49 protein-coding genes and 1 pseudogene (1 of these 50 cut by a window edge) are annotated in these 56,943 nt (G+C 67.3%); 28 read left to right on the top strand and 22 right to left on the bottom strand.

The features are described 5' to 3' along the window. Positions 1-48: 48 nt before the first annotated feature. Positions 49-1,824, top strand: a complete 1,776-nt coding sequence (gene cydD / locus NS365_RS17035; RefSeq protein WP_082684672.1) for a thiol reductant ABC exporter subunit CydD — start codon at positions 49-51, stop codon at positions 1,822-1,824. Continuing rightward, on the top strand, positions 1,821-3,479 hold the full coding sequence (cydC, locus tag NS365_RS17040) for a thiol reductant ABC exporter subunit CydC (protein WP_058601500.1): 1,659 nt from the start codon (positions 1,821-1,823) through the stop codon (positions 3,477-3,479). Before cydD ends, cydC begins: the two co-directional genes overlap by 4 nt. 15 nt (positions 3,480-3,494) lie before the next feature. On the opposite strand, the gene xseA is transcribed toward cydC, so the two are convergent. Continuing rightward, entirely contained in the window at positions 3,495-5,090 is a 1,596-nt protein-coding gene (xseA, locus tag NS365_RS17045) for an exodeoxyribonuclease VII large subunit (RefSeq protein WP_058601501.1), read from the bottom strand. 4 nt (positions 5,091-5,094) lie between these two features. Next, complete coding sequence (locus NS365_RS17050; RefSeq protein WP_058601502.1) at positions 5,095-6,048, bottom strand: LysR family transcriptional regulator; 954 nt, start codon at positions 6,046-6,048, stop codon at positions 5,095-5,097. A 256-nt stretch (positions 6,049-6,304) separates the two neighbouring features. Here NS365_RS17050 and NS365_RS17055 point away from each other — a divergent pair, with 256 nt between their 5' ends. Then, positions 6,305-6,568, top strand: coding sequence for a DUF1127 domain-containing protein (locus NS365_RS17055; RefSeq protein ID WP_058601555.1), 264 nt, complete (start codon positions 6,305-6,307; stop codon positions 6,566-6,568). A gap of 89 nt (positions 6,569-6,657) precedes the next feature. Here NS365_RS17055 and NS365_RS17060 read toward each other — a convergent pair whose 3' ends face one another. From NS365_RS17060 to NS365_RS17075, 4 genes are all read right to left on the bottom strand, one after another. Next, the gene (locus NS365_RS17060) at positions 6,658-7,968 is read right to left on the bottom strand and encodes a hemolysin family protein (RefSeq protein WP_058601503.1); all 1,311 of its coding nucleotides are present in this window, start codon (positions 7,966-7,968) and stop codon (positions 6,658-6,660) included. A 143-nt stretch (positions 7,969-8,111) separates the two neighbouring features. Further along, entirely contained in the window at positions 8,112-8,957 is an 846-nt protein-coding gene (locus NS365_RS17065) for a hypothetical protein (protein ID WP_058601504.1), read from the bottom strand. A 130-nt stretch (positions 8,958-9,087) separates the two neighbouring features. After that, positions 9,088-10,461, bottom strand: coding sequence for a glutamate--cysteine ligase (locus tag NS365_RS17070; RefSeq protein ID WP_058601556.1), 1,374 nt, complete (start codon positions 10,459-10,461; stop codon positions 9,088-9,090). Between the two features lie 126 nt (positions 10,462-10,587). Beyond that, complete coding sequence (locus NS365_RS17075) at positions 10,588-11,343, bottom strand: 16S rRNA (uracil(1498)-N(3))-methyltransferase (protein WP_058601505.1); 756 nt, start codon at positions 11,341-11,343, stop codon at positions 10,588-10,590. Between the two features lie 180 nt (positions 11,344-11,523). On the opposite strand from NS365_RS17075, the gene NS365_RS17080 reads away from it, so the two are divergent. Beyond that, positions 11,524-12,321 carry an SDR family NAD(P)-dependent oxidoreductase gene (locus NS365_RS17080; protein ID WP_058601506.1) on the top strand — a complete coding sequence of 266 codons (798 nt, stop codon included), beginning with the start codon at positions 11,524-11,526 and terminating at the stop codon, positions 12,319-12,321. A gap of 56 nt (positions 12,322-12,377) precedes the next feature. On the opposite strand, the gene NS365_RS17085 is transcribed toward NS365_RS17080, so the two are convergent. Continuing rightward, entirely contained in the window at positions 12,378-12,590 is a 213-nt protein-coding gene (locus NS365_RS17085; protein WP_058601507.1) for a hypothetical protein, read from the bottom strand. Positions 12,591-12,762: 172 nt separating this feature from the next. Here NS365_RS17085 and NS365_RS17090 point away from each other — a divergent pair, with 172 nt between their 5' ends. Genes NS365_RS17090 through glcF form a run of 3 tightly spaced genes read left to right on the top strand, consistent with a single transcriptional unit; the run spans position 12,763 to position 16,846 of the window. Further along, a complete protein-coding gene (locus NS365_RS17090) occupies positions 12,763-14,256 on the top strand; it encodes an FAD-linked oxidase C-terminal domain-containing protein (protein ID WP_058601508.1) in 1,494 nt (497 codons plus the stop codon). A 6-nt stretch (positions 14,257-14,262) separates the two neighbouring features. Continuing rightward, positions 14,263-15,498 carry a glycolate oxidase subunit GlcE gene (gene glcE / locus NS365_RS17095; protein ID WP_082684673.1) on the top strand — a complete coding sequence of 412 codons (1,236 nt, stop codon included), beginning with the start codon at positions 14,263-14,265 and terminating at the stop codon, positions 15,496-15,498. 4 nt (positions 15,499-15,502) lie between these two features. After that, positions 15,503-16,846 (top strand): glycolate oxidase subunit GlcF, encoded by a 1,344-nt coding sequence (gene glcF / locus NS365_RS17100; protein ID WP_058601509.1) that lies wholly within the window; start codon positions 15,503-15,505, stop codon positions 16,844-16,846. 71 nt (positions 16,847-16,917) lie between these two features. On the opposite strand, the gene NS365_RS17105 is transcribed toward glcF, so the two are convergent. The 3 genes from NS365_RS17105 to NS365_RS17115 form a co-directional block, all read right to left on the bottom strand. Then, positions 16,918-17,691: a L,D-transpeptidase gene (locus NS365_RS17105; RefSeq protein WP_058601510.1), complete on the bottom strand. Its 774-nt coding sequence runs from the start codon at positions 17,689-17,691 to the stop codon at positions 16,918-16,920. 144 nt (positions 17,692-17,835) lie between these two features. After that, entirely contained in the window at positions 17,836-18,732 is an 897-nt protein-coding gene (locus NS365_RS23700; RefSeq protein WP_082684674.1) for a L,D-transpeptidase, read from the bottom strand. A 154-nt stretch (positions 18,733-18,886) separates the two neighbouring features. Then, complete coding sequence (locus NS365_RS17115) at positions 18,887-19,633, bottom strand: DUF2927 domain-containing protein (RefSeq protein ID WP_082684675.1); 747 nt, start codon at positions 19,631-19,633, stop codon at positions 18,887-18,889. 134 nt (positions 19,634-19,767) lie between these two features. Here NS365_RS17115 and NS365_RS17120 point away from each other — a divergent pair, with 134 nt between their 5' ends. From NS365_RS17120 to hisG, 4 genes are all read left to right on the top strand, one after another. Continuing rightward, positions 19,768-20,436 (top strand): DNA-3-methyladenine glycosylase I, encoded by a 669-nt coding sequence (locus NS365_RS17120; RefSeq protein ID WP_058601512.1) that lies wholly within the window; start codon positions 19,768-19,770, stop codon positions 20,434-20,436. An 84-nt stretch (positions 20,437-20,520) separates the two neighbouring features. Continuing rightward, positions 20,521-22,041 (top strand): histidine--tRNA ligase, encoded by a 1,521-nt coding sequence (gene hisS / locus NS365_RS17125; protein ID WP_058601513.1) that lies wholly within the window; start codon positions 20,521-20,523, stop codon positions 22,039-22,041. A gap of 10 nt (positions 22,042-22,051) precedes the next feature. Next, a complete protein-coding gene (locus NS365_RS17130) occupies positions 22,052-23,206 on the top strand; it encodes an ATP phosphoribosyltransferase regulatory subunit (RefSeq protein WP_058601514.1) in 1,155 nt (384 codons plus the stop codon). Further along, positions 23,203-23,895 (top strand): ATP phosphoribosyltransferase, encoded by a 693-nt coding sequence (hisG, locus tag NS365_RS17135; RefSeq protein ID WP_058601515.1) that lies wholly within the window; start codon positions 23,203-23,205, stop codon positions 23,893-23,895. Before NS365_RS17130 ends, hisG begins: the two co-directional genes overlap by 4 nt. 54 nt (positions 23,896-23,949) lie before the next feature. On the opposite strand, the gene NS365_RS17140 is transcribed toward hisG, so the two are convergent. The 6 genes from NS365_RS17140 to groES form a co-directional block, all read right to left on the bottom strand. Continuing rightward, the gene (locus NS365_RS17140) at positions 23,950-24,321 is read right to left on the bottom strand and encodes a DoxX family protein (RefSeq protein ID WP_244498481.1); all 372 of its coding nucleotides are present in this window, start codon (positions 24,319-24,321) and stop codon (positions 23,950-23,952) included. Between the two features lie 153 nt (positions 24,322-24,474). Then, the gene (gene fumC / locus NS365_RS17145) at positions 24,475-25,866 is read right to left on the bottom strand and encodes a class II fumarate hydratase (RefSeq protein WP_058601517.1); all 1,392 of its coding nucleotides are present in this window, start codon (positions 25,864-25,866) and stop codon (positions 24,475-24,477) included. A 155-nt stretch (positions 25,867-26,021) separates the two neighbouring features. Further along, positions 26,022-26,213, bottom strand: coding sequence for a CsbD family protein (locus NS365_RS17150; RefSeq protein WP_058601518.1), 192 nt, complete (start codon positions 26,211-26,213; stop codon positions 26,022-26,024). An 88-nt stretch (positions 26,214-26,301) separates the two neighbouring features. Beyond that, positions 26,302-27,078: a sulfite exporter TauE/SafE family protein gene (locus tag NS365_RS17155; RefSeq protein ID WP_058601519.1), complete on the bottom strand. Its 777-nt coding sequence runs from the start codon at positions 27,076-27,078 to the stop codon at positions 26,302-26,304. 300 nt (positions 27,079-27,378) lie between these two features. Beyond that, positions 27,379-29,022, bottom strand: a complete 1,644-nt coding sequence (gene groL, locus NS365_RS17160; protein ID WP_058601520.1) for a chaperonin GroEL — start codon at positions 29,020-29,022, stop codon at positions 27,379-27,381. A gap of 92 nt (positions 29,023-29,114) precedes the next feature. Beyond that, positions 29,115-29,411, bottom strand: a complete 297-nt coding sequence (gene groES, locus NS365_RS17165) for a co-chaperone GroES (RefSeq protein ID WP_019996686.1) — start codon at positions 29,409-29,411, stop codon at positions 29,115-29,117. 325 nt (positions 29,412-29,736) lie between these two features. Here groES and NS365_RS25355 point away from each other — a divergent pair. The 6 genes and pseudogenes from NS365_RS25355 to NS365_RS17190 form a co-directional block, all read left to right on the top strand. Further along, positions 29,737-29,934, top strand: a pseudogene (locus NS365_RS25355) (pilus assembly protein TadG-related protein); the annotation flags it as partial. A 78-nt stretch (positions 29,935-30,012) separates the two neighbouring features. After that, complete coding sequence (locus NS365_RS17170) at positions 30,013-31,611, top strand: hypothetical protein (RefSeq protein WP_244498482.1); 1,599 nt, start codon at positions 30,013-30,015, stop codon at positions 31,609-31,611. A gap of 14 nt (positions 31,612-31,625) precedes the next feature. Next, on the top strand, positions 31,626-32,528 hold the full coding sequence (locus NS365_RS17175; protein WP_244498483.1) for a TIGR01459 family HAD-type hydrolase: 903 nt from the start codon (positions 31,626-31,628) through the stop codon (positions 32,526-32,528). 2 nt (positions 32,529-32,530) lie between these two features. After that, complete coding sequence (locus tag NS365_RS17180; RefSeq protein ID WP_058601523.1) at positions 32,531-33,520, top strand: bifunctional riboflavin kinase/FAD synthetase; 990 nt, start codon at positions 32,531-32,533, stop codon at positions 33,518-33,520. 255 nt (positions 33,521-33,775) lie between these two features. Continuing rightward, positions 33,776-36,811, top strand: coding sequence for an isoleucine--tRNA ligase (gene ileS, locus NS365_RS17185; protein ID WP_058601524.1), 3,036 nt, complete (start codon positions 33,776-33,778; stop codon positions 36,809-36,811). Positions 36,812-36,974: 163 nt separating this feature from the next. Next, positions 36,975-37,622: a hypothetical protein gene (locus NS365_RS17190; RefSeq protein WP_058601525.1), complete on the top strand. Its 648-nt coding sequence runs from the start codon at positions 36,975-36,977 to the stop codon at positions 37,620-37,622. A 30-nt stretch (positions 37,623-37,652) separates the two neighbouring features. On the opposite strand, the gene NS365_RS17195 is transcribed toward NS365_RS17190, so the two are convergent. Next, on the bottom strand, positions 37,653-38,093 hold the full coding sequence (locus tag NS365_RS17195; protein WP_244493479.1) for a nucleoside deaminase: 441 nt from the start codon (positions 38,091-38,093) through the stop codon (positions 37,653-37,655). Between the two features lie 723 nt (positions 38,094-38,816). On the opposite strand from NS365_RS17195, the gene NS365_RS17200 reads away from it, so the two are divergent. The 5 genes from NS365_RS17200 (at position 38,817) to NS365_RS17220 (ending at position 45,081) form a co-directional block, all read left to right on the top strand. Further along, entirely contained in the window at positions 38,817-40,373 is a 1,557-nt protein-coding gene (locus NS365_RS17200) for a pseudouridine synthase (RefSeq protein WP_058601558.1), read from the top strand. 12 nt (positions 40,374-40,385) lie between these two features. Beyond that, positions 40,386-40,946, top strand: coding sequence for a 16S rRNA (guanine(966)-N(2))-methyltransferase RsmD (gene rsmD / locus NS365_RS17205; RefSeq protein WP_058601559.1), 561 nt, complete (start codon positions 40,386-40,388; stop codon positions 40,944-40,946). A gap of 171 nt (positions 40,947-41,117) precedes the next feature. Next, positions 41,118-42,614, top strand: coding sequence for a M16 family metallopeptidase (locus NS365_RS17210; protein ID WP_058601527.1), 1,497 nt, complete (start codon positions 41,118-41,120; stop codon positions 42,612-42,614). 22 nt (positions 42,615-42,636) lie between these two features. Then, positions 42,637-43,968: a M16 family metallopeptidase gene (locus NS365_RS17215; protein ID WP_058601528.1), complete on the top strand. Its 1,332-nt coding sequence runs from the start codon at positions 42,637-42,639 to the stop codon at positions 43,966-43,968. A gap of 234 nt (positions 43,969-44,202) precedes the next feature. Beyond that, positions 44,203-45,081 carry a patatin-like phospholipase family protein gene (locus NS365_RS17220; protein ID WP_058601529.1) on the top strand — a complete coding sequence of 293 codons (879 nt, stop codon included), beginning with the start codon at positions 44,203-44,205 and terminating at the stop codon, positions 45,079-45,081. Here the strand turns inward: NS365_RS17220 and NS365_RS17225 are convergent. Beyond that, positions 45,078-46,148, bottom strand: coding sequence for a DNA topoisomerase IB (locus NS365_RS17225; protein ID WP_058601530.1), 1,071 nt, complete (start codon positions 46,146-46,148; stop codon positions 45,078-45,080). The two genes, NS365_RS17220 and NS365_RS17225, sit on opposite strands and share 4 nt — an antisense overlap. Before the next feature lie 72 nt (positions 46,149-46,220). Further along, positions 46,221-48,074, bottom strand: a complete 1,854-nt coding sequence (locus NS365_RS17230) for a monovalent cation:proton antiporter-2 (CPA2) family protein (RefSeq protein WP_058601531.1) — start codon at positions 48,072-48,074, stop codon at positions 46,221-46,223. A 92-nt stretch (positions 48,075-48,166) separates the two neighbouring features. On the opposite strand from NS365_RS17230, the gene NS365_RS17235 reads away from it, so the two are divergent. The 6 genes from NS365_RS17235 to lpxK are packed head-to-tail and all read left to right on the top strand — an operon-like array spanning position 48,167 to position 53,711. After that, positions 48,167-49,504 carry a TldD/PmbA family protein gene (locus NS365_RS17235; protein WP_058601532.1) on the top strand — a complete coding sequence of 446 codons (1,338 nt, stop codon included), beginning with the start codon at positions 48,167-48,169 and terminating at the stop codon, positions 49,502-49,504. A 2-nt stretch (positions 49,505-49,506) separates the two neighbouring features. Further along, on the top strand, positions 49,507-50,289 hold the full coding sequence (locus NS365_RS17240) for a 3'(2'),5'-bisphosphate nucleotidase CysQ (protein ID WP_058601533.1): 783 nt from the start codon (positions 49,507-49,509) through the stop codon (positions 50,287-50,289). Positions 50,290-50,334: 45 nt separating this feature from the next. Next, complete coding sequence (locus tag NS365_RS17245) at positions 50,335-50,571, top strand: DUF4170 domain-containing protein (RefSeq protein ID WP_058601534.1); 237 nt, start codon at positions 50,335-50,337, stop codon at positions 50,569-50,571. Continuing rightward, a complete protein-coding gene (locus tag NS365_RS17250; RefSeq protein ID WP_058601535.1) occupies positions 50,568-51,374 on the top strand; it encodes a lysophospholipid acyltransferase family protein in 807 nt (268 codons plus the stop codon). Before NS365_RS17245 ends, NS365_RS17250 begins: the two co-directional genes overlap by 4 nt. Then, a complete protein-coding gene (waaA, locus tag NS365_RS17255) occupies positions 51,371-52,684 on the top strand; it encodes a lipid IV(A) 3-deoxy-D-manno-octulosonic acid transferase (protein ID WP_058601536.1) in 1,314 nt (437 codons plus the stop codon). Before NS365_RS17250 ends, waaA begins: the two co-directional genes overlap by 4 nt. Before the next feature lie 7 nt (positions 52,685-52,691). Then, positions 52,692-53,711 (top strand): tetraacyldisaccharide 4'-kinase, encoded by a 1,020-nt coding sequence (gene lpxK, locus NS365_RS17260; protein ID WP_430515431.1) that lies wholly within the window; start codon positions 52,692-52,694, stop codon positions 53,709-53,711. A gap of 40 nt (positions 53,712-53,751) precedes the next feature. Here lpxK and NS365_RS17265 read toward each other — a convergent pair whose 3' ends face one another. The 3 genes from NS365_RS17265 to glgX form a co-directional block, all read right to left on the bottom strand. Then, positions 53,752-53,973: a DUF2093 domain-containing protein gene (locus NS365_RS17265; protein WP_058601538.1), complete on the bottom strand. Its 222-nt coding sequence runs from the start codon at positions 53,971-53,973 to the stop codon at positions 53,752-53,754. Positions 53,974-54,048: 75 nt separating this feature from the next. After that, positions 54,049-56,001: a DNA mismatch repair endonuclease MutL gene (gene mutL / locus NS365_RS17270; protein ID WP_058601539.1), complete on the bottom strand. Its 1,953-nt coding sequence runs from the start codon at positions 55,999-56,001 to the stop codon at positions 54,049-54,051. 126 nt (positions 56,002-56,127) lie between these two features. After that, a protein-coding gene (gene glgX / locus NS365_RS17275; RefSeq protein ID WP_058601540.1) for a glycogen debranching protein GlgX crosses the window boundary here: on the bottom strand, positions 56,128-56,943 show its 3' portion. It continues 1,206 nt past the right edge of the window; the window shows 816 of its 2,022 coding nt (coding positions 1,207-2,022); the start codon falls outside the window, past its right edge — the gene reads right to left on this strand; the stop codon is at positions 56,128-56,130.

Here is a 56,943-nt window from a genome sequence, read left to right on the forward strand (position 1 = left end):
GCCGCGCCTCGCCTAGTCCTTTCCACGAACAGGCGAGAGGACAGGGCGATGGGCGCGGATCGGGTGGGCGGGGGGCGCGGGCGCGATGGCGAGCGGCGTTGGCTGGGAGGCCTTCGCACTAGTGGCGGTTGGCCGCTGGCACTCGCCGTCGCGCTGCCGCTTGTCTCGGGCGTGCTCGTCGTCGCTCAGGCCTGGGTTCTGGCTCATCTCCTGGGCGGAGCCGCGTCCGGCACGCTTGCACCCGAAGCGGAGACGAAGGGCGCGCTGGCGCTGGCCGGCCTGTTTCTGGCGCGGGCGGGGCTTGCCTATGGCATGGAGCGCGCGGGATCGGCCGGGGCCGAGCGCATCAAGGCGCGCCTGCGTCTCGCCCTGTTCGATGATTGGATGGCGCGCCGGCCGGATTGGGCCACGGGTCGCGCCTCGGGCGCGCTGGCCTCGGCGCTTCTCGAACAGGTGGAGGCGCTGGACGGGTTCTTCGCGCGTTTCCTGCCGGCCATGGTGGCCGCCACCGTTCTGCCGATCGGCTTCGCCGCCTGTGTCTTCCCGGTGGATTGGGTCGTCGGACTCCTGCTTCTCGTCACCGCGCCGCTGATCCCGCTTTTCATGGCGCTGGTCGGTTGGGGCGCGGAGGCGGCCGGCGAGGCGCAGGCCTCTGCCTTGTCGCGCCTGTCCGGCTTTTTCGGGGATCGGCTGCGCGGCCTCTCGACCCTCGTCCTGTTCGGGCAGGCCGAGCGGGAGAAGGCGGCCATGGCGCAGGCCGGCGAGGAATGGCGGCTGCGCACCCTGAAAGTCCTGCGCATCGCCTTTCTGTCGTCGGCGGTTCTCGAATTCTTCGCCGCGCTCGGCGTCGCCGGCGTGGCGCTCTATGTCGGCCTGTCGTTTCTGGGCTTCGTGACGCTCGGCTCCGCGCCGCTGACGCTGGAAGCCGGCCTCTTCTGCCTGCTCATGGCACCCGAAATCTATGCGCCGCTGCGCCAGCTCGCCGCCCATTATCACGACCGGGCCAGCGCCAAGGCGGCGGTCGGTGAGATCGCCGCGCAGTTCGGCACGCTGCCGGCTCTCGTTTCTCCCAAGCCGGCGCAGGAGCCGGACCTCGCCACACCTTTGAGCGATCCGGCCGGCGTCGAGGTCTCCGCGCTGACGCTGCGCACGCCCGATGGGGCGCGGCCCGTTCTGGACGCGGCCGATCTTCGGCTCGCGCCCGGCAGCCATGTCGCCATTCTGGGGGCCAGCGGCTCGGGCAAGTCCACGCTTCTGGAAGCCTTGGCGGGCCTGCGCGCGGCGCAAGGCACGATCCGGCTGGCCGGCCGGCCGCTGGAAGAGATCGCCGAGCCGGCCCTGCGCCAGGCCGTCGCCCTGCTGCCGCAGCGGCCGCATCTCTTCGCCGGCACGATCGCGCAGAATATCCGCCTTGCCGATCCGCTGGCGGGCGACGCGGTGGTGATCGAAGCGGCCGAGCGCGCCCGCGTGCTCGATTTCGCCTGGGATTTGCCCGACGGACTGGAAACGCGCATCGGCGAAGGCGGCTTCGGTCTGTCGGGCGGTGAGCGGCACCGCGTGGCGCTGGCCCGCCTTTATCTGCGCCAGCCCTCGATCCTGCTTCTGGACGAGCCGACCGCGCATCTGGATCGCCAGACCGAGCGGGAGGTGCTGGACGATATCCTGCGCTTTGCCGCTGAGCGGGATCGCACGCTCATCGCCGCCACCCATTCGCTTGAAGTCGCCCAGCGCATGGACCTCGTCTTGCGCATCGAGAACCGCCGGCTGATCCCGCTATCGGGCCGGCCCCGCCCCATCCTCGCCAGCCGGGAGAATGCCGCATGAGCGCGCTTCGCCGCTTCGCCCCCGTCTTCGCACAGAGCAAGGGCCGCTTTGCCCTGACGCTCGCGCTCTCACTTCTGACGCTGCTCTCCGGCGCGGCGCTTCTGGCGCTCTCGGGCTGGTTCCTCACCAGCGCCTTCCTCGCAACGGCCGCCGTGAGCTTCAATCTCTTTGGCCCGTCCTCGGCGGTGCGCGGCCTGTCGCTTCTGCGCATCCTCCCGCGCTATGGCGAGAAGCTCATCGGCCATGACGCGACCCTGCGCACGCTCAGCCATATTCGCGCCGAGACGTTTCGCACCGCCATTCCGCGCTTCGGCACGTTGCGCAAGGAACTGACGCGGGGCGATCTCGTGCAGCGCCTCACCGCCGATATCGAGGCGCTGGACGTGGTCTTCCTGCTGGCGATCGGCCCCATGGTGACGGGGCTCCTCGCGGGCGGTGCGCTCGCCTTGGCGCTGGTGTTTCTCTTGCCGGGTGCGGCGCTGGCCTATGCCCTGGCCTTCGGTCTCGCCACCATTGCCGTGCCCCTGGCTCTGGCCTGTGCCTCTCGGGAACCGGGCGCGCAAGGAATCGAGGCGCTGGCTTCGTTGCGCGGCACCGTGATCGACGCGATCGACGGTCAGGCGGACCTTCGCCTCTTCGGAGCCATCGGAGAGGCTCGCCAGCGCCTGGAAAGCGGCGCGCGGCACCTGTCCGCCTCGCGGCGTTGGCTCGCCGCGCAGAGCGCATTGGCGGCGGGCGCGATCCATCTCCTGTCCGGCGCGGCGCTGATCGGCGTGCTCATGCCGGGCCTCGCCGCGCTGCGGGGTGGGCAGATCGGCGGGCCTGTTCTGGTCGGCCTGGTGCTCGCCGTTCTCGGCAGTTTCGAGGCGGTGGCCGGGACCGTGCGCAGCGTCGCGCGGCTCGGCACGTCCCGCGCGGCGGCCGAGCGGCTGGATGCGCTCGCGCATTTGCCGCAGACGCTGGCCACGCCGGCCCGGCCTGCCGCGCTTCCGGCTGGCGCGTCTTTGAGCCTGCAAGGCGTGTTTTTCGCACCGCGCGGCGCGCGGCCCATTCTGGATGGCGCGAGTCTGGCGTTGAAAGCGGGTGAGCGGATCGCGCTCACTGGCCCCAGCGGCTGCGGCAAGTCCACGCTTCTGGCGCTCGCCATGGGGCTGCTGCGTCCCGACCGGGGCCGCGTGGAGATCGCCGGGCAGGATATGGCCCGCATACCCTTCGAAACCCTGCGCCAGCGTGTGACGCTGCTCGAACAGGACGCGCCGGTCTTTCTGGGCACGATCGCGGAGAATCTGAGGATCGGCCGCAGCGATGCGACAGACGACGAACTCTGGGACGCGCTGCGCCGCGCGCGGCTCCGCAGCTTCGTCGCCACCCTGCCGCAAGGGCTGGAGACGCCGCTTGGCGAGGGCGGGCGCACGCTCTCAGCCGGTCAGGCACGCCGGCTGGTTCTCGCCCGCGCGCTGCTCTCACCCGCACCCATCCTGCTTCTGGACGAGCCGACCAGCGGGCTCGACCCCGAAACCGAACAGGCGTTTCTCCTGGATTTGGCCGAGGCGACGGAGGGCCGCAGTGTGATCCTCGCTACCCATGCCAACCTGCCAGATGGCGTGATGGACCGGGTGCTGCACCTCCATCACGGCCATCTCACTTCGATCTAAGATGGAAGGGCGGAGTCAGAACAGATCGCCCTGCACCACGTCCATCTGCTCGCGCTTGGCGCGTTTTGCGCCCTTGGCCGGCTTGGCGGTCGGCACGGCATCGGCGTCCGGCGCTGCTGCGATGGCGGCGCGGCGGTGGCCGCGCGCGAACTCGATCTCGAAGCTCGAGCCCGGCACGAGGTCTTCCGCGCGCGTGATCGGCACGTCGTTCTCGCCGCGAATAATGGCGTAGCCCCGCTCCAGAACCTGCCTGGGGTCGAGGCTGGAGGCGACGCGCCATGCCCCTGCCAGCGAGGCGCGGCGGCGCTCCTGCACGGCCGAGAAAGCCCGGTCCATCCGGTCCGACGCGGTGGCCAACCGGTGGCGCGCTTCGCCACTGCGCTGCGTCACGATATGGGGGCGCAAGGACGAGCCGAGCCGATCGAGATCGTGGCGAAGCTCGCGTAGTGCCGAGTCCAGCCGGTGGATCAGGATGGAATCGAGATGCCGCAGATCGGCCCGCTTGTCGCGGATCGAGGATTCCAGCCGCGCCGGGGAAAGGAGAAGGCCGGACTCCGAAAGCCGCCGCCGCCGTTCGCCGATCAGAAGCCGCTGGTTGCGCTCCAGCGCCGCGTCCGCCTCGTCCAGCCGTCGGCGGGGCAGGGCGAGCAGCGCGTCGGCAGAAGGGAGTGCGCGGGCAAGATTGGCGACGGCCCGCCGCTCGGCCTGAAGCGTGCGCGAGATCGCCGCGCCGCTGCGCGCCTCGATGGCGGCCAGCATGGCGACGAGATCGGCCCGCACGGGGACGGCCATTTCGGCCGCGCCCGTGGGCGTCGGGGCGCGCCGGTCGGCGGCGTGGTCGATCAGGGTCCAGTCCGTCTCGTGCCCGACCGCCGAGATCAGCGGAACGTCGGAGGCCGCCGCCGCGCGCACCACGGCCTCGTCGTTGAAGCCCCAGAGGTCTTCCAGACTGCCGCCGCCGCGCGCCACGATGATCACGTCGGGCCGGGGAATCTTGCCGCCGGGCGGAATGGCGTTGAAGCCCTCGATCGCGGCCGAGACCTCCGAGCCACAGGTCTCTCCCTGCACGCGCACCGGCCAGACCAGGACATGCAGCGGAAAACGATCGGCGATGCGGTGCCGGATATCGCGGATCACCGCGCCGGTCGGCGAGGTGACGACGCCGATCACGCGGGGCAGGAAGGGCAGGGGGCGCTTGCGCTCGGCGGCGAAGAGCCCTTCGGCTTCGAGCTTCAGCCGCCGCTCGTTGAGCAGCGCCATGAGCGCGCCCGCGCCCGCCGGCTCCATCGCCTCAATGACGATCTGATATTTGGAGGAGCCGGGAAAGGTCGTGAGCTTGCCGGTCGCGATGACCTCCAGCCCTTCTTCCGGCTTGAAGGCGAGCTTGCCGAAGCTGCCGCGCCAGACCACGGCCTCCAGCCGCGCCTTGTCGTCCTTCAGCGCGAAATAGGCGTGGCCCGAGGAGTGCGGCCCGCGATAGCCCGAGATTTCGCCGCGCACGCGTACATGGCCGAACGCATCTTCGACCGTGCGCTTGAGCGCGCCGGAGAGTTCCGAAACCGAATATTCCGCGACATTGCTGGCAGTAGCCTGCTCCATCAGATCGCTCATGCGCTTACCAGCCCGCCACGCCGACGCTCGGGCGCAGCCGCTGCGTGCGGATCATGCGCGTTTCGGGCAGGCGGCTTTGCGCCTGCGGCGGCAGGGCGGGCGTCAAATTGTGCAGGCTCTCTCGGATATGATCGACCAGGGCGGAGATGACGGGCGAATCCGTGTTGCGCCCGCGCATGACGGCGATCTGCGCGTCGGGCAGGCGCGGGAAACCGTCCGTCTCGTTCAAAACGCGCATTCCCGGCCGCAGCGCGCATTCGGGCAGGACGCTGACGGCCAGACCCGCCAAGACGGCCGAGGTGACGATCTGCGCCGACCAGGAGGTGAAAAGGATGCGATGCGTTCGCCCGATCCGGTTCAGCGCGTCGATCCCCTGCTGGCGCCAGTTGCAGTCGGCGCGCCCGATGGCGAGCGGCAGGATCGGCTCCTCGTGGATATTGTGCGCGGCCGAGGTTACGAAATGCAGCGGCTCGGTGCGCACGATCTCGGACCAGGCATGGGTCTTGGAGGGGCAGACGAGCGCGACGTCGAGATGACCCTTGTCCACATGTTCGATCAGGCTGGAGGTCGTCTCGCAGGCGATCTGCAATTCGACGCGCGGATTGGAGCGCACGAAGCGCGCCATGATCTCCGGCAGAAAGCGCTCGGCGTAATCATCGGGCAGGCCGATGCGCACATGGCCCTCGATCGTCTGCTCGTCGAAGGCGGCGAGCGTTTCCTGGCTGAGCGCGAGCATCCGGCGGGCATAGGTCAGGAGGCGACCGCCCGCTTCCGTCAGCTTCACAGCGCGGCCCGAGCGCTCGAACAGCTCGGTTCCCAGCCGCTCTTCCAGGCGGCGCACCTGCATGGAAACGGCGGACTGCGTCTTGAACACTTCCTCCGCCGCGCGGGTGAAACTGCCCGTGTCCACGATCGCGGCGAAGGTGCGAAGCTGGTCAAGATCGAGGGGAGTCGCCATGGTCGCCACCCATAATGATCGGTGATGCTGGGCATAAGAAACATTCGTTGGTCTGATCCGTCAAGCCGGACTATCTCCATTCTCGACAGCCAGAGACGAGACCGCGAAATCGGGTGGCTTGAGCCCTCGACACAGCGGAAAGTGTGAACCGGCCCAGCCGGGACATGCTGCCTTTCAACGCGCGGACGACCGTCCTGCGTGATGGATGGCGCTTTGCCTGCCGCGCCAGGATTGGCTTTCGAAAGGAGAAACGGCCATGACGCTCGCATCGAAGACTCCCGCTCCCTCCGTGGAAACCCTCGCCCAGTCGATCCGCATCGGCTTTGTGGCGCTTCGAGCGATCGTCCGCACCATGCGCAACCGCCGGGCCGCCTATCGAATGTCGGAACTGCCGGATTACCTCCTGAACGATATCGGCCTGAAACGCGATGACGTTCACGAGGCGCTCCATGCCGACTGGCGCGAAGACCCGACCTACCGGCTCGCCGTGCGGGCCAGCGAGCGCCGCCGCTCGCTCTGATCCCGCGCCATCGTCCGCTTGAATGCAAAAGACCCGCCGCGAGCCTCTCGCGGCGGGTCTTTTCGTATCTGATCCAAGCGTCGAGGCGATCAAGCCTCTTCGCGCGCGGGCTCCAACTCGCCGAGCTGCGTGGCGAGAATCTTGTCGACCCTCCGCCCGTCGAGATCCACGACCTCGAAGCGCCATGAACCGTACTGGATGAACTCGCCGACCTCGGGGATATGGCCGAACTGGTCGAGGATGAAGCCGGCCAGCGTCTCGTAGTCGCGCTCCTTGGGCAGGCTGCCCGAGCCCAGACGCCGCTCCACATCGTCGATCGGCATTCCGGCGTCGATGAGGTAGGAGCCGTCCTCGCGCTGAACGACGGAATAATCCTCCTCAGCCCCTTCCGGCAGCGAGCCGGAAATCGAGGCGAGAATGTCGGTCGGCGTCACCACGCCTTCGAAGGAGCCGTATTCGTCGATCACGATGGCCATGTGGATGTTCACGGAGCGGAAGCGGTCGAGCAGCTTCAGAACCGGCATGGTCTCGTTGACATAGAGCGGCTCGCGCACGACCGCCTTCACATCGATCGTGCCGGTGCGGCGATATTGCTCCAAGAGATCCTTGGCCTGAACGACGCCGACGAGATCGTCCACGTCTTCCTTGGCGACGGGAAAGCGCGAGTGGCCGCTCGAATGAATCTCGTCCAGAATGGCGTTCGGGTCGTCGGCCAGCGAAATCCAGGCCACATCCGGGCGGGGCACCATGATGGAGCGCACGTTCCGGTCGGCGATGCGAAGGACGCCTTCCAGCATCTCGCGTTCTTTTTCCTCGAAGACGCCCGACTCGGTGCCTTCGGCGATCATCGCCTTCACTTCTTCTTCCGTCACCGAGTTCTCGCTGGCGGCGCGCGCGCCCACCAGCTTGCTGACGGTCTCGGTGGAGAAGCGCAGGAACCAGACCACCGGCGCGCCGATCATGGCGATCAGGCGCATGGACGGGGCGACGAAAGCGGCGATCGATTCGGAATGGGCGAGCGCGAATCGCTTGGGAACCAGCTCGCCCAGAATCAGCGAGAAATAGGTGATGAGCACGACCACAAGCGCGAAGGCGATCGTATCGGCGTGGTTGGCGATCAGTGGCAGCGGGCGCAGGATTTCGGCCACGGGCTCGGAAAAGGCCGAGGCGCCGAACGCACCCGCGAAAATGCCGACAAGGGTAATGCCGACCTGAACGGTGGACAGGAAGCCGGTGGGATCGTCCACCAGCTTGAGAGCGGCGGCCGCCCCTTTGCTGCCATTCTGCGCCATTTGCTGGAGCCGGATTCGGCGGGCCGACACAACGGCCAATTCCGACATTGCAAAGAACCCGTTCAAAAAGATCAGGAAAACGACGATCAGAAGGTTGACGATCAGCATCCGGTGTCCGTGGGGGCCAAGCGCCCCCCATTGAAGATGCCGGATTATAGGGGGCAGCCGTGTTCCGATCCAAGGGACCGGGGCGAAACTTTTGCCCGCCGGCCCTGGAAAACCTGCGCTTGTGCTCTTCGCCTTCGCCCCGATCAGCCCTGCGAGCGGGGTTTTTGATCGAAAAGTCTGGCCATGGCGCTGAAATAGTCGGCCTGCATCGATTGCGCATTCGTGATCATGTCGAGCACGGGATCGCGGCGCGGAGCCTGCGAATCAGGAATCGGGGTGGGTTGCGGCGGCGCGCTCTGCGGCGTGAAGGCCCGCGTCATCGCCGCCATCATGCCGAACGGATCGACTGGGAAAGAGGCCGGGGCGGCGGGGCTCGGCTGCGTCGGCGCGCTGGCGGCCGGCATCACCCATGGGAAGGCCGTGCGCCATGCGTCGGAAAACAGCGCCGTCATCGCGGCTGGGGAGCCGGGCATGGGAGCGGGGGCCGAGGGGCGGTGGAAGGCCTCCACCGCATTGGCCGAGCGGCGCATCGCTTCCGCGAGGGTCTGGCCGGCCGTGTCGCTCGGGAAGTTCTTGGTCCAGTTGCCGGCCCCGGCCGCCATGGTCTGGAGCGCCGCGTTGAAGACCAGCGCGCCGAACTGGGGCATGAACTGCTGAAGCATGTCGGGCGCCTGGCCCGTCAGAAGCGAGGCCTGCCGCGCCACGGCGCTCATCAGATCGGGGCCGAACAGCGTCTTCGTGACCATTTCGCCGGCCTGGCCGGAGAGGAAGCCGCCGGGGCCGAGCCCGCCCATGGCGCCGAAGCGCTCGGCCAGATCGGACCAGCTCTTGGGGTCGATCATCGCCCGCTGCATTCCCAGGATATAGGCCGGCACCAGCGCGTCGGTCGTGGCGCGCATTTCCTCGTGGCTCAGGCGAAACCGGGCGGCCAGCGTGTCGGCCGCTTCACCCGCGCCCGCCGCCTTCAGCCAGTCGAAGAAGTCCGTCATCGCATTGTTCCTTCGCGCGTACCGGCCGGTCTCTCGGATCGGCCCAGCATGGGCCAGCAAGCCGGCTCTGCCAAGGCAAAGGCTTCACGGGCGTGCCGTCATCCGCAGGCGCGTCAGCTTCGATCCCGGCTCAATAGGTGAGGTGAGCGAACAGCGCCTCGAAACGCCCGCCCCATTCGCCTTCGAAGCGCGCCAGCAAATCGTCGGCCGCCGTGCGCCCGCTGTCGATTCGCGCGCGCAAGGGAGCCAGATACATCGCCTCGCTGCGACCGGCCGAATCGAGCCGGGCGCGTCGCTCCAGCCCCGCCTCGGCGATCGGCACCACGCGGCGCGCGATGGAGAGCATGGTCTCCTCGCGGAAGGGCGCATGGAGGCCGAGACGCGGCACGGCCGAGCGCAGCCGATCGACCTCTTCGAAGCTCCAGTCGGCGGTGAGCGCCTCGGCCTCGTCCAGCGCCTGATCGTCGTAGAGAAGGCCACACCAGAAGGCGGGTAGCGCGACGATATCCTCCAGCGGACCGCCGTCGGCCCCGCGCATTTCGAGGAAGCGCTTGAGGCGCACATCCGGGAAGACGGTGGAAAGATGGTTGGCCCAGTCGCCCATATTGGGCTCGGGGTCGGGCACGCGGCCCTTCAGCGCGCCGTCCAGCATCTGGCGGAAGGTGATGTCGGTCACGTCATGATAGCGCCCTTCGCGCATCACGAAATACATGGGCACGTCGAGCGCCCATTCCACGTAGTCCTTGTAGCCGAAGCCGCCTTCGAAGGCGAAGGGCAGGAGGCCGGAGCGCTGGTTGTCGACATCCAGCCAGACACCGGAGCGCCAGGAGAGAAGCCCGTTCGGCTTGCCCTCGGTGAAGGGGGAATTCGCGAAGAGAGCCGAGGCGAGCGGCTGGAGCTTGAGGCCGACGCGCATCTTGCGCGCCATGTCCCGCTCGTCGGAGAAGTCGAGATTGACCTGGATGGTGGAGGTGCGGAACATCATGTCGAGGCCGCGCGTGCCGACCTTCGGCATGTAACGCTTCATAATGTTGTAGCGCGACTTCGGCATGACGGGCGTTTCGGCCAGCGTCCAGAGAGGGCTTGCGCCGATTCCGAGGAAGCCGATGCCGAGCGGCCCGGCGATCTGCTTCACATGGTCGAGATGGTCCTCAGTTTCCGCCAGCGTCTGGTGCAGCGTTTCGAGCGGCGCGCCCGACAGCTCGAACTGCCCGCCGGGCTCCAGCGAGATCGCGCCTTCGCCGCTGCCGCCGGCGAGCCCAATGATGCGCCCGTCATCGACGATCGCCTCCCAGCCTGTGCGCGCCTGCAACTCGTCCAGAATGCGGCGGATGCCGTCCTCGCCCTCGTAAGGCACAGGCGAGAGATCGGCCAAACGAAAGCCGAATTTCTCGTGCTCCGTGCCGAGGCGGAAGGCCGAAGCCGGCTTCTCGCCCGCGCGGATATGGTCCACCAGCTCGTCCAGCGAGCGGATGGGGGTGAGATCGGTCGTGTCGCGCGCCATGAGAAGCTCCGGGACGAAGTCGATTCTAGGGAGCCGGCGCGGAAGCCGGCGCAACATCTGCGTGTCTGTCCGCTTTCCCGGCAAGGCGCAAGAGCCAGACGGTGAACGCTGCGGACGCCGGAAGGGTCATGAAGACGCGGGGCTACGCCAGTCTCCCGCCACGGCCTGCACCACGGCCAGCGCCGCGACGGCGGCCGTGTCGGCGCGCAGGATGCGCGGCCCCAGCGAAATCGGCTTGACGAAGGGGAGGGCCAGCAGCGTCTCGCGCTCCTCTCGCGAGAAGCCGCCCTCGGGGCCGATGAGAAGGGCGAGCGGCCCGCCGCCCAAGGCCGAGAGCGCCTCCACGGGGCTTTGCGCGCCCGCCCGCTCGTCGCAGAAGAGCAGCGTGCGCGCCCCGTCCCACTCCGCCAGAACCTTGTCGAGCTTCTGGATGTCGCGGCATTCGGGCACGGAAAGAACGCCGCATTGCTCGGCCGCCTCCACGGCATTGGCTTCGGCGCGCTGACGGTTGAAGCGCGGGGCCTGGCAATGCTGCGTCATGACGGGCTGGATCAGGCCCGCGCCCATCTCCACCGCCTTCTGGATCATGTAGTCGAGCCGGGCGCTTTTGAGCGGCGCGAAGAGCCAGGTGAGATCGGGGCGCGGCGTCTGGTCGCGCAGCTTTTCCTCCGGCACCAGAAACAGGCGCTTCTTGCTTTCGCGCTTCAGGCTGGCGCGCCATTCGCCGTCCCGCCCGTTGAAGACAAGGATCGACGCGCCGTCCTCCAAACGCAGAACATTCAGGAGATAATTGACCTGTTCGGGCGTCGCTTCCACGCTGAGGCCGGGCGAGAGGTCATGGTCCAGAAAGAGGCGCTGACCGGAAAAATCGTAATCGGGCATCGGTCCTCGCGGCCGCTGGCTCCGAGCAGGGCGAAACCAACCTGCGGAGCATTCGTTGTCGCCGACATGATGCCGGCCTGTCCCTCGCGTTTTAGCGAACATGGCCGGTCTTTCCAGCCGTCCCCTTGGTCCGGTCACAGGATCCAAGGGCCGGCGCTTTTTCTGGGAGTTTCTTGCGACATGGACCTGATGATCAAGGGGCGCGTCGCGCTCATCACCGGCGCGGATGGCGGCATGGGCTTTGCCGTCGCAAAACTCCTGGCCGAGGAGGGCGTGAAGCTCGTTCTGGCCGACAAGAAGCTGGACGAGGCGAATGCGCGCCGGGGCGAGTTGCCGCAGGACACGGTTCTCGTTCAAGCCGATCTGACGAAGCAGGGTGATGCCGACGCCATCGTGGCCGAGGCTGTCAGGCGGTTCGGCAAGCTGGACATCGCCGTTCATACGGCCGGCATCACCGGCGCCAAGGGCGATCCGCTGGAACTGTCCGACGCCGATTACGAAGAGGCGTGGCAGACCGATTTCATGTCGGCGGTGCGAGTCGCCCGCGCGGCGATCCCGGAAATGAAGAAGGGCCGTTGGGGCCGCTTCGTCTGCATCACCTCCGAAAACGCCGTCCAGCCCTATTGGGAAGAGGCGACCTACAATGTCGCGAAGGCGGGCGTTGCGGCCTTCGCCAAGGGCCTGTCCTATAGGCTGGCGGCAGACGGTATTCTCGTCAACACGGTCGCCCCCGCCTTTATCGAGACGGCGATGACGGACGAGATGATGGAAAAACGCGCCGAGGAGCGCGGCACCTCGAAGGACGAAGCGATCCAGTCCTTTCTGGAGGAGGAGCGGCCGGGCATCGTGCAGAAGCGCCGGGGCCGGGTGGACGAGGTGGCAGCGGCCGTCGCGCTTCTCGTGTCCGAGCGGGCCTCCTTCATCAATGGCGCCAATCTGCGGGTCGATGGCGGCTCGGTTCAGGCGGTTCAGAACTGACAGCCCGAAGCAAAACGGGCGGCCCGAAAGCCGCCCGTTCTACCTGTGACATCGTGTCAGAGATGTTTGCCGGGGTCGATCTTGGGTCCGTCGATGCGGCTGGGGGAGATCGGGTCGGACGCGGGGAAGGTCTCGTCCAGCGCCTCGTCCAGTTCCTCTTCCTCCGTCATCGGGCGTTCCTGCCCACCCGGCGTCACGCCGTCGGGCTCGACGGCACGGGGCGTCTCTTCCGGGGCGGTCGGCTTGTGGCGTTCGTCCGTCTGGCTCATCGGATATCTCCATTGTTCTGAGATCAACGGGGGGGCCGGACGGGTCGTTCCCGGCATTCCGCCCGGCAATGGACTTTGGAGCTGGGCTTCCTTAGCATCGTTCCAGATCCGCCGGCCGGCCTGTCCGCGTCCGTGTCGGCAGACTTCATGTCGTGGAGGACGGGAGGAAACCATGACGATCGCCATGCCCAAACCCAGCCCGGAGATTCTGGGCCGGCGGGCCGAGATCGTGTCGGCGCTGCGCGCCATCGTGCCGGGTGAAGGCGTGGTGGATGCGAGCGTGGAAATGCGCGTGTTCGAAACCGACGCGCTGACCGCCTATCGGCAATTGCCGCTCGCCGTCGTGCTGCCCGAGACCGTGCCGCAGGTCGCCGCGATCCTGCGCTATTGCCACGCCAATCGCATTCCCGTCGTCCCGCGCGGCTCAGGCACTTCTCTCTCGGGCGGCTCGCTGCCGCTCGAAGACGGCGTGCTTCTGGTCCTGTCGCGCTTCAACCGCATTCTAGATGTCGATTTCGACAATCGCTGCGCCGTGGTGCAGCCGGGCGTCACCAATCTCGGCATCACCAAGGCCGTGGAACATGCCGGCTTCTACTATGCGCCCGATCCGTCCTCGCAGATCGCCTGTTCCATCGGCGGCAATGTGGCCGAAAATTCCGGCGGCGTGCATTGCCTCAAATACGGGCTGACGGCCAACAATGTGCTGGGCGTCGAATTCGTCACCATGGAAGGCGACGTAATCCGCCTGGGCGGCAAGCATCTGGATGCGGAGGGCTACGATCTCTTGGGTCTGATGACGGGCTCGGAAGGTCTGCTCGGCGTCGTGACCGAAGTCACCGTGCGCATTCTCCAGGCGCCCGAAACCGCACGCGCCGTGTTGATCGGTTTCCCGACCTCGGAACAGGCGGGGGCCTGTGTCGCCGAGATCATCGCGCAGGGCATCATTCCCGGCGGCATGGAGATGATGGATCGACCGGCGATCCTCGCGGCGGAGGCCTTCGTTCACGCGGGCTATCCGCTCGATGTCGAAGCGCTTTTGATCGTTGAACTCGACGGCGTGAAGGCCGAGGTCGATCATCTCCTCTCGGAAGTCGAGGGCATCGCCACGAAGAACGGCGCGACCACCGCGCGCGTGTCGCAATCGGCCGAGGAGCGGATGCGCTTCTGGGCGGGGCGCAAGGCGGCCTTTCCGGCGGTCGGGCGCATCTCGCCCGATTATCTCTGCATGGACGGCACCATCCCGCGCAAGGAGTTGCCCCGCGTGCTCGCCGGCATGAAGGCTCTTTCGGAAAAATACGGGCTGGGGGTCGCCAATGTCTTCCACGCCGGAGACGGCAATCTCCATCCGCTCATTCTCTACGATGCGTCGAAGGATGACGAGCTTCAGCGGGCCGAGGATTTTGGCGCCGACATCCTGCGCCTGTGCGTCGAGGTCGGCGGCGTGCTGACGGGCGAGCATGGCGTCGGCATCGAGAAGCGCGATCTCATGCCCGAAATGTTCGCCGAGGACGATCTGAAGCATCAGATCCGCGTCAAATGCGCCTTCGACGATCGGCATCTGCTCAATCCCGGCAAGGTCTTCCCCGTTTTGCATCGCTGCGCCGAACTTGGCCGGCTCCATGTCCATGCCGGCAAGCTGCCGTTCCCCGACCTGCCGAGGTTCTGAGAGTACATGTCCCTTTCCCCGAACGCGCCGGCTGTGCCGGACCCGTTCCGTCCCGAAAGCGTCGAGGCGCTGCGCGATGTCGTGGCCGAGGCGCTGGCCCGCAAGGAGCCGCTCGCCGTCGAGGGCCGTGGCTCCAAGGCGGGGCTCGGCCGCCCGGTGCAGGCCGCGCACACGCTGTCTCTCGCCGGTCTCTCCGGCGTCAATTTCTACGAGCCGGAAGAACTCGTCATCTCCGCCAGGGCCGGTACCCCGATCGCCGAGATCGAGGCGCTGCTCTCCGAGCGCGGCCAGCGCTTCGATTTCGAGCCGATGGATTACGGCCCCTTGCACGGCCGCCCGGCCGGCGAGGGGACGATCGGCGGCGTGCTCGCCTGCAACCTGTCAGGCCCGCGCCGGCTGAAGCAGGGCGCGGCGCGCGATCATATTCTGGGCGTCATCGCCGTGTCGGGCCGGGGCGAAATCTTCCGCTCCGGCGGGCGCGTGGTGAAGAACGTCACGGGCTACGATCTGTCCAAGGGCATGGCCGGTTCCTACGGCACGCTCGCCGTCATGGCCGATGTCATCTTCAAGACCATGCCGCGCCCCCCGGCCGAGACGACGCTGCTCCTGCGCGGCCTGTCGGACGGCGAGGCGGCGCAGGCCATGAGCGCGGCGCTCGGCTCCTCGGTCGAGGCTTCGGGCGCGTCGCATCTGCCCTATGGCGTGGCGGCGCGCGTGATCAGTGGCGAGCTGGGCCGTGAGGCCGCGACCGCCATCCGGCTCGACGGGTTCGGCCCCTCCGTGGCCGCGCGCGCGCAGCATCTGAGCGCCGGCCTCTCCCGCGTCGGCCCGCTGGAGCGTCTGGAGGGCGAGGCGTCGGAGCGCTTCTGGCGCGACATCCGGGACGTCGCACCCTTTGCCGACGGCACCGAAAGCCCGGTCTGGCGCGTCTCCCTGCCGCCGATGCAGGGGCATGATTTCGTCATGGCGCTGCGGATGCAGGCGGCAGCCGACGCCTTCTACGATTGGCAGGGCGGCCTCGTCTGGCTGCGCATGGATGGCGGGCGCAGCGAGGCCGATCTCGTGCGCGGGCTGCTTGCGCGCCATGGCGGCGGCCATGCGACGCTGGTGCGCGCGCCCGAGGCCGAGCGGCTGAGCCTTCCCGTCTTCCAGCCGCAGCCGGCCCCGCTCGCCGCCCTGTCCCGTCGCCTCAAGGATCAGTTCGATCCCGCCGGCATCCTCAATCCTGGCCGGATGGCTTGACCCGATGCAAACCGCATTCACCCCGACGGCGCTTCAAAACCCGGACACGGCCGAGAGCGCCTCGATCATCCGCAAATGCGTCCATTGCGGCTTCTGCACGGCGACCTGCCCGACCTATGTGACGCTCGGCAACGAGCTCGACAGTCCGCGCGGGCGCATCTACCTCGTCAAGGAGATGCTGGAAAACGGCCGCCCGGCCGACGAGAAGACGGTCACGCATATCGACCGCTGCCTGTCCTGCCTGTCCTGCATGACGACCTGCCCCTCGGGCGTGAACTACATGCATCTGGTGGACCATGCGCGCGCCCATATCGAGCGCACCTACAAGCGGCCCTTTGCAGACCGCATGATCCGCGAAGTGCTCGCCCGCGTCCTGCCCTATCCCGAGCGCTTCCGCTGGAGCTTGAAGCTCGCGCGCCTGGCGCGGCCCTTCGCGGACGCGCTCGCGGGCGTCAAGCCTCTGAAGCCGCTGGGTGCCATGCTGAAGCTCGCGCCGGCCCATGTGCCTGTGGCGTCCGCCAATGACCGGCCGGGCCTGCGCGCGCCCGCCGGCGCGGTGCAGAAGCGCGTGGCCTTGCTGCGCGGCTGCGCCCAATCCGTGCTCGACCCCGGCATCAACGAATCCACCGTCAGGCTTCTCAACCGGCTCGGCGTCGAAATCGTCTTGCCGAAGGGGGAGGGGTGCTGCGGCGCGCTGACCCACCATATGGGCCGCGAGGAAGAGGCGCTGGATTTTGCCCGGCGCAATGTCGATGTCTGGGCGGCGGAAGCCGAGCGCTCGGGGCTCGACGCCATCGTCATCACCGCGTCGGGCTGCGGCACCGTGATCAAGGATTACGGTCATATGCTGCGCCTCGACCCCGCCTATGCCGAAAAGGCCGCGCGCGTTTCGGCATTGGCCAAGGACGTCACGGAATTCCTGTCCAGCCTCGACCTGCCGCTGCCGGCGAACCCGGTCGAGGCCATTGTCGCCTATCACTCCGCCTGCTCCATGCAGCACGGGCAGAAGATCACACAGGCGCCCAAAGTGCTCCTCGCGCAGGCCGGCTTCACCGTCCGCGACGTGCCGGAAGGGCATTTGTGCTGCGGTTCGGCCGGCACCTACAACATCCTTCAGCCCGAGATTTCGGCCAAGCTGCGCGACCGCAAGGTCGCCAATATCGAGCGCGTGAAGCCCGACCTGATCGCCACCGGCAATATCGGCTGCATGACGCAGATTGGCTCGGCCACGGGCATTCCGATCCTGCACACGATCGAACTGCTCGACTGGGCCTTCGGCGGAGAGAAGCCCGCCAAGCTCGCCGGCCGCGACTTTCGCCGGGTCGAACGCAAGGTTGCAGCCGAATAGGCAGAGACGCCAAGCGCAACAAAAAAGGCCCGCCAACGAGCGGGCCTTTTTTCATGGAACTTAAAGCCGGATCAGCCGCCGAAGACCGAGGCCAGCAGGCCGCGGCCGGGCTGGCGAACCGTGCCGGCTTCCGCATAGACGCCGCTGCCGGACTGACCGGGGCCGAGCACGATGACCTTGGTGCCGCGATCGGCACGCGAGTAGAGATGGGTCACGTCCTCGTTCATCATGCGGATGCAGCCCGACGACATGTTGAGGCCGATCGTCCAGGGCTGGTTGGTGCCATGGATGCGGAACATGGAATCGCCGCCGCCGCGATAGAGATACATGGCGCGCGCGCCGAGCGGATTGTCCGGGCCGCCGGCCATATAGGCGGGCAGGATATGGCCCTTGGCGCGCTCGCGGGCGACCATCGTGGCCGGCGGGGTCCAGCCCGGCCATTCGGCCTTGCGGCCGATCTTCATCGTGCCGCCCCAGGCGAAGCCTTCCTTGCCGACGCCAACGCCATAGCGCGTCGCCATGCCGCCCGGCTCGACGAAATACAGGAACTTGCGGTCCGTATCGATGATGATCGTGCCGGGCTTCTCTTGGGTGGAGATGCGCACGGTCTGGCGCTTGAAGCGCGGATCGACCGGGCGCATGGCCTGCGGCTGGCGCGCCACGCGCACCGGAGCCCGGCCGAGTGTGGCGCCCGCGCTCGGCACCGTGGCATTCGCGCCGCCGCCGCGCACAACCCATTGCTGGGTGCTGTGGTCGAAATAGCGCGTTTCCGCGCTGGCGCTTCCCATCAGGACGAGGCTGGCGAGCCCCGCGAGCATGGCCGTTTTGGACGAGATGATACGCATCGAACAATCCTTCGAAACGGGCGAAAACTTGAATTAAAACAATCCGGTCGCGAGACTCTTCGCCGGCCTTATCGTGTCAGGGAAGATGGGGCGCGGGCAGGTGAGGAAACCGCCCTCGCGCGCGATTGTCCCGACCTGTTGCCGTTAGAGCACAATCACGCGCGCACCGACCGGCACGCGGTCATAGAGATCGACGACATCCTCGTTCCGCATTCGAATGCAGCCGGAGGACACCGCCTGACCGATGGTCCAGGGCTGGTTGGTGCCGTGAATTCGATAGAGCGAGGAGCCGAGATAAAGCGCGCGGGCGCCGAGCGGGTTCTCGATGCCGCCTTCCATGCGCGCCGGCAGGATGCGCCCCTTGGCGCGCTCGCGCGCGACCATCTCGGAGGGCGGGGTCCAATCCGGCCATTCCGCCTTACGGCTGACGCGGTGCGTGCCGGCCCATTCGAAGCCCGGCTTGCCGACGCCCACGCCATAGCGCGTGGCCCGTCCATTGGCTTCCACGAGGTAAAGGAAGCGGGCGTTGGTATCGATCACCACCGTACCCGGCGCATAATCGGAATAGGCGACCTCCTGCGGCAGGAAGGCCGGCGCGAGCGCGCGCGGGGCGGTGTTGCGCTGGCCCAAGCGTCGGGTCGCAGGCTCGGGTGCCATATGGCGGGCAGGGGCGCTCGCGCTGGCAAAAAGCGGCTGGCGCTCGCGACGGCGCTCCACATGGCGGCGCGCGACCGGCGGCGGGGATGCGCCCAGAACCACAGGGTCGGCTGACTGGTAGGAGCCAAGCGGCTCCACCGGCCCACCATCGCGGCGGACGACGCCCACGGGGATGTTGCCCCGGAAGATCACCGTGCCGGCCGGATAGGCCTGCGTCAAAGTCTGCGCCTGATAGCCCGGCACGACGCCGCTGCCCGGCGAAAGCTGGAGCACGCGCTCGGCCGCCTCGCGCCGGTCGAGGCTCAAGGGGCGGCGCTCCTGCGCCTGCACGGCGGTCAGAGTCGTGACGATAAGGGAAAACGCCAGAAGAGGGCGAGCGAACATCAGCGGACACCTCGGGGGTCGCGAAAGGCTCGGGAACGAGCCGCTTGGCGCGAGGATGCCGCCGTAAATTTGAGCGATTGGTGAATCGATGACGTTTGGTCACCTGTTCCCCCCGCTCGGGTGCGATCATGGTGAAGAGTGTGCTAACGACCCTTCACAGGCGCAGACGCCGCTTAACCTCTTTCAGAATGGTCGGCAGAAGGGGCGCGGCGTCGCCTCGACTCATGCCGGGCGTTAGACGCTCGTCATAAAGCATGTTCATGAGAACCCGGTCATAGGGCGTGAATCGGGTCAGCTTCGACGTGTCGTTGAAGACGCTTTGCGGCGCGTCGGAATTATCGTTGAGCGGGCCGAGCCCTTGCAGCACCTCCTCGATCAGGCAGCGGCGAAACAGAAGGTCGCCATCGTCCGACACGATGATCGCGTCCGCCCGCGTGATGCCGGAGCGCCCGTAGCTGGCGCGCGCGATGCAATTGCCCGGCGTGGTGCCGAAGGGGCGGTGATAGACCTCCCGCCCGACGCGCTGGTAATCGTCGCGATCCACCACATGCACCACGAAATTCGCCGCCTCGCCCCGCTTGGCCATCGTGATGTCGAGCCCATCCACCTGCCGGTTGATCTCCCGTACGAAGCTGGCCACGGCCGGCTCGCGGTCGATCTCGGAGTCGTTTTCGACCCGCACGCGGACAGGGCCGGGAAATTTCTTGAGATAGCTCGAATCGCTGAACGCTCCGGTGATCTCGGCGCTGAAGACCACCGCGTCGAAGCCCTCGATCATCTTGGCGTCGGAGGGCAGGGCTTGCGCCAGCGCCGGATCGGCGAAGGCCAAAAGGAGAAGTGCGAGCGCCAGTAGCCGTCGATGGCCGGACGCAAGGTGGGAGAGGGGACGCGGGGCAGGCATGGCGGCGGACTCGGGAGGAGCGGACGGGAGGCCCCTGTTTGTGCGGCGCTGCGCGGGCCAAGGCAAGTCGCCTTGCGGTGATCACGGGGAATAGCTCGCTTGCTCGGCTCTCTGCGGGGATGCAAATTCAGCCCATGAGCGAACGCACCGACTCCGCACCCGAATCGCCCCTCGCGCCCGGCCTTCTTCTGGGTGCCGATGGTCAGCCGCGCTGCGCCTGGGCCGGCGCGGGCGAGGATTATGTGCGCTATCACGACGAGGAATGGGGGCGGCCGAGCGCCGACGATACCAGGCTCTTCGAAAAGCTCTGCCTCGAAGGCTTTCAGTCCGGCCTGTCCTGGATCACCATCCTGCGCAAGCGCGCGCATTTCCGCGAGCGTTTCGATGGGTTCGAGATCGAGCGCGTGGCCGCCTTCGACGAGGCTGACATCGATTCCATCGTCGCCGATCCCGGCGTCATCCGCCATCGCGGCAAGATCGTCTCCACGATCAACAATGCCCGCCGCGCCCTGGCGCTGCGCGAGAAGACGGGCGCAAGCCTCGCCGCCTTTCTCTGGCGTTTCGAGCCGCCGGCGAGCGAGCGGCCCGAGCGCATGACGCTCGAATGGGCGCGGGCGAATCCGCAGACGCCGGCTTCCCAGCGCCTGTCCAAGGCGCTGCGGGCGGAAGGCTTCAGCTTCGTCGGCCCGACCACGGCCTATGCCTTCATGCAGTCCATGGGCTTCGTGAACGACCATATGGAGGGCTGCTGCATCCGGGCCGAATGCGAGGCGGCGCGGCAAAACTTCGTCCGGCCGCGCTGAACATGGCGTCAGCCTTGCCGCTCCGGCGTTCCATGGGCTAGGACGCGGGGTAACTCAGTCCTTACTTATCTCGCAGGCAATCCCATGGCCCCCAAGAAGCCCTCCCGCGTGAAGGCCCGCCAGCCGCGCGGCTTCGTGGATCGCACATCCGCCGATCTCCTGGCGCAGGAGCGGATGCTCGGCATCATCCGCCGCGTCTACGAGACCTATGGGTTCGAGCCCGTGGAAACGCCGTTCTTCGAATATACGGACGCGCTCGGCAAGTTCCTGCCCGATTCGGACCGGCCCAACGAAGGCGTCTTCTCGCTGCAGGACGACGACGAGGAATGGCTGAGCTTGCGCTACGACCTGACCGCGCCGCTCGCCCGCCATGTCGCGGAGAATTTCGAGGACCTGCCCAAGCCCTACCGCTCCTACCGGGCAGGCTATGTCTTCCGCAACGAGAAGCCCGGCCCCGGCCGCTTCCGCCAGTTCATGCAGTTCGACGCCGATATCGTAGGCGCGCCGAACGTCTCGGCCGATGCCGAGATGGCCATGATGATGGCCGACACGATGGAGGCGCTCGGCATCGAGCGCGGCCAGTATGTGATCCGCGTCAACAACCGCAAGGTTCTGGACGGCATTCTCGACGCGATCGGGCTGGAGGGCGACGCCCCGCGCCGGCTCACCGTGCTGCGCGCGCTCGACAAGTTCGACAAGTTCGGCGCGGAGGGCGTGCGCCTGCTGCTCGGCCCCGGCCGCCTGGACGAGGGCGGCGGCAAGGGCGACTTCACCAAGGGTGCCGAACTGCCCGACGAGGCGATCACCCGCGTCCTGCGCATTTTCGAACTGGCGGACGCTTCGGGCGAGGCGCGTCTCGACGCCGTTCGCGCGGCCTTCGGCGGGCATCCAGTGGTGGACGAGGGCCTCGGCGAACTCGACCAGATCCGCGCCTTCGCGGTGGCGGCCGGCTATGGCGACGAGCGGGTGCTGATCGACCCCTCCGTCGTGCGCGGCCTCGAATATTACACCGGCCCCGTTTTCGAGGCCGAGCTTCTGTTCGATGTCGTGAACGAGAAGGGGCAGAAGGTGCAGTTCGGCTCGGTCGGCGGCGGCGGGCGCTATGACGGGCTCGTCTCGCGCTTCATGTCGACGCCCGTTCCCGCCACCGGCTTTTCCATCGGCGTCTCGCGCCTCCAGACCGCGCTGAAGAATCTCGGCCGCCTCGGCAACGAATCCCTGCCCGGCCCCGTCGTCGTCACCGTCATGGACCGCGACCGGATGGCCGATTACCAGCGCATGGCGACGCTGCTGCGCCGCGAGCTGAACGGCGAAGGCCGGCCGCTCGTGCCGGTCGAGGTCTTCCAGGGCAATCCCAAGCAGTTCGGCAAGCAGCTGCAATATGCCGACCGGCGCGGCGCTCCCGTCGTCGTCATCCAGGGCGGCGATGAAAAGGCGGCCGGCAAGGTGCAGGTCAAGGATCTCGTGGAAGGCAAGCGCCTCGCCGCCGGGATCGAGGACAATGCCGAATGGCGCGAGGCGCGCGCGGGGCAGGAACTCGTGGACGAGGCCGATCTCGTGGCGGCCGTGCGCCGCATCCTCGACCGCCACGCCGGGCGCTCGTGAGGGCGAATCCATGAGCCGGCTTTTTCCGGCGGCCGAAACCGGCACGCCCTTCGACGGCGCGCTGGCGCGTTTCTTCGCCTCGGTCGGCGCTTCGCTGGTTTCGACGCCGCTCCTGCAGCGCGCCGAGCCCTATCTCGACACGGCCGGCGAGGATCTGCGCCGGCGCATCTTCCTGACGCGGGGCGAGGGCGGCGAAACGCTGTGCCTGCGCCCCGACTTCACCATTCCCGTCTGCCTCGCCCATATCGAGGGCGACGAGGCTCTCCCGCGCCGCTACGCCTATAACGGGCTCGTCTTCCGCCAGCGGCGAGGCGAGGCGGCGGAGTTCCGCCAGGCCGGCATCGAGAATCTGGGCGACACCGACCGCGCCCGCGCCGACGCGGCGACGCTCGCCGAAGCGCTGACGGCGCTCGCCGCCTGCGGTCTAGCCGAGGCTGAGCGCCTGTCAATCACCATCGGCGATCAGGGCCTGTTCGAGGCGGTGTTGAAGGCGCTGGACCTCCCAGTCGGCTGGCAGCGGCGGCTGATCCGCACCTTCGGCCAGAACGATCTCTTGGCGCGGGCGCTCGAAACGCTGGCGTCCGACCGATCGGGCGAGGTCGAGAATATCGCGCCGGACGCCTTGGCCCTCGCCCGCGAAGACCGGCTCGCGGAGCTGGAAGCCTTGGTGCAGGCGCGCATGGACGACGCGGGCCTGCCCCCCAATCGCAGCCGATCTCCGGCCGAGATCGCGGCGCGGCTGGCGGAGAAAGTACGCCTGTCCGACACGCGCCTGCGCGGCGCGGCACTGGAGCGCCTGCGTGCTTTCCTGTCGCTCGACTGCGCGGTGTCAGAGGCCTCCGAGCGTCTGCGCGCGCTGGCGGACGAGCATGGGCTCGACCTTGCGGGCGCGCTCGCCTTTTTCGACGCGCGGGCCGAGGCGCTGGCGGCGGCCGGCGTCGATCTTTCGACCCTGCGCTATCGCGCGGCCTTCGGGCGCACGCTCGACTATTATACGGGCTTCGTCTTCGAGATCGGTGCGCCGGGTTTGGGCGAGCCGCTGGCGGGCGGCGGCCGCTATGACCGCCTCGTGTCCTATCTCGGCGCGCGTGAGCCCATTCCGGCCGTCGGCTTTGCCCTGTATCTCGACCGCCTGCCCAAGGCCCAGAAGGAGGCGCGGCCATGACGCTGACGCTCGCCATCCCGTCCAAGGGCCGGCTCAAGGAGCAATGCGTGGCCTCGCTGGCCTCGGCCGGCATCACGGTTCACCCGAGCGACGACGCGCGCTCCTATCGCACCCGCACGGAGGGCATGGAGGGGCTGGACGTGCTTCTGCTTTCGGCCTCCGAGATCGCGCGCGAGCTGCGCGACGGGGCGATCGATCTGGGCGTGACGGGCGAAGACTTGCTTCGCGAGACCATGCCCGATTTCGACGAGCGCGGCCGCATCGTCTCCCGCCTCGGCTTCGGCCATGCCGATGTCGTGGTCGCCGTGCCCGATAGCTGGCTCGATGTGGAAACGATGGAAGACCTCGGCGATGTCGCGGCCGGCTACCGCGCCGCCCATGGCCGACGCCTGCGCATCGCCACGAAATACTGGCGTCTGACGCAGGGCTTCTTCACCAAGAGCCACGGCATCCAGAGCTATCGCATCGTGGAAAGCTTGGGCGCGACGGAAGGCGCGCCGGCGGCGGGCTCGGCCGATATCATCGTGGACATCACCTCCACGGGCTCGACGCTGACGGCCAATCACCTGCGCGTTCTCAAAGACGGCACGATCCTTCGCTCGGAGGCCTGCTTGGCGCTGGCGACCAAGCCGCGCGAGGCTTTGGACGAAGCGGCGCTGGCCGAGCTTGTCAGGCGTTTCGAGAGCTGAAACGCCAAGCGGCCGCCCGAAGGCGGCCGCCGCGAATGCTCAACGGTTAGAGGCTCAGGCGCGGCGCGAGCGTGCGTCCACCGAGTAAGCGCCGGCACCAGCCGTTCCCAGGATCAAGAAACCTCCGACGATCGTGAGGTTTTTCAACGAAGCCTGCATATCGCCGTAATGGCCAAAGTAAATCGTGCCTAGCGTGAAGACGGCCAACACGTAAGCGACGATGCGGGTCTGAAAGCCGAGAAGAATGGCGAGACCGCCAAAAAACTCGAGAGCGCCTACTACATAGGCCGCTGCTATTCCACCGGGCACGCCAACGTTGGCGAAGTAAGTCGCTGTGCCCGCTGCGTCGCTCAGTTTTCCGAAGCCAGCATAAATGAAGAGAAGCGATAGAAGAATTCGTCCGGCAAGAACGACTGCAGGGTTCATATTTCGTGGCTCCGTCATGGCTGTTTTGGTGATGTGGAATGTGATCCAAGGTGTTCGGCTAACATAGCCTGCTGCAGCGCGACTGATCGTCAACGAAAAACGCCCCAATCGCGGGATTGGGGCGTTTCATCAAACCAATCGTCTGAAGGGCGATCAGCCCGGACGGGTCATCGCGGCAGGATCGACGATCCGGTCATAGTCTTCGCCCGAGACGAGGCCGGAGGCGAGGGCTTCCTCGCGCAGCGTCGTGCCCTTCTTGTGCGCCGTCTTGGCAATGGTCGCGGCATTGTCGTAGCCGATGGTGGGGGCGAGCGCCGTCACCAGCATGAGCGACTGCTGCATCAGATCCTTGATGCGGTCCTCGTTGGCCTTGATACCATCGACGCAATGTTCGCGGAACGAATCCATACCGTCGGCGAGAAGCCGGATCGAGGAGATCACCGCATTGGCGATCACGGGCTTGAAGACGTTCAACTCGAAATGGCCCTGAGAGGCCGCGACCGTCACGGTCGTCTCGTGGCCGAAGACCTCGGCGGCGACCATGGTCAGCGCTTCGCACTGGGTCGGGTTGACCTTGCCCGGCATGATCGAGGAGCCCGGCTCGTTCTCGGGCAGCGAGAGTTCGCCCAGGCCCGAACGCGGGCCGGAGCCGAGGAAGCGGATGTCGTTGGCGATCTTGAAAAGATCGGTCGCGAGCGCGTTGAGCGAGCCGTGGAAAAAGGCCAGCGCACCGTGCGAGGCGAGCGCCTCGAACTTGTTCTCGGCCGTGCGGAAGGGCAGGCCGGTGAGTGAAGCGATCTCGTCGGCGATCTTCACGTCGAAGCCGACCGGGGCGTTCAGCCCGGTCCCGACTGCCGTGCCGCCCTGCGCGAGGGCATAGACGTCTTCGATCGCCTGTTCGATGCGGCGCTTGCCCAGCTTCAGCGCGGCGGCATAGCCCGAGAATTCCTGGCCGAGCGTGATCGGGGTGGCATCCTGCGTGTGCGTGCGGCCGATCTTGATGATGTGATCGAACTCGCGGGCCTTCTTGTCGAGCGAGGCGTAGAGCGCGTCGATCGCCGGCAGGATGCGCTTGGTCGCCTCGATGGCAACGGCCACGTGAATGGCCGTCGGGAACACGTCGTTCGAGGACTGGCCCATATTGACGTGGTCGTTCGGGTGGATCGGCTTCTTGGAGCCCTGCTCGCCGCCGAGCATCTCGATGCCCCGGTTCGAGATCACCTCGTTGACGTTCATGTTGGTCTGCGTGCCCGAGCCGGTCTGATAGACCACGAGCGGGAAATGATCGTCGAGCTTGCCGGAGAGGACCTCATCGGCGGCCGCTTCGATCGTCTCGGCGATCTGGCCGTCCAGCTTGCCCATGGCGCGGTTGACGCGCGCGGCAGCCTTCTTGACCGTGGCGAGGGCGTGGATCACGGCGATCGGCTGCTTGTCGGTGCCGATGCGGAAATTGTTGAGGGAGCGCTCGGTCTGCGCGCCCCAGTAGCGGTCGCTCGCGACGTCGATCGCGCCGATCGAATCCGTTTCGCGTCTGGTGCTGGTCATCGGTCTTCCCCTCGCGACAAGGCGCCCGTCGTCCCGCGTGTGGGAGCGGCGCTTCCGCGCGGTTATCACGACAAGGGAAGGGGAGAAACCCTTTGGCCCAACGAAAAGAGCCAGCCTTTCGGCTGGCTCCTAACTCAAACGATTGAACTCGAAACTTAGTGCTTGGAGCCCAGGGTGTCTTTCACGGCGTCCTTGACCTTGCCGTAGTTTTTCTCGGTCTTGCCTTCGGCCTGATCGGCGAGGCCTTCGGCCTGCAGGCTATCGTTGCCGACCAGCTTGCCGAGGCCTTCCTTGACCTTGCCACCGAGTTCCTTGGCGCCGCCCGAGATCTCGTTCTTGTCGACCATAACCTGTCTCCTCAAGGTGTATCGGACGCCGTGTCCGATTTTCGAAAAGGAGAACAGCGGAGCGCAGCGATCCGTTCCCGGCTCAAGATTACATTTTCGACAGGATCGTGACGATCTGCTGGAGCGCGAGTGCGCAGATCAACAGGCCCACGATACGCAGGAGCCAGCGTTCGGGAATGCGTTTCACGGCGTAGCCCGCCAAGGGCGCGGCCAGAATGCCTCCCGCGATCAGGCCCAGCACCGAGAGGGCGTGGTCGGTCAGATCGCCCGCTTCTTCCCAATGGCCGGTGACGAGCGCCAGAAGGAACGCCAGCGAAACCGAGAGCGTGACAAGGAATTCGGCGGCGTTCACCGTGCCGATGACGTAGCGCGGCTGGCCGCCGGCCCCGAGCAGGCCCGAGGTCACGACCGGCCCCCAGCCGCCGCCGCCGATCGAATCCAGAAAGCCGCCGGCCGCGCCCAGCGGCGGCACCAGCGCCATGGGCGTCTGGGCTCGCGGGATCGTGCGAAAGGAGCGCAGCGTCAGCATGATGCCGATCGCGGCGAGATAGGCCGCGACGAAGGGACGGATCGTGCCGCCATCGATCGAGGTCAGCACATAGGTGCCGAGCACCGCGCCGATCACGCCGAAGGGCACGAGGCGCCAGAACAGCTTCCAGTCGATATTGCGGTTGACGATATGGGCCGTGCCCGAAGCGGCCGTGGTGAAAAGCTCCGCCGTGTGGACCGAGGCCGAGGCGACCGAAGGCGGCACGCCGAAGCTCATGAGAACGGTCGAAGAAATGACGCCATAGGCCATGCCCAGCGCGCCATCCACCAATTGCGCTAAGGCACCGACGAAAAAGAAGATGAAGAATTCGCTCATGCACCGTCCAGACAGGGGGGCGAGCGCCCCGTTTCGGCCCTGTCATAGACGCGAAATCGCCGCGATGCGCCAGCGCGCGAAGGGTCAACTCTTCCGAAGGGCGGCTTGAACAGAGGGCATCGATCCGAACGGCAGGCACGAAAAAGGGGCCCGCTTGCGCGAGCCCCCTTATGACTAGGCCTATCGGCCTTCCTTGCCCTGTCGGGCTTGGAAGTCCATGCCGCCACCTGAAACCGGCCTTGCCCGGTTTCAGCATCCTTGAGGATGGGCGGCTTGATGGGCTTCTTCGCCCTGTTGGGCTTAGAAGTCCATGCCGCCCATGCCGCCCATGCCGCCGCCGGGCATGGAAGGAGCGCCGGAGTCCTTCTTCGGAGCTTCGGAGATCATGGCTTCGGTGGTGACGAGCAGGCCGGCGACGGAAGCCGCGTCCTGCAGAGCCGAGCGAACGACCTTCACCGGATCGACGATACCGGCCTGGATCATGTCGCCATACTCGCCCGTCTGGGCGTTGTAGCCGAAGGTCAGCGAGCCGTTGTCGAGGATCTTGCCGACCACGATCGAGCCTTCGCCACCGGCGTTCTGGACGATCTGACGGATCGGAGCCTGCAGCGCCTTGCGGACGATCGCGATGCCGGCATCCTGATCGGCGTTCTCGCCCTTCAGGTCGACCGCGTTGGAAGCGCGCAGCAGAGCCACGCCGCCGCCGGGGACGATGCCTTCTTCCACGGCCGCGCGGGTCGCGTTGAGCGCGTCGTCAACGCGGTCCTTCTTTTCCTTGACTTCGACTTCCGTCGAGCCGCCGACGCGGATCACCGCGACGCCGCCGGCGAGCTTGGCCAGGCGCTCCTGGAGCTTCTCGCGGTCGTAGTCCGAAGAGGTCTCTTCGATCTGCTGCTTGATCTGGGCGACGCGCGCCTTGATGCCGTCGGCTTCACCGTTGCCGTCGACGATCGTGGTGTTCTCCTTGGTGATGGAGACCTTCTTGGCGCGGCCGAGCATGTCGAGCGTGACGCTCTCGAGCTTGATGCCGAGGTCTTCGGAGATGACCTGACCGCCCGTGAGAATCGCGATGTCCTCGAGCATGGCCTTGCGGCGATCGCCGAAGCCAGGAGCCTTGACGGCCGCGATCTTCAGGCCGCCACGCAGCTTGTTGACGACGAGCGTGGCCAGAGCCTCGCCTTCCACGTCCTCGGCGATGATGACGAGCGGACGGCCCGACTGCACGACGGCTTCGAGAACCGGCAGCATCGCCTGGAGGTTGGAGAGCTTCTTCTCGTGCAGGAGGATGTAGGCGTCCTCGAGCTCGGCGACCATCTTCTCGGCGTTGGTCACGAAGTAGGGCGAGAGGTAGCCGCGGTCGAACTGCATGCCTTCGACGACTTCGAGCTCGGTCTCGGCGGTCTTAGCTTCTTCGACGGTGATGACACCCTCGTTGCCGACCTTCTGCATCGCGGACGCGATCATCTGGCCGATTTCCTTCTCGCCATTCGCGGAGATGGTGCCGACCTGAGCGACCTCGTCGGAGGTCTCGATCTTGCGAGCCGAGGAGACGAGCGTCTCGACGACCTTGGAGACGGCCGCGTCGATGCCGCGCTTGACGTCCATCGGGTTCATGCCGGCGGCAACCGCCTTGGCGCCCTCGCGGACGATGGCCTGGGCCAGAACCGTCGCGGTGGTGGTGCCGTCACCGGCCTTGTCGTTGGTCTTCGAGGCCACTTCGCGCACCATCTGGGCGCCCATGTTCTCGAACTTGTCCTCGAGCTCGATCTCCTTGGCGACGGACACGCCGTCCTTGGTGATGCGAGGCGCGCCGAACGACTTGTCGATCACGACGTTGCGGCCCTTGGGGCCGAGCGTGACCTTCACCGCGTCGGCAAGAATGTCGACGCCGCGCAGCATGCGCTCGCGGGCGTCACGACCGAATTTTACGTCCTTGGCAGCCATGTTTTCGTCTCCTGGGCGCGCCGGGGGCCGGTCCGCGCCGTGTCGAATGGAAGGGGAAGGAAACGGACCGAACGATCAGTCCGGACGATGGGTCAGCCGACGATCCCGAGGATGTCGGATTCCTTCATGATGAGCAGGTCTTCGCCGCCGAGCTTGATCTCGGTGCCCGACCACTTGCCGAACAGGATGCGGTCGCCGGCCTTGACTTCGAGCGGGTTGACCTTGCCGGTCTCGTCGCGAGCGCCCGCGCCGACGGCGACGATCTCGCCTTCCTGCGGCTTTTCCTTCGCGGTGTCCGGGATGATGATGCCGCCAGCCGTCTTGCTCTCGGACTCGACGCGCCGCACCACGACACGATCGTGCAGGGGGCGGAAATTCACGTTGGCCATCTCAGTCGAACCTTCTTGGCTATGGGGGGACCGACCAGCGAAGCGATCGATCCGAGGATTCTGGCACTCACTAAAGCGGAGTGCTAACGCGGCCTAGATAGGGGAGGGCATCCCTCCCTGTCAAGATTCGTCGTCGCGCCGCAAGGTGGCGAGTATCGCAGATGGCGTTAAGGTTAACGCCACACCAGTCTGACCGGCAAAAATGATGACCCGATACGGAAGGATTGGAAAGATTCCGCCCTTAACTATGCATGATGGCTTAGCGAATCGCCTGTTCGGGGTGCCACCCGGGGTTTGAAGCGCTGCGACCGGAGTGCGTTCTGAGATGTTCGAAACACAGACCCCGCCGCCGGCTGATCGGCCGTTCCGACGCGCCCTGCTGCGGGACCGGGGCGGCAACTTCACCATCATGGCGGCGGTTCTTCTCTTCCCGATCCTGATGGGGATCGCGGCGGCGGCCGACATCAGCCTCTTCTACAGCGGCCGAACGGCCGTTCAGTCCGCCACCGACGCAGCCGCGCTCGCGGCGGCCAAACAGTTCAGCGTGGACCAGGACGCGGGCCGGCTTCAGACGCTGGCCGAAAACGTGTTCGCCGCGAACATGGCCGGCGTTGCGCAGACGACCGGGACCCTGACCTATGAGGGGACGGACTGGACGCCGGAGGGAACGCGCGAACTGAAGATTTCCGTCTGCTCCACCTACGATCCCTTCTTTCTCCCGGCGCTGAATATCTCGTTCACGGGATTGAAGGGAAAGGATTGCGCGCGGACGCAGAGCGTCGTCGCGGTCGGCTCCACCACGGTGGAAGTGGCCTTCGTGCTCGATACGTCGGGCTCCATGAACGACAGTCCGGCCAAAGGCGGCCCCGCCAAGATCTCCACCCTCAAAACCCAGGCCGCGAAGGCGATTGACACCCTTTTCGGATCGGGTTCGTCCGCTGGGCCCCAGGACCCGGTGCGCGTCGGCATCGTGCCCTTTTCGGGTGGGGTGAATGTTGGGCCCGAGCACCTGAACGACTGGTGGATGGACCCCAAGGGCTTGTCGCCGCTCCACAACGAAAATCTCGACTGGAGAACGTATCACGGCGCGACAGGCCTTGATCAGCCGCTCGCCGTCAAGGTCAACGGATACTCCACTTCGACATCGCTTCTGAATCCGACGACCTATCTAACCCGGCAACTCATTTACGCTTCGCTTGGGGCGAAGAATTCCAACTGGGCTTATCGAGGATGTGTGGAGTCGCGGGCGGCCAAATATGCACTGACGGACGCCCCGCCCTCCGAACTGGAGCCTGCGACCTTGTTTGTCCCTTACCTCGCGCCCGACGAGCCGGATAATTATTTGTATGGTTCCTGGACAAACAGTTATCTCGTGGACAGTTCGAAAGGCAATTACAGGCAGCGCCTGATGAATGTCGATAAATACTTCTCCAACGTTCGCCAGGATGGTCCGGTGGCGAATAACTTTCGCAACACGCCGAGCTTCATGTGCGACTCGGCCAAGCTGACGCCTTTGACGAACAGCAAGTCCCAAGCGCTCGCGGCGGTCGATAAACTCGTGGCGACGGGGGCGACCAATGTGCCGCAAGGGGTCGAATGGGGATGGAAGGTCTTGTCCAAAAACGAACCTTTTTCCGAGGGTCGAGCCGCCGGCGATGAAAATAACATCAAGGCGATGATCGTCATGACGGATGGTCAGAACACCTACTACAATTCTTACAGCGACGCGGTTTCTACCTTCGGCGCCTATGGCTATGCGGGTCCGGACTATAACGAGCCCGGCCAGAGCGTGGCTCGCCTCTTCGATTACAAGAGCGGTGTGTCCACGGCCAACACCGACAGCAATTACACCGCCGCGTTGAACGGCAGGCTCGCTGCCATTTGCGAAAATTCCAAGAACGATGGCCGGATCAAGCTCAAGGATGGCTCGGGCACGCAGCTCAACGACGAGAAAGGGCCCGTCACGCGCGACGGCGTGTTGATCTACACGATCGCCTTCGACATTCCGGCCCAGTACCAGACTATGGTCAACGGTCTCCTGAAAGGCTGCGCCTCCTACAAGATCGGCGACCTCCGAAAGACCGAGCTGCCCTACAGGGACAAGGCGAAGTATTTCTACAGCGCCGCCAACGCGAAGGATCTGGAAAACGCCTTCAGCGACATCATGGCCTCGCTCACCAACCTTCGCATCGCGCGCTGAGGCTGCGACGCGCCTTGACCCGTCCCGCCGCCCTCCAGTATCGCCAGACCCACAAAAGGGCGAAGTGGAAAGACGAGATGGTTCAGGCATTGCAAGCGATCGATCGTCTGGCCGACATCGCGGGCGCTTACGGCGCCATCTTCTGCGACGTCTGGGGCGTGGTGCACGATGGCGAGGCGCGCAACCCGCCGGCCGTCGCCGCGCTGGCCGAGGCACGCCGGGCCGGGGCTCATGTAGTTCTGCTCACCAATTCGCCGCGCCCGGCCGAGGGCGTGCGCGAGCAGCTCAATGCGCTCGGCGTATCGCGCGACAGCTATGACGCGATCGTCACCTCGGGCGACGCCACACGCGCGCTGATCTCGGCCGGTTCTCGCCGTGTCTTTCATATCGGCACGGAGCGCAACGAAGACCTGTTCGAGGGCCTCGGTCTCGAACTCCTGGCCCCCGAAGAGGCCGATCTCGTGGTGGCGACGGGCCTCTTCGACGACGAACGCGAGACGCCGGACGATTACGTCGCTCTTCTCGACCGGATGGCGGCGCGCAACCTGCCGATGATCTGCGCCAATCCCGACATCGTGGTGCATCGCGGCGAGCGGCTGATCTACTGCGCGGGGGCGGTCGCGCGCGCCTATGCCGAGCGGGGGCAGGTCGTGCATCTGGCCGGCAAGCCGCATCCCCCGATCTATGACGTGGCGAGTTCCCTCCTGCCCAAGGCCGGCGTTCCGATCCTGTGCATCGGCGACGGCATGTTCACCGACGTGAAGGGCGCCAATACGTTCGGCGCCGACTGTCTCTTCATCTCCGACGGCATCCATCGCGACGAACTGGCGGACGCAAACGGCGATCCGGCGCGTCTGGCTGAGGCGCTGGACGGGCGTGGCCTGACGGCTCGTTTCGTCCAGCCGTTCCTGCGCTGACCATGGAAGCGGCACCCAAGCCCATTCTGCGCATCGGCTCGGCCGCAGCGCTTCCCGCGCCTTTGCGCGGCGGCGTCGTGGCCATCGGCAATTTCGACGGGGTGCATCGCGGCCATCAGGCTGTGATCGACACCGCGCGCGCGATCGCCGAGGCCGAAGGGCGGCCGCTGATCTGCCTGACCTTCGAACCCCATCCACGCACCGTCTTCCGCCCGCAGGCTCCCGTCGCCCGGCTGACGCCCGCGCCGATGAAGGCGCGGCTTCTCTCCGCGCTCGGCGTCGAGGCCGTTGTGGAACAGCCATTCGACCTCGAATACGCCTCGCACCCGGCCGAGACTTTCGTGGAAGAAACGCTCCATCGCGATCTCGGCGCGGCGCATGTCGTGGCCGGCTTCGACTTTCGCTTCGGCGCGCGCCGCCATGGCGATCTGCCTTTCCTGCGCGAGGCCTCCGTGCGGATGGGCTTTGCGGTCACGGCGGTGGAGGCGTTCGCCGACGAGGGCGCGCTGGTCGTCTCCTCCTCGCGCATTCGCGAAGACCTGATGAACGGCGATGTTGCGGCCGCCGCCGGGCTGCTCGGCTATCGCTGGACCTTCGAGGGCGTGATCGGCCACGGCGCGAAACTCGGGCGCACGCTCGGCTATCCCACGGCCAATATGGTGCTGGGCGAGGACTGCGTGCTGGCCCATGGCATCTACGCGGTGCGCCTGCGCCGTGCCGACGGCTCGCTGCATGACGGCGTGGCGAGCTTCGGCCGCCGCCCGACCTTCGACAATGGCGCGGCCCTGTTCGAAACCTATCTCTTCGATTTCTCGGGCGATCTTTACGGCGAGGCGGCCAGCGTCTCGCTGTTCGGCTTCATCCGGGGCGAGGAGAAGTTCGACAGCGTCGAGGCGCTGGTGAAGCGCATGGATCGCGACGCGGAGGAGGCGAGGGCGCTTCTCTCCGGCGCACGCCCGCTTTCGGCGCTGGATGGCGCGATCGCCTTTTGAACGGGCTTTATTCCGACGGGCGCGGTTGATAGAGAGGGCGCATGGGAACCTCGACCGCTCTTTCTGGCGCGCGAAACCGTATCGGTGCGCGAATTAGACGCCCGGCTTGCGCCGCTCGCTGACACGACGCGAGCGCGGAGGCCGGGATGTGCCTGAACGGCCCGCCGAGCCGGGCCGAATCCTCCCCCTTTTCCCGTTGCAACACGCCTTTCCGGGTGTCTCCCGCCCGATGCAGGCCCGTTCGAAACCGGACCGATGACCGAAGCCCAAGACTATTCCAAGACGCTCTATCTCCCCGAGACCGAGTTCCCGATGCGCGCCGGCCTGCCGCAGGCCGAGCCGCAATGGCTCCAGCGCTGGGAGGACATGGACCTCTACGGCACGCTGCGCCGCGAATCCGCCGGCCGGCCCAAATACGTGCTGCATGACGGCCCGCCCTATGCCAACGGCCATCTCCATATCGGCCACGCGCTGAACAAGGTGCTGAAGGACGCCATCACCCGCTCCTTCCAGATGCGCGGCTATGACTCGAACTATGTGCCGGGCTGGGACTGCCACGGCCTGCCGATCGAATGGAAGATCGAGGAAGAGAACTACCGCGCCAAGGGCAAGCCCAAGCCCGACCTTCTCGACTCCACCGCCATGCTCGCGTTCCGGCGCGAGTGCCGCGCCTATGCCGAGCATTGGGTCGGCGTGCAGTCGGGCGAGTTCCGTCGCCTGGGCGTCGAGGGCGATTTCAAGAACCCCTATCTAACGATGAACTACGAGGCCGAGTCGGTGATCGCCGGCGAACTTCTGAAATTCGCCATGTCGGGCCAGCTTTATCGCGGCTCCAAGCCGATCATGTGGTCGGTGGTCGAGAAGACCGCGCTCGCCGAAGCCGAGGTCGAGTATCACGACCACGAGTCCGACACGATCTGGGTGAAGTTCCCCGTGCGCCCGGCCGCGACCGGCTATGCTGCGGCCTTCGGCGGCGCCTTGTCGAGCTTCCCCAAGGCCGGCGCGCCCGATGTCGGGCCGCTGGACGGCGCGCGGATCGTCATCTGGACGACCACGCCCTGGACCATCCCCGGCAACCGCGCCGTCGCCTATTCGGATCGCGTCGCCTACGGCCTCTACGAGGTGACGGCGCCGGACGACGCCGAGAACCCGCGCTGGGCGCGCCATGGCGAGCGGCTGGTTCTGGCCGATGCGTTGGCCGCCGACGCTTTCGCAAAGGCGCGCGTGCCGGAGGGCGGCTTCCGCAAGCTGCGCGATGTCTCACCCGCCGATCTCGCCGGGCTCCTGTGCGACCATCCGCTGAAAGGCCTGGCCGGCGGTTACGAGTTCGCCGTTCCACTCCTGTCGGGCGATCATGTGACCGACGATGCGGGCACGGGCTTCGTCCACACCGCGCCGAGCCATGGTCGCGAGGATTTCGACGTCTGGATTGCCTCGCGCCGCGACCTCGAAGCGCGCGGCATCGATCCCACGATCCCGTTTCCGGTGGATGACGAGGGCTTCTACACCAAGGACGCGCCGGGTTTCGGGCCGGACGCCGAGGGTGGCGCGGCGCGCGTCATCGACGACAAGGGCAAGAAGGGCGACGCCAACAAGCGCGTGATGGACGCGCTGGTGGCGGCCGGCCATCTTCTGGCGCGCGGGCGCTTGAAGCATTCCTATCCGCATTCCTGGCGCTCCAAGAAGCCGGTGATCTTCCGCAACACGCCGCAATGGTTCGTCCATATGGACAAGGATCTGAACGGCTACGGCTCGGACGCGTCCGCGCCGGGGCAGGACACGCTGCGCGAGCGCGCCCTCAAGGCCATCTCGAAAACGCGTTTCGTGCCGGCCGCCGGCCAGAACCGCCTCCATGCCATGATCGCGGATCGGCCCGACTGGGTTCTGTCGCGCCAGCGTGCCTGGGGCGTGCCGATCTGCGTCTTCGTGGACGAGAACGGCGAGGTGCTGAAGGACGAGGCGGTCAACGCGCGCATCCTGGAGGCTTTCGCGGCCGAAGGCGCGGACGCCTGGTTCGCCGCCGGGGCCAAGGAGCGCTTCCTCGGCAACGCCCATGACGGCCAGAAATGGTCCATGGTCCGCGACATCCTGGACGTCTGGTTCGATTCGGGCAGCACCCACGCCTTCTGCCTGGAGAAGCGCTCCGACCTGAAATGGCCGGCCGATCTTTATCTCGAAGGTTCGGACCAGCATCGCGGCTGGTTCCATTCCTCGCTTCTGGAAGCCTGTGGCACACGCGGCCGCGCGCCCTACGATGCGGTGCTGACGCACGGCTTCGTCATGGACGAGGAAGGCCGCAAGATGTCGAAGTCGCTCGGCAATGTCGTGACGCCGCAGGAGGTGATCCAGCAATCGGGCGCCGATATTCTGCGCCTCTGGGTGGTCTCCTCGGATTATTCGGAAGACCTGCGCCTCGGTAAGACGATCCTCCAGACCAATATCGACAGCTATCGCAAGCTGCGCAACACGATCCGCTGGATGCTCGGCACGCTGGCTCATGACGACGGCACGGACGTCGCGCTGCGTGAGATGCCCGAGCTGGAGCGGCTGATGCTGCACCGTCTCTCGGAGATCGAAGAGGTGGTGTTGAAGGCCTATGACGCTTTCGACTTCAAGCGCATCACCCGCACGCTGCTCGACTTCATGGTCGTGGAACTCTCGGCCTTCTATTTCGACATCCGCAAGGACGCGCTCTATTGCGACGCGCCGTCCTCGGTTCGTCGCAAGGCGGCGCTGCAGGTCGTGCGCATCCTGTTCGACCGGCTGGTGACGTGGCTCGCGCCGCTTCTGCCCTTCACCATGGAGGAAGCTTGGCTGTCGCGCCACACGGACGCCCGCTCGGTGCATCTGGAGCAGTTCCGCGCCTGCGATGCGCAATGGCGCGATGCGGCTCTGGCCGAACGCTGGGCGAAGATCCGCCGTGCGCGCCGCGTCGTCACCGGTGCGCTGGAAGAGGAGCGCCGCGCCAAGCGCATCGGCTCATCGCTGGAGGCGGCACCTGTCGTCCATGTCGAGGACGAGGCCTTGCGCCAGCTTCTGGCTTCGGTGGACTTTGCCGAAATCTGCATCACGAGCGATCTGACCGTCTCAGCCGACGCTGCGCCGGACGGCGCGTTCCGTCTTGCCGACACGGCTGGAATTGCGGTCGTGCCGGCCAAGGCCGACGGGCGCAAGTGTCAGCGGTCCTGGAAGATCTCGCCTCTCGTCGGCACGGATGCGGACTATCCCGATGTGACGCCGCGCGACGCCGAGGCGCTGCGCGAACTGGGCGTTGCGCGCGCAGCGGCCTGATCCAAAGTCTGTTCACGAGAATTTAAGCTTTGTGGACGGCGAAGCGGCTTTGAGCTAAAGCCGCTTCTCAAAATCGCCGGAATGTCGTGGGATCGCGCGAAATAAGGCTTCGAAGCCGCTTGTCGAGCGCGGGCGGCTTCGAGCGTGAGGGGAAGAATCCAGCATGACGTCTGCAACGACCCGCCTGCGGGTTCTCGCGCTGATCGGCTGCACCACGGCCCTTTCGGGCTGCATGGGGCCGACCTACGGCACCGGCGTCAGCCAGGGGCAGCAGCTGTTCAACGACATCGACAATGCCGTGTCTCTGGGCGGCTCCAACAAGCCGCGCGTCGATTATTCGCCGCGCGCCGAACTGGTGAAGCCCAAGAGCATCGGCGCCCTGCCGCCGCCGCGCGATGCGGTGGTCGATCCCAACCTGCCCGAATCGCCCGAGATGCGCCGTGGCCGGCTTCACGCCGCCGCGCCCAATCCGGACGGGGTTCTTCCGGTCGGCTTCATGACCTCGAAGAAGGATGGCATGGACGTCGAAACGCCCGCCGCCTCCTTCCGCCGCCAGCAGGACGACGACAATAGCTGGATCGACCCGCGCACCATGGCGGGCCAGCGCACGCAGGCCTCGGCCGCGCGAACCGTCGGCCAGCAGGGCAGCCCCGACCAGCGCAAATATCTCTCCGAGCCGCCGCTGACCTATCGCCAGCCCGCCGCCACCGCTCCCGTGGGCGACCCCGGCGAGGACGAGGAGGTCAAGGAGCGCCGCGCCAAGGGCACCACCAGCGTCGCCAGCAAGCTCGGCAGCCTCTGGCCGTTCTGATCCGCGCCTGCCGCGCCGAGCGCTGGAATGTTACCCCCGTTTGGCGCGGAAGAAATCGCGAAGGAGTTCGGCGGACGCCTGTTCGCCGATTCCCGAATACACCTCCGGCGCATGATGGCAGGTGGGTTGCGCATAGAAGCGCGGTCCGTTTTCCACAGCGCCGCCTTTGGGGTCCGACGCCCCGAAATAGAGCCGCCGGATGCGCGCGAAGGAAATCGCCGCCGCGCACATCGCACAGGGCTCCAACGTGACATACAGATCGAATCCGGGCAGGCGTTCCTCGCCCACGGCCGCGCAGGCGCGGCGGATCGCCAGGACTTCCGCATGCGCCGTCGGGTCGTGCAGGGCGCGGGTTTCGTTTCCCGCGCGGGCGATGATTCGATCCTCGAACACGATCACGGCGCCGACCGGCGTCTCGTCCCGGCCGGCGGCCAGACGGGCCTCGATCAGCGCTTCATCCATGGAACTCATGCGGGACACGCGGTTTCCCTCGTTTCAACGACGGGTTTTTGATATGCGTCGCGCGAAACAAGGCATAGCGAAAAGATGAGCGACGAGACGGACGGCCCTTCGGGCGGCAAAGGCAAGGGTGGAGTTGGGCGCGGCGGACGCGGCACGGGCGGCTCCGGCCGCAGCCGTGGCGCATCCGGCGAAGGCCGGCCCGCGCGCGGCGACAAGCCGGCGCGCGCGCGCGGTGAGGGCGAAGGACGCCCGGCCCGCGCGAAGGCTGAGGGCCAGGGTGAGCGCTCCGGCGCGCGCGGCGACAAGCCCTTCCGGCCCCGCGGCGAGGGCACCGGCGCCCGCTCGGCGGCGTCTGGCGACAAGCCGTTCCGTGGGCGCTCCGAGCGCAGCGGCGGCGGCGAGGGACGCTCGTTCCGTCCGCGCGGCGAAGGCCAGGGTGAGCGCAGCGGCGCACCGCGCGGCGACCGACCCTTCCGGGCGCGCACCGAGGGCGAGGGTCGCTCCGAGCGTCCGCGCAATGAGGGCGAAGGCCGTCCGTTCCGCTCCCGCGAAGGCGGCGGCGAGCGCGGTGCCTCGCGTGGCGACAAGCCGTTCCGGGGTCGTTCCGAACGGGGCGAGGGCGAAGCGCGCTCCTTCCGCCCGCGCGGCGAGGGCAAGCCTTTCGGGCGTCGCTCCTCCGAAGGCGGGCAGGGCGAGGGCGGCGACAAGCCCTTCGTTCCGCGTTCGCGCGGCATGTACAGTCATGGCGGCGCGCGCACCGGGGCAGACGGCAAGGTCGAAAAGCCCCGCTCCTATGGCCGCCTGTCGCATGGCGCGACCGGCGATCGCAAGCCGCGCGATCTGGAGGGCGGAGATCGTCCGCGCCGCTTCGAGCCGCGTTCGGCGCAGGGCGACCGCCCGCAACGCTCCGCCAGCCGCGAGGTCGGCACAGGCGGCGACGACATGATGCGCATTGCCAAGCGTTTGGCCCGCGCCGGCATCGCCTCGCGTCGTGACGCGGAAGGCATGATCGCCGATGGCCGCGTGACGCTGAACGGCAAGCGCCTGGATTCGCCCGCGATCGACGTGCGCATGAGCGACCAGATCGAGATCGACGGTCGCCCGCTGCCGGCCATCGAGCGCACCCGCCTCTGGCTGTTCCACAAGCCCGCCGGGCTCGTCACCACCAATCGCGACCCCGAAGGCCGGCCGACCGTGTTCGACCGCCTTCCGGCGGACATGCCGCGCGTGCTGACCATCGGCCGCCTCGACATCAACACGGAAGGGCTTCTGCTCCTGACCAATGATGGTGGCCTCGCGCGCACGCTCGAACTGCCGGCGACCGGCTGGATGCGGCGCTACCGCGTGCGCGCCCATGGCGAGATCGATCAGGCGCGGCTCGACGATCTGCGCAACGGCGTGGCGGTGGACGGCGTGTTCTACGGTGCGATCGAGGCGACGCTCGACCGCACGCAGGGCTCCAATGTCTGGCTGACGCTCGGCCTGCGCGAGGGCAAGAACCGCGAAGTGAAGCGCGTTCTGGGCCATCTGGGGCTGGAGGTGAACCGCCTGATCCGCCTGTCCTTCGGCCCGTTCCAGCTCGGCGAACTCGCCGAGGGCGCGGTGCTGGAGGTCAACGGTCGGACCCTGCGCGAGCAGCTCGGGCCGACCTTGATCGAGGAATCGGGCGCCGATTTCGATGCGCCCATCGTCAATCCCTTCTCCAACAAGCCTGTCGTGGCCGAGCGTCGCTCGTCGCCCGCCTCGACCGAGAGCGAAGAGCGCCCGAAACGTTCGGGCAGCGAATGGATCTCGGCCTCCGACACCACGCCCAACCGCAAGAAGTTCGGCGCGGCCAAGCGCGAGGACGCTTTGTCGCGCATGGATACCCGAGCTCCGCGCGGCCCCCGCACGAGCCGTGACGGAGACGGCGAGCGCGCGGCGCGTCCGTTCCGCTCCAAGCGCGAGGATGGCGGGCAGGGCGGCGAGCGCCGGCCCTTCCGCCCGCGCGCCGAAGAGGGCGCGGATGCCGGCGAGCGTCCCGCCCGCCGGCCGAGCGCGGCGCCGACCAAGCGCTCGTCCAATGTCTGGATGGCCCCCGGCGCGCGCGCCATGGGCGAAAAGAAGAAGCGCGAGCGCGAGGAGCGCTTGCTGGAGCGCGACGGCAAGCCCCGCTCGTTCCGCCCGCGCAGCGAGTCTGGAGACCGCCCGCGCACGGGAGATCGGCCCCGTGGAGACCGTCCGGGTGGCGACCGACCTCGTGGCCCGCGTCCCGGCGGCTCGCGTCCGCCGCGCGGCGACCGGTCGTAACGCTCCATGGCCATGCGTATCGTGGCGGGCGCCCTGAAAGGGCGTCCGCTGGCCACGCCCAAGGGGGAGGGCATCCGCCCGACCTCGGAGCGCCATCGCGGCGCGCTGTTCGACATTCTCCAGCACGGGCAGGGCTTCCGCTTCGACGGCGGCCGGGTGCTTGATCTTTTCGCCGGTACGGGCGCGCTCGGGCTGGAGGCGATCTCGCGCGGCTGCCGCTTCGGCACGTTCGTGGAGGAAAGCGCCGAGGGGCGCGGGCTGATCCGCACCAATATCGAGGCCTTCGGCCTCGGCGGCTGCACCAAGATCCTGCGCCGCGACGCCACCAAGCTCGGCGATGCCGGGACCATCGAGCCTTTCGATCTCGTGCTGCTCGACCCACCCTATGGCAAGCGACTCGGCGAGGCGGCGCTCTCCGGCGCGCTCGCGGGCGGCTGGCTGAAGGGCGAGAGCCTGATCGTTCTCGAAGAAGCCTTGAACGCGCCCTTCGAGTCGGTGGCGGGGCTGGAGCTTCTGGACGAGCGCGCCATGGGCGAGACGCGCCTGCGTTTCCTCAAGCCGATCAGCGTCTGACGGCAGGCCCGCCCGGCCGCGTCCGGCGTGCCGGACGCACCTCCCGCGCGGCGGGGCCAAAACGCCTTTCGTCGTCAGCCCTTACAAAAACGTAATTGGTGCCTTCTCTTCCCAGACGGCATATCGGCCCCAAGCCCCGACGAAGTTCCGAACGCGAGGACCCACTCCCACATGACGTTTCCTCTTCGCCGCCTCAGCGCAGGCTGTCTGGCCATCGCCATGGCCGGCGCCATGCTCTCTCCCGCCTTCGCCCAAGCCCCCCAGCCCGCCAAGAGCCAGGCGGCCGCCGAAGCGGAGGCCAAGCGGCCGAAGATCGAGAGCTTCACGCTGGAGAACGGCTTGCAGGTCGTCGTCCTGCCCGACCATCGCGCGCCCATCGCCACGCAGATGGTCTGGTACAAGGTCGGCTCGGCCGACGAGACGCCAGGCGTCAGCGGCATCGCGCATTTTCTCGAACATCTGATGTTCAAGGGCACGAAGACGCACAAGGAGGGCGAGTTCTCCAACGCCGTGTCGGCCATCGGCGGCGAGGAAAACGCCTTCACCTCCTACGACTACACCGCCTATTACCAGCAGGTGCCGGTCGAGCAGCTGAAGGAGATGATGGGCTTCGAGGCGGACCGGATGGAAAATCTGGTGCTGACCGACGAGGTCGTCCTGCCTGAGCGCGACGTCATTCTCGAAGAACGCCGGATGCGCATCGACAACGACCCCGGCGCGCAATTGTCGGAAGCCGTGGACGCCGCCCTGTTCCAGAATTCGCACTATGGCATTCCGGTGATCGGCTGGCGCCACGAGATGGAGAAGCTCTCGCGCGACGACGCGATCGCCTTCTACAACAAATATTATACGCCCAATAACGCGACGCTTCTGGTGGCCGGCGACGTGACGCTGGATCAGGTCCGCGCCATGGCGGAGGAGACCTTCGGCAAGGTGAAGCGCCGCGCCGAGCCCGGCGAGCGCCACCGCCCGCAGGAGCCCGAGCCGCGCGCCGAGCGCACAGTGACCCTCTCCGACCCGCGCGTGACGCAGCCGAGCGTGCAGACGACCTATCTCGTGCCGTCCGAGAATACGGCCAAGCCGAGCGAGGCGGAATCGCTCGATCTGCTGGCCGATATTCTGGGCGGCGGCGCGACCAGCCGGCTCTATCGCGCGCTGGTCGTGGACCAGGGCATCGCGGCCGGCACCGGCGCTTATTACCAGGGCACGGCCTTGGATGACGGCCAGTTCATGACCTACGGCACGCCGCGCGGCGAGGCGACGCTGGAGCAGGTCGAGAAGGCCGTCGATGCCGAGGTCGCAAAGATCGTGCGCGAGGGCGTGACGCCGGCCGAGCTGGAAGCGGCCAAGAACCGCGTGCGCAAGGCGCTGATCTATCAGCGCGACAATCAGGCCTCCATGGCGCGGCGCTACGGCGCGGCGCTTTCGACGGGGCAGACGATCGCCGAGATCGAAAGCTGGCCGGATCGAATCGAGGCCGTCACGGTGGATCAGGTGAACGCCGCCGCGCGCACCTATCTCCAGAAGAAGCGCTCCGTCACCGGCACGCTCCTGCCGGCCTCCGTCGAGTCCAGTGCCGAGGCCAAGGCCCCGGATGGCTCGCCCGCAGCCGCCGGCGCGGTGGACCCGACCGCCGGCGCGCCGGTTTCCGGCGACACCCGCTCCTGATTCTGGCCAAGGGAACACGCTCATGAACGCTTTCACCGCGCCCCTGCGCCGCGCCGCCTCGCTTCTCGGCCTCACCGCCCTCGGCTTCCTGTCGCTCGCCTCCGCCGCCGAGGCGGTGGACATTCAGGAGGTCACGAGCCCCGGCGGCATCCATGCCCTTCTGGTCGAGGACTACACCAACCCGCTGATCGCCATGCGTTTCGCCTTCAAGGGCGCGGGCTCGACGCAGGACCCAGCCGGCAAGGAGGGCACCGCCAATCTCCTGTCCGGCCTGCTCGACGAGGGCGCGGGCGACATCAAGAGCCAGGATTTCCAGGCCAAGCTGGACGAGCTCGGCGTCGCGCTCTCCTATGACGCGGGCATGGACAATTTCTCCGGCAATTTCCGCACCATCGTGGAAAACGAGGACGAGGCCTTCCGTCTTCTGAAGCTTTCGCTCAACGAGCCGCGCTTCGACGAGGAGCCGGTGGCGCGCATTCGCGGCCAGATCGCCGCCAATATCCGCGCCAACGAGCAGGACCCCGGCACGCTGGCCTCGCGCGCCTTCCGCCGCACCGTCTTCCCGGATCATCCCTATGCGCGCCCGGTCGAGGGCACGCAGGAAAGCCTGGCCGCCGTCTCGGCCGACGATCTGAAGAGCTTCCGCTCGAAGGTCTTCGCCAAGGACAATCTCTATGTCGGCGTGGTCGGCGCCATCGATGCCGAAACCTTGAAGCGGCGGCTGGACGAAACCTTCGGCCCCTTGCGCGACAAGGCCGAACTCACGGCCATCCCCGATATCCAGCCGGTGACCGGCAAGGTCGAGGCTGTCGCCCTCGACGTGCCGCAGACGCAGATTCAGTTTGCGTTGCCGGGCGTCAAGCGCAAGGACCCGGACTTCTTCGCCGCCTATCTCGTGAACCACGTTCTGGGCGGAGGCACCTTCTCCTCGCGCCTCTATCAGGAAATCCGCGAGAAGCGGGGTCTGGCCTATGGTGTGGGCACCGGGCTTTCGAGCTTCGACCATGCGGCCATGCTGGCGGGCTCCACCGCGACGCGCGCCGACAAGGCTAAGGAAAGCGTCTCGATCATCCGCGCCGAGTTGAAGCGGATGGCCGAGAACGGGCCGACAGCAGACGAACTGGCCAAGGCGAAAGCCTATGTGAAGGGCTCTTATGCCGTTCAGAACCTTTCGTCCTCGCTTTCCATCGCTTCGACACTGGTCGGCATCCAGCTGGAAGACCTCGGCATCGACTATATCCAGAAGCGCCAGGGCCTGATCGACGCCGTGACGCTGGATGACACCAAGCGTGTCGCCAAGCAGTTGCTCGCCACCGACCCGAGTTTCGTGACGGTCGGTCAGGCCGGTAGCTAAGAGCCGGGGCCAAAACCCTGCGGGTCGATCCGCCGGGTCCTTCCGCCCCCGATCATCGTTGCCGATGCTTGACCCTGCGCTGCATCGTCTGCGCTCGGCGCCTCGTCGGGAACGCAAGTCCCTCGCCGGCTTTCTGCCTCAGGGTTCTGTCCCTGGCTCTAAGTCCAGGCCTTGGCGAACCGGGCGCGGCGTTCCATCTTGAGTGCGCCGAACCCAAGCGAGGCACCGTCAGCCATGAACCAGCATACGATCCCGTCTCTCGTTTCCGCCGAGCCGCGCCTCGGGCTGGCGCTCGGCGGGGGAGGGGCGCGGGGGATCGCGCATATCCATGTCCTGAAGGCGCTGGACGATCTCGGCCTGCGCCCGTCCCACATCGCGGGCACCTCGATCGGCGCGCTGATGGGCGCGGCCTATGCGGCCGGTCTCACTGGGCTCGAGATCGAAGACCATGTTCTGCAGTCGCTCGCCCATCGCCGGCTCGTGATGGGCAAGCTCTGGCGCACGCGCCCGGCCAATATCAGCGAGTTCCTGGCCGACGGCGGCTTCCGCTTCGGGCAGTTGAACGCCGAAAAGGTCGTGGCGGTGTTTCTGCCCGATATCGTTCCCAAGACTTTCGCTGACCTTCGCATTCCGCTGACCGTCATGGCGACGAGCTTCTTTGCCGGCTGCGAGCGTCCCTTGCGCGAGGGAGACCTCGCCAGCGCCGTCGGCGCGTCCGTCGCCCTGCCGGCGGTGTTCCGCCCCGTGCGGCGGGACGAGGAGGTGCTGATCGACGGTGGCATCAGCAATCCCATGCCCTTCGATATCGTGTCGCAGAATACGGATTTCGTGGTCGCCTCCGACGTGACCGGCGGCCCGGTCAATACGGGAACGGTTCTGCCGTCACCGATGGAGGCCATGTTCGGCGCGTCGCAGCTGATGATGCACGCCATCATCCGCGCCAAGCTCGCCTGCGTGTCGCCCGATGTGCTGATCCAGCCCGAGGTTTCGACCTACAAGGTGCTCGATTTCATGCGCGCGCGCGTGATCATCGAAGAGACCGCTCCGGTGCGGGAAGACGCCAAGCGGCGGATCGGCGAGGCGCTGGAGGCGCGGCTGCGGCTGGCGGGTTAGGCCGGTTTGGTCGCATCGTCTTGTTTGGGCGGGTGCGTCGCGTTTTCCTCGAGAAACCGCATGAGCCCGCTTTCCGCCTTGGTCAGCCCTTCGCGGCAGCGCCCCTTCAGGAGATCGCGCGGCAGCTTGTCGGCTTCGAAAGCTGAGACGATCTCGGGGTGGACGTAGGACGCGCGGGCGACGGCCGGCGTGTTGCGCAGCACCTCGCTCACCGCCCGCATGGCCTTGGCGATCACGCGGCGGCGCTTGGCATCCGTATCGGCCTCGGCCGGCGTCACCTCTTCCACCAGAAAGCGCAGTGCCTCGGCCGAGCCGTGGAAGGTGCGGAAATCCTTGGCCGAGATTTTCGCGTGGGCGGCGTCCTTCAGATAGTCGTTGAGCAGCGTCGCGGTGAGATCGCGCGGGCGCGCATCCTCGCCCTGAAAGCGGAACAGGCGCTTGCCGCGCTGCGCGCGCATCTTTTCGAGCGAGCGTACGAGATTGCGATCTTCGATCTCGACCGTGTTCAGCTTGCGCGACTTGCCGATGAATTTCAGGACGGCTCGGCTTTTCTTCAGCGTCAGATTGCCCTTGCGCAGCGAAGCGACGCCGCGACCCCCATCCTCGGCATATTTCTCGTGACCCGGCCGCATGGCGGACACGTCGATCAGCCGCGCCGCGACGGCCGAGGTCGTGCGCCGATCCAGTGCCTTGCGGCGCAGATCCTTTTCGATGCGTCCGCGCAGCTTGGGCAGGGCGCGGCCGAAGCGCAGGAGCCGCTCTGTCTTCACCGCATTGCGCACATTCACCCAATCGTCATGATAGCGATACTGGATGCGGCCCTTCTCGTCGCGTCCGACCGCCTGGATATGGCCGTTCTCTTCCACGCAAATGCGCACATTCGTCCAGGCCGGGGGGAGCACCAGCGCCTTGACCCGCGCCTTCAGCCGCTTGTCGGTGATCGCCTCGCCGGACGAGAAGCAGATGCGCCGCCCCTTGCCATGCTTGCGCTGCTCCACTTCGAAGCTGGCGGGATCGACCATGACGAGGCCGAGACGATCGGCGTGGAACTGAAGGCGCTTGTTCATGGGATTGGTTCGAGCAGGAGGGACGAGAAGCGATCTGCTTAAACCGTATCTCGCACTCCCGGTTCCGCTTCGTTAGCTGGGCTCTGCGTTCCCCCCGTTCCCGGCCTCGGCCGCCTCCCGGAGGTAACGCGGCGGCGCGCCACGGGGCTGGCGCTCCGTGCCATCGCCACGCTGGGGCCGCGACAGAGGTTCGGGTGTGACGCGTGAGGGGGCGAGCACGCTGCCGCCGACGCCCGCGCCCCGCGCCTGCTGCAGCGCCAGCCGCTCGGCGTCGCGCTGGCGCACATCGTCCACGATCTCGGCGATGCGGGAGGGCTCCAGCCCTAGTTCGCGCAGCGTCTCGCCGCCGAAGCGCAGCGCCGATTCCAGGGTTTCGCGCAGCTCGAAGGTCACGCCGCGCTCGCGCAGAGTGAGCGAGTGGTTGCGGTCGTAGGAACGCACATAGAGCCGCGTCTCTGGAAATTCCGAGCGGATAAGATCGACGATCCCGTTCGTCACCTCCGGCTTGTTGGTGCAGACCAGGACGACCTTGGCCTGCCGCACGCCCGCCGCCAGAAGCACGTCGCGCCGCAGCCCCGAGCCGAAATAGATGCGGAAGCCGAAGCGCCCGGCCGATTTGATGCGCTCGGCCGAGGAATCGATGATCGTCATGTCGTGGCCGCTGGAAAGCAGCACCTGCGCCGCCATCTGCCCGAAGCGCGAAAAGCCGATCATCAGGATATCGGCGCCCGCGCCCGCAAAGTCCTCCTCCAGCTCTTCCAGTTCCGCGTCCTCACCCGACAGGCGACGGCCAAGATAGTCGGCCAGCGGCGTCAGGGCCATGGAGAGCGTGACGACCGATACGAGAAGCGAGCCGATCTGCCCATCGAAGATCGCGGCCGAGGAGGCCGCCGAGAAGAGCACGAAGGCGAACTCCCCGCCCTGCGGCAGGATCAGCGCCGTGCGCAGCGCCGTCTGCCGGCTTTCGCCGAAGAGAAGGCACAGCGGAAACAGGATCGCCGCCTTGATCAGAAGCAGCGCGGGCGCGGCCAGAAGAATGATCCACCAGTTCGCGGCGATCACGTTGATGTCGAGCGACAGACCGACCGCGATGAAGAAGAGGCCGAGAAGCAGGCCGCGAAACGGGTCGATATTGGCTTCCAGCTCGTGCCGGTAGTTGGATTCGGCCAGAAGCACGCCGGCGATGAAAGCGCCCATGGCCATGGAGAAGCCGGCCAGCGCCATGAGCAGCGCCGAGGCGAGCACCACGAAAAGCGCGGCCGCGATCATCACCTCGCGCGCGCCGGCATTGGCGAGAATTCGAAACAGCGGGTTCAGGAGATAGCGGCCCGAAAGCACGAGCGCGCCGAGCGCGGCGAAGCTCATGGCGACCTCGCGCACGTCAATCCCCGTGCCTTCGCTCCCGCCCGGCGCCAGAAGCGGCAGCGCGGCCAGAAGCGGCACGATGGCGAGATCCTGAAATAGGAGAACGGAGAAGGACGTCTGCCCGAAGCGCGTGTTGAGTTCGCCCGCTTCCTCCAGCAGCTGAAGCGCGAAGGCGGTGGAGGACAGGGCGAAGCCGAAGCCGATCACCGTCGCCGCCCGCCAGCCGAGCGGCAGGAAGGAGAGGGCGAGCGACAGCGCCGCGCCGGTCAGCACGACCTGCGCGAGGCCGAGGCCGAAGATCTGCCGACGCAGCGCCCAGAGGCGGGAGGGCTTGAGTTCCAGCCCGATGATGAACAAAAGGAAGACGACGCCAAGTTCGCCGATATGCAGGATTTCGTTCTGCCCGCTTTCCACCACGCGGAAAATCGGGCCGAGCACGATCCCGGCGAAGAGATAGCCGAGCACCGTACCGAGGCCGATGCGCTTGAACAGCGTGCCGGCGACGATCCCTCCGCCCAGGATCAGGAGAATTTCCAGGAATAGCGGAACGGTCTCTTCCACGGGAATCCTCCGGGGCGGGCGGATGAAGTCGGCTTGAAGGCAGCGAATGACATAATAGATGGTGCAAGTGCAAAAGTTTCGGCGGTTTTCCCATGAATGACGATTTCCCGCGCCTTCTCGAACTCGGCGGACGGCTGGTGGACGCCGCCCGGCGCGCCGGCGCGGACGCGTGCGACGCGGCGGTGGTCAGCTCGCGCTCGCGCTCGGCGCAGGTGCGCATGGGCCGCGTCGAGGAACTGGAATCGAGCGAAAGCGACGAGGTCTCGCTGCGGGTCTTCGTGGGCGGACGCGTGGCGACCGTCTCCTCCGACCTGCGCTCGGACGCCGCGCGGCTGGCCGAGCGGGCCGTCGCCATGGCCCGCGTCTCGCCGGTCGATCCCTATGCGGGCCTCGCCGACGCCGCGCTCCTGTCGGACGGCGCGGACGGGCTCGACCTCTACGATCCGACCGAGCCTGACGGCGAGGCGCTCTTGGAAGAGGCCAAGGCGCTGGAAGCGGCCGCGCTCGGCGTGTCCGGCGTCTCGAATTCCAGCGGCGCGACGGCCGGCTTCGGCACGACGGGCCTCGTACTCGTGACCTCCACGGGCTTTGCCGGCCAGCGCCGGCGCTCGGGCTTCTCGCGCTCCGTCAGCGTTCTGGCGGGCGAGGGGACGGGCATGGAGCGCGACTATGATTTCGATTCGCGCATCCACGCGGGCGATCTCGACGCGGCGGAGGCGATCGGCCGGCGCGCGGGCGAGCGCGCGGTGCGCCGTCTCAACCCGGCCAAGGTCGCGACGGGCCGCTATGCGATCGTGCTTGATCCTCGCGTGTCGCGCGGGCTGATCGGCGGGCTGATCGGCGCGCTCAACGGCGCTGCCATCGCGCGGCGCACGAGCTTCATCAAGGACCGCATGAACGAGCTGGTTCTGCCCGAGGGCATCGACCTCATCGATGATCCGCAGCTGCCGCGCCGCGCGGGCTCGCGCCCCTTCGACGGCGAAGGCGTGCGCGGCGAACGGTTGATGCTGGTCGAGAACGGCATCCTGCGTCATTGGACGCTGGACAGCGCCACGGCGCGCGAACTCGGCCTCCGGTCCAACGGGCGCGCCGCGCGCTCCTCGGGCGGCGTATCGCCCACCTCGACCAACGTCACGATGACCCATGGCGCGCGCTCGGCGGCAGAACTCATCGCCGACACGCATCAGGGCATCTACGTCACCGAGACGATCGGCCATGGGGCCAATCTCGTGACCGGCGATTACAGCTGCGGCGCATCGGGTTTCCTGATCGAGAACGGCCAGCTCGCCGGCCCCGTGTCGGAATTCACCATCGCGGGCCATCTCACCGACATGTTCATGGCAGTCGAGCCGGCCAATGACGGAGACGCCCGCTTCTCGCTCGTGGTGCCGACCCTGCGCATTGGCGAGATGACGGTGGCGGGCCGCTAGGGATGCACACGTCGGACGAAGACCTCGCGCTGATCAGGCAGGCGGCCGCCGAGGCCGGGCGCATCGCGCTCGGCTTCTGGAAGCGCGAGCCGGAAGTCTGGTGGAAGGGCTCGTCCCCGGTCTCGGAGGCGGACTTCGCCTCCGACGCGCATCTGCGCCGCGTGCTTCTGGACGCGCGCCCGCATTACGGCTGGATTTCGGAGGAGACGGCCGCGCAGGCCGCCGATGCCGGCGAGCAGCGCTTTTTCGTGGTGGACCCGATCGACGGCACGCGCGCCTTTCTGCGCGGCGAGACGACCTGGTGCATCTCGGTCGCCGTGATAGGGTCGGGGCGGCCTGTGGCGGGCGTGCTCGACGCGCCGGCGCTCGGCGAAGTGTTCACCGCGACGGCCGATGGCCCGGCCCGGATGAACGGCGCGCCGATCGCCGTTTCCGCCCACGAGAACAAACGCAAGCTGCTCCTCTCGATGCCCGATTCCATGCGCCGCAAGCTGGAGAGGCTGCATGGCGAGCGGATCGATTTTGCGCCCAATGTTCCCTCGCTCGCCTATCGTCTTGCTATGGTCGCAAGCGGCCGGCTCGACGGAACGCTGGTGGGCGCACGCGCCAATGACTGGGACATCGCGGCCGGCGATCTCATTCTGGAGCGCGCGGGCGGGCAGCTCGTGCGCGCCGATGGGTCGTCCCACCTTTACAATCCCGCGCCGGAAAGGCATGGCGTCCTCGTGGCGGGGGCGCAAGGCACCGTGCGCCGCCTGCTCGACTATGGCGCCGAGGCCGTCTGAGCCCTTGTCCGCCCCGCTTTTGGTTTCAGTCTGGAGATCGTTCCTATGGTCAGCGAAGAAAAGCCCAAGCAGCTGCTTCATCTCGTGTTCGGCGGCGAGCTGACCAGCCTTGATCATGTCGATTTCCGCGATCTGTCGCAGCTCGACATCGTCGGCATCTTTCCCGATTACGCCTCGGCCCTGACGGCGTGGCGCGGCAAGGCGCAGGCGACGGTCGACAATGCGGCCATGCGCTATTTCATCGTCCACATGCACCGGCTCCTCGACCCGCAGGGCCAGTGAGCAAGGCCGAAGGGCCGGGCTCGCCGGACGACAGCCAGCAGATCGCCGAGCCCGCCGCGCGGCCCAAACGCCGCAAATGGCGGGTGCGTCTGAAACGACGCCTCAAGGCGGCTTCGCGCTCGCCCGGCGCCGTGCGCGTGGTCGGCCGGCTGATCTTCGAGGGCCTGCGCGCCATCCGCGCCTCGCAGCGCGAGGCGGCGGGCTCCAGCGACTACAATGCCATTCTGCACGAGCACCATCCGGCCATCGTGGCGCTGTGGCATGGGCAGCACCTGCTTGCGCCCTTCTTCCGGCCCCGCGATCTGCCCTATCTCGCGCTCCTGTCGCGCAGCGCCGATGCGGAGATCAACGCCGCCGTGGTGGAGCGCTTCGGGATCGAGACGGTGCGCGGCTCGGGCGGGCGCGTGCGCGAGGCCGCCTCGCAGAAGGGCGGCGTGCGCGCGCTGATCCGCATGAAGCGGGCGCTGGACGATGGGTTCGGCATCTGCATGATCGCGGACGTGCCCAAGGGCGTGCCGCGCGAAGCGGGGCTCGGCATCGTCACGCTGGCGCGCCTGTCGGGCCGGCCCATCGTGCCGAGCGCCGCGATCACGAGTCGCAGACGGGTATTGGAAAAAACCTGGGACAAAACCACCCTCCCGCTGCCCTTCGGCCGCATTGCCGTGATCATGGAGGAACCGATCTTCGTTCCGCCTCACGCGAGCGCGGACGAGCTGGAAGAGATTCGCGCCCGCCTGACGCTCGCCATCGAACGGGCGAACCGGCGGGCCGCGGACCTGGCGGACCGAAAGACAAGCCATTGAACGACAGATGGGCCAAGGCGGCCTTGACCGCCTATCGCGTCGCCGGCTCTCTCGCCTATCCGGCGGTCGGCTCCTATGTGAGCTGGCGGGCCTCGAAGGGCAAGGAAGACAAGGAGCGCCGACGCGAGCGCTACGGTATCCCGAGCGAGATTCGCCCGCCGGGCGTCCCGCTCGTCTGGGTCCATGCGGCCTCGATGGGGGAGAGCGCGGCCGTCTCGCCGCTCGTCTCAGAAATCGCGGCGGACGGCATCACCATCGTGATGACGACGGGCACGGTCACCTCGGCGGCCACCGTCGCCGAGCGGCTCGGCGACCGCGTGATCCATCAATATGTGCCGCTCGATCTCAAGCCCTGCGTGTCGCGTTTTCTCGACCATTGGCAGCCGGAACTCGCCATCGTGGCGGAAAGCGAGATCTGGCCGACCACCATGTCGGAGCTGGCCGCGCGCCGCATTCCGCAGGTTCTGGTCAACGCCCGCCTGTCCGACCGCTCCTTCAAGCGCTGGAAATCCGCGCCGGGCGTCGCCGAAGCCCTCCTGTCGAAGCTGGCTCATGTCGTGGCGCAGTCCGAGATCGACGGCGAGCGCTACCATCTCTTGGGCGCGCGGGCCGTCAGCGTCGCCGGCAATCTGAAGGCCGATGTGGAAGCGCCTCCCGCCCATCTTCTCGATCTCGAAGCCGCGCGCCAGGGCATCGGGATGCGTCCCGTCTGGGCCGCCTTGTCCACGCATGAGGGCGAGGAGGAGATGGCCGCCAACATCCATTTGCGCCTCATGGAGGAGCGCGGGCGCGTTCTGACCATCATCGTGCCGCGCCACGTGGAACGGGCGGACGCCATCCAGCGCGACTTCGAAGCCAAGGGGCTTCAGGTGGCGCGCTGGAGCCGGGGCGAATTGCCGACACCCACGACCGACATTTTTCTCGGCGACACGATGGGCGACATGGGCTTCTATCTTCGCCTCACCGAGGTTGCCTTCATCGGCAAATCGATCCGGGGCGAGGGCGGGCAGAACCCGCTGGAAGCGGCGATGCTCGGCACGGCCATTCTTTCGGGACGCTATGTCCAGAATTTCCGCGAGGTCTATCACCGCCTGATCGAGCGGGGCGCGGCGTGGATCGTGCAGGACGAAGCCGAACTCGGCGCAGCCGTGTCGGAACTGTTCGACCGCCCCGCCGCGCGCCGGCAGATGATGGACGCCGCGCGCGACAGCGTGGCCGATATGGGCGGCGCGCTGAAGCGCACCATGGCCGCGCTCGATCCGTTCCTCCTGCCGCTGCGCCTGTCCTGCCGGATGGACTGGGGCAACTGACATGGCGCTGCTGGGCACCGCCCCCCGCTTCTGGTGGCGTGAGCCTGGCCTTGCCTCCCGCGCGCTGGCCGCGCCGGCGCTCGCCTATGGCTGGGTCGCACAGCGCAATCTGGAGCGCGGCGCGCGGGTGCGCGTGCCGCTGCCGGTGCTCTGCGTCGGCAATTGGACGGTCGGGGGCGGGGGCAAGACGCCGACCGCGCAGGCGCTGGGCCGTGCCGCGCTCGCGATGGGCCATCGTCCGGGCTTCTTGTCGCGCGGCCATGGGGGCGCGGCGCGCAGCCCGCTTCTGGTCGATCCCTCGCAGCATTCGGCCGATCTCGTCGGCGACGAGCCTCTGCTTCTGGCCGGAGTCGCGCCGACCGCCATTGCCCCCGACCGCGCCAAGGGGGCCGAGCTTCTGCGCCAAGCCGGCTGCGATCTGATCATCATGGATGACGGGTTTCAGAGCGCGCGGCTGCATGTCGATGTTGCGCTTCTCGTGGCCGATGCGCGCCGGGGCCTCGGCAATGGGCGCGTGTTGCCGGCCGGCCCCTTACGCGCGCCGCTGGGGTCGCAGCTGGCCCATGCCGATGCCGCGATTCTGATCGGAGTGGGCGCGCCGGGCGAGGCTTTGGCGCAGCAATTGCGAGATGCCGGCCTGCCGCTCTATCGCGCCACGCTTGGCTCCCCCAATGCCGGCGATTTCGCCGGCCGCCGCGTCCTCGCCTTTGCCGGCATCGCGGACCCGGAAAAGTTCTATGCGTCCTTGAAGGCTGCCGGGGCCGAGATAGTCGCCACCCGCAGCTTTCCCGACCATCATATGTTCAAGCCGGACGACGCGCGCGAGCTGCTGGCCGAGGCCGACAGTCTCGGCCTCGATCTCGTCACCACGGCCAAGGACCGCGCGCGCTTCCAAGGACGGCAGGATGGGCCGATGCGCGGTCTCAGCCGCCTCGCTCGCGTGCTCGATGTCGAGGTTCAGTGGATCGAAGCAGAGACCGCCGAAGCTCTCTTGCGGCAGGCGTTCGCGCGCTTTTCCGCGCGCTGAGCCGTCAGAGCTTGTCAGAGCACCCGCGCTTGGCGAAGTGTCAGCGCTTGCGCGCGGGCGCCAGTTCCAACTCGCGCCGAAGCGAGGCTTCGGCGTCGCGATAGGGCTCCTGCCGCTCCACGTTCCAGTAGCGCAGGAGGTCGAGCGCGATGGGCTCGCCCGTCACGGCGCAGCGCACATAGGCGCCGGGGCGGATCACCTCGAAATCGCCATCGCCATACTGCAGCTTGGCCTCGCCGCCGCTATCCATCCGGTTCATCATCCGTTTTCTCTTGTATTGGGCCGGTCGCCGCGCGCCGGTGTCATGCGTCTCTGTTCGGCTTGACGGGGGAACTTGTCAACGCCGGCCGAACAGGCGCTCGATATCCACGAGCTTCAGTTCGATGAAGGTCGGCCGCCCATGGTTGCACTGGCCCGAGCCAGGGGTCCGTTCCATCTGGCGCAGCAGCGCGTTCATCTCGGCCGGCTGAAGCCGTCGCCCCGAGCGCACCGAGCCATGGCAGGCCATGGTCGCGGCCACATGGTCGATCCGCGCCTTGAGGCCCACTTGCCCGCCTTCGAACAGCTCGTCCGCGAGATCGCGCACCAGCGCCTTGGCGTCCACTTCGCCCAGAATAGCCGGCGTCCCGCGCACCATGATCGCGCCGGGGCCGAAGCGTTCGATCACGAGGCCGAAGCGCGATAGCGTCTCCGCTTCCTCAGCCAGCCGCTCGGCCTCGCTTTCCGAGCAGTCCACGACATCGGGGATGAGAAGCATCTGCGCGGGGATGGCATCGGCATGAAGCGCCTCTTTCAGCGCCTCATAGACCAGCCGCTCATGCGCGGCGTGCTGATCAACGATCACCAGACTGTCGCTCGTCTCGGCGACGATGAAGGCCTTGTCGATCTGCGCTCGCGCCGCGCCGAGCGGAAACTCCGCGCTGGCGGGCGCGGGGGCTTGCTCGCTTTCACGCACCGGGCGGGCTTGCGGCTCGAAGCCGCTCATGCGCGGTGCGGGCTCGCGCGGACCGGGGGGCGTTTCCAGCGGTCGGAAGAAGCTGGTCTCGGCGTCGAACGGCGTCTCTCCCCGCTCGCGAAAGCCACTCGCGCGCCGGCCGAGTACGGCGGAGGCGGCTCGCGCGCCGATACCGGAGGGCATGGCGGGTGCGGGTCGGGTGGTGGAAGGAGCTCGCGGGCTCGCCGCGCCCGGTCTCGCCGCGTGGAGATCCGCCGTGTGAGATTCGCGGGCGGGCGCTTCCGCCATGCCGCCGCCCATGCCGCCGGGGCGAAAGCGCGCCATCAGCCCGTCCGCGCCTTCGGTCGAAGCGCGCAGGCTCATGCCACCGAGCGCCTGCCGGATCGCGCCGACGATGAGGCCGCGCACCAGAGCGGGGTCGCGAAAGCGCACATCGGCCTTGGCGGGATGCACGTTCACATCGACATCGCGCGGGTCCACATCGAAGAAGAGCACGCAGACCGGATAGCGGTCGCGCGGCACGAAATCGACATAGGCCCCGCGAATGGCCGAAAGAATCATCTTGTCGCGCACCGGCCGCCCGTTCACATAGGCATATTGATGCTGCGCATTGCCGCGATGATAGGTCGGCAGGCCCGCCCATCCGGTGAGCCGCACGCCTTCGCGCAGGGCATCCAGCTCCACCGCGTTGTCGATGAACTCCGCACCGACGATCTGCGCGATGCGCGCCTCCGGGCTGCCGGCTGCCAGCACGGTCTCGGTTCGGTCCTCGCCGGCGAGTTCGAAGCGCACGGCGGGAAAGGCGATGGCGATGCGCTTGACCGTCTCGGTGATGGCCGCGCTTTCCGCGCGGTCGCTTTTCAGGAATTTCAGTCGGGCGGGCACGCAGTGGAAGAGATCGCGCACCTCCACCATCGTGCCGGCCGAGAGCGGCGCCGGGCGCGGCCCGTCCTGCACGCCGTTGTCGACGCGAATCTCATGCGCCCCGTCCGTACCGCGCGCGCGGGACCGTAAGGTCAGCCGCGCCACCGAGCCGATCGAGGGCAGGGCTTCACCGCGAAAGCCGAGCGTGTCGATCGCCTCCAACCCACCGGACATTTTGGACGTGCAATGGCGGCGGATGGCAAGCGGCAGTTCGCTCACGGGAATGCCGCAGCCATCGTCGCTGATGCGCAGCAGGCTCTTGCCCCCGCCCGCCGTGACGATCTCGACGCGGCGCGAGCCGGCGTCGAGCGCGTTTTCCAGAAGTTCCTTCACCACGCTTGCCGGCCGCTCGACCACTTCGCCAGCGGCGATCTGGTCGATCAGGTTTTCGGGCAAAAGCTGAATGGGCATGAAGGGGTATCCGACGCGGCGACCCCCTGGATTTAGGGTCTCGCACGGGATGGCGCAAAGGGGGCAGGCCGCCTATCCCCTGCTTCCCCTTGCGGTGTCGTTCGTCGAGGTCGTGGACGCGCCGACTTATCCCTCGCGCAGAATGGCGACGGAGCGTGCGCCAAGCGTCAAAACCTGCCCGATGTCGAAGGGGCGTGGCTCGGCCTCGGGGCGGTCCGATAGAAGCTCCAGCCAGACGCTGCGCCCGGATGCCGGCTCGGGCACGTGGATGTCGAGGGGCTGCCAGCCGCGATTGAAATAAACGAGCGCCGCCTCGCTCCCGCCCGCCAGCCGCAGGCCGAGCAGCGCGCGGTTCCCGTCCGCCCAGTCTTCCGGCCGCATCTCGCCGCCATCGGCGCGCAGCCATACGACGTCCATCTCGCCCTCGACCGTCTCGCCCGTCAGAAAGCGATCGAGCGAAAGGGATGGCAGGGCGCGGCGCAGGCGCTGGAGCCGCGCGGTGAAGGCGATCAACTCGTCGTCGGCCGCCGGCCAGTCGATCCAGAAGGTCTCGTTGTCCTGCGCATAGGCATTGTTGTTGCCCCCTTGCGTGCGGCCCAGCTCGTCACCCGCCACGATCATCGGATTGCCGCGCGCGACGAACAGCGTCGCCAGAAGCGCGCGCACGTCGCGTCGGCGGCGCTCCAAAATGCCGGGATCGCGCGTCAGCCCTTCCGCGCCATTGTTCCAGGAATGATTGTCGCCATGGCCATCGCGATTGCCTTCGCCATTGGCGCCATTGTGCTTGGTCTCGTAGCTGACGAGATCGCGCAGCGTGAACCCGTCATGGGCATCGATGAAATTGACGCCGTCGGACGGCACGCGCGTTTTCGGGTCGAACAGATCGGGCGAGCCCGACAGGCGCGTCGCCAGCGCCGAGACCGTGCCGGCATCGCCGCGCCA

The organism is Aureimonas ureilytica (assembly GCF_001475935.1).
Classification (GTDB): domain Bacteria; phylum Pseudomonadota; class Alphaproteobacteria; order Rhizobiales; family Rhizobiaceae; genus Aureimonas; species Aureimonas ureilytica_A.

Excerpts from the sequence above, each read along its gene's own strand:
- cydD (WP_082684672.1), top strand. The coding sequence starts at position 49 with ATGGGCGCGGATCGGGTGGGCGGGGGGCGCGGGCGCGATGGCGAGCGG.
- cydC (WP_058601500.1), top strand. The coding sequence starts at position 1,821 with ATGAGCGCGCTTCGCCGCTTCGCCCCCGTCTTCGCACAGAGCAAGGGC.
- xseA (WP_058601501.1), bottom strand. The coding sequence starts at position 5,090 with ATGAGCGATCTGATGGAGCAGGCTACTGCCAGCAATGTCGCGGAATAT.
- NS365_RS17050 (WP_058601502.1), bottom strand. The coding sequence starts at position 6,048 with ATGGCGACTCCCCTCGATCTTGACCAGCTTCGCACCTTCGCCGCGATC.
- NS365_RS17055 (WP_058601555.1), top strand. The coding sequence starts at position 6,305 with ATGACGCTCGCATCGAAGACTCCCGCTCCCTCCGTGGAAACCCTCGCC.
- NS365_RS17060 (WP_058601503.1), bottom strand. The coding sequence starts at position 7,968 with ATGCTGATCGTCAACCTTCTGATCGTCGTTTTCCTGATCTTTTTGAAC.
- NS365_RS17065 (WP_058601504.1), bottom strand. The coding sequence starts at position 8,957 with ATGACGGACTTCTTCGACTGGCTGAAGGCGGCGGGCGCGGGTGAAGCG.
- NS365_RS17070 (WP_058601556.1), bottom strand. The coding sequence starts at position 10,461 with ATGGCGCGCGACACGACCGATCTCACCCCCATCCGCTCGCTGGACGAG.
- NS365_RS17075 (WP_058601505.1), bottom strand. The coding sequence starts at position 11,343 with ATGCCCGATTACGATTTTTCCGGTCAGCGCCTCTTTCTGGACCATGAC.
- NS365_RS17080 (WP_058601506.1), top strand. The coding sequence starts at position 11,524 with ATGGACCTGATGATCAAGGGGCGCGTCGCGCTCATCACCGGCGCGGAT.
- NS365_RS17085 (WP_058601507.1), bottom strand. The coding sequence starts at position 12,590 with ATGAGCCAGACGGACGAACGCCACAAGCCGACCGCCCCGGAAGAGACG.
- NS365_RS17090 (WP_058601508.1), top strand. The coding sequence starts at position 12,763 with ATGACGATCGCCATGCCCAAACCCAGCCCGGAGATTCTGGGCCGGCGG.
- glcE (WP_082684673.1), top strand. The coding sequence starts at position 14,263 with ATGTCCCTTTCCCCGAACGCGCCGGCTGTGCCGGACCCGTTCCGTCCC.
- glcF (WP_058601509.1), top strand. The coding sequence starts at position 15,503 with ATGCAAACCGCATTCACCCCGACGGCGCTTCAAAACCCGGACACGGCC.
- NS365_RS17105 (WP_058601510.1), bottom strand. The coding sequence starts at position 17,691 with ATGCGTATCATCTCGTCCAAAACGGCCATGCTCGCGGGGCTCGCCAGC.
- NS365_RS23700 (WP_082684674.1), bottom strand. The coding sequence starts at position 18,732 with ATGTTCGCTCGCCCTCTTCTGGCGTTTTCCCTTATCGTCACGACTCTG.
- NS365_RS17115 (WP_082684675.1), bottom strand. The coding sequence starts at position 19,633 with ATGCCTGCCCCGCGTCCCCTCTCCCACCTTGCGTCCGGCCATCGACGG.
- NS365_RS17120 (WP_058601512.1), top strand. The coding sequence starts at position 19,768 with ATGAGCGAACGCACCGACTCCGCACCCGAATCGCCCCTCGCGCCCGGC.
- hisS (WP_058601513.1), top strand. The coding sequence starts at position 20,521 with ATGGCCCCCAAGAAGCCCTCCCGCGTGAAGGCCCGCCAGCCGCGCGGC.
- NS365_RS17130 (WP_058601514.1), top strand. The coding sequence starts at position 22,052 with ATGAGCCGGCTTTTTCCGGCGGCCGAAACCGGCACGCCCTTCGACGGC.
- hisG (WP_058601515.1), top strand. The coding sequence starts at position 23,203 with ATGACGCTGACGCTCGCCATCCCGTCCAAGGGCCGGCTCAAGGAGCAA.
- NS365_RS17140 (WP_244498481.1), bottom strand. The coding sequence starts at position 24,321 with ATGAACCCTGCAGTCGTTCTTGCCGGACGAATTCTTCTATCGCTTCTC.
- fumC (WP_058601517.1), bottom strand. The coding sequence starts at position 25,866 with ATGACCAGCACCAGACGCGAAACGGATTCGATCGGCGCGATCGACGTC.
- NS365_RS17150 (WP_058601518.1), bottom strand. The coding sequence starts at position 26,213 with ATGGTCGACAAGAACGAGATCTCGGGCGGCGCCAAGGAACTCGGTGGC.
- NS365_RS17155 (WP_058601519.1), bottom strand. The coding sequence starts at position 27,078 with ATGAGCGAATTCTTCATCTTCTTTTTCGTCGGTGCCTTAGCGCAATTG.
- groL (WP_058601520.1), bottom strand. The coding sequence starts at position 29,022 with ATGGCTGCCAAGGACGTAAAATTCGGTCGTGACGCCCGCGAGCGCATG.
- groES (WP_019996686.1), bottom strand. The coding sequence starts at position 29,411 with ATGGCCAACGTGAATTTCCGCCCCCTGCACGATCGTGTCGTGGTGCGG.
- NS365_RS17170 (WP_244498482.1), top strand. The coding sequence starts at position 30,013 with ATGGCCGGCGTTGCGCAGACGACCGGGACCCTGACCTATGAGGGGACG.
- NS365_RS17180 (WP_058601523.1), top strand. The coding sequence starts at position 32,531 with ATGGAAGCGGCACCCAAGCCCATTCTGCGCATCGGCTCGGCCGCAGCG.
- ileS (WP_058601524.1), top strand. The coding sequence starts at position 33,776 with ATGACCGAAGCCCAAGACTATTCCAAGACGCTCTATCTCCCCGAGACC.
- NS365_RS17190 (WP_058601525.1), top strand. The coding sequence starts at position 36,975 with ATGACGTCTGCAACGACCCGCCTGCGGGTTCTCGCGCTGATCGGCTGC.
- NS365_RS17195 (WP_244493479.1), bottom strand. The coding sequence starts at position 38,093 with ATGAGTTCCATGGATGAAGCGCTGATCGAGGCCCGTCTGGCCGCCGGC.
- NS365_RS17200 (WP_058601558.1), top strand. The coding sequence starts at position 38,817 with ATGTACAGTCATGGCGGCGCGCGCACCGGGGCAGACGGCAAGGTCGAA.
- rsmD (WP_058601559.1), top strand. The coding sequence starts at position 40,386 with ATGCGTATCGTGGCGGGCGCCCTGAAAGGGCGTCCGCTGGCCACGCCC.
- NS365_RS17210 (WP_058601527.1), top strand. The coding sequence starts at position 41,118 with ATGACGTTTCCTCTTCGCCGCCTCAGCGCAGGCTGTCTGGCCATCGCC.
- NS365_RS17215 (WP_058601528.1), top strand. The coding sequence starts at position 42,637 with ATGAACGCTTTCACCGCGCCCCTGCGCCGCGCCGCCTCGCTTCTCGGC.
- NS365_RS17220 (WP_058601529.1), top strand. The coding sequence starts at position 44,203 with ATGAACCAGCATACGATCCCGTCTCTCGTTTCCGCCGAGCCGCGCCTC.
- NS365_RS17225 (WP_058601530.1), bottom strand. The coding sequence starts at position 46,148 with ATGAACAAGCGCCTTCAGTTCCACGCCGATCGTCTCGGCCTCGTCATG.
- NS365_RS17235 (WP_058601532.1), top strand. The coding sequence starts at position 48,167 with ATGAATGACGATTTCCCGCGCCTTCTCGAACTCGGCGGACGGCTGGTG.
- NS365_RS17240 (WP_058601533.1), top strand. The coding sequence starts at position 49,507 with ATGCACACGTCGGACGAAGACCTCGCGCTGATCAGGCAGGCGGCCGCC.
- NS365_RS17245 (WP_058601534.1), top strand. The coding sequence starts at position 50,335 with ATGGTCAGCGAAGAAAAGCCCAAGCAGCTGCTTCATCTCGTGTTCGGC.
- NS365_RS17265 (WP_058601538.1), bottom strand. The coding sequence starts at position 53,973 with ATGATGAACCGGATGGATAGCGGCGGCGAGGCCAAGCTGCAGTATGGC.
- mutL (WP_058601539.1), bottom strand. The coding sequence starts at position 56,001 with ATGCCCATTCAGCTTTTGCCCGAAAACCTGATCGACCAGATCGCCGCT.